The 57,671-nt window shown below is 51.3% G+C and carries 52 protein-coding genes and 1 other annotated feature (2 of these 53 only partly in view); of the genes, 40 read left to right on the forward strand and 12 right to left on the reverse strand.

Features of this window, described 5'->3' with window-relative positions; genetic code table 11:
* Positions 1–3,148, reverse strand: the 5' portion of a protein-coding gene (locus tag ACERY3_RS12225) for a diguanylate cyclase (RefSeq protein WP_373225750.1). Its footprint begins 182 nt before the window's first position; the window shows 3,148 of its 3,330 coding nt (coding positions 1–3,148); it begins with the start codon at positions 3,146–3,148; its stop codon lies beyond the left edge, outside the window.
* A gap of 344 nt (positions 3,149–3,492) precedes the next feature.
* Between ACERY3_RS12225 and udk the strand changes: the two genes are divergently transcribed.
* The 3 genes from udk to asmA all read left to right on the forward strand — a co-directional run bounded on the left by udk (position 3,493) and on the right by asmA (position 6,680).
* Positions 3,493–4,134, forward strand: coding sequence for a uridine kinase (gene udk / locus ACERY3_RS12230; RefSeq protein WP_033145985.1), 642 nt, complete (start codon positions 3,493–3,495; stop codon positions 4,132–4,134).
* 91 nt (positions 4,135–4,225) lie between these two features.
* Positions 4,226–4,807 (forward strand): dCTP deaminase, encoded by a 582-nt coding sequence (gene dcd, locus ACERY3_RS12235; RefSeq protein WP_023312408.1) that lies wholly within the window; start codon positions 4,226–4,228, stop codon positions 4,805–4,807.
* A 22-nt stretch (positions 4,808–4,829) separates the two neighbouring features.
* The gene (asmA, locus tag ACERY3_RS12240; protein WP_048980158.1) at positions 4,830–6,680 is read left to right on the forward strand and encodes an outer membrane assembly protein AsmA; all 1,851 of its coding nucleotides are present in this window, start codon (positions 4,830–4,832) and stop codon (positions 6,678–6,680) included.
* Between the two features lie 108 nt (positions 6,681–6,788).
* Here asmA and ACERY3_RS12245 read toward each other — a convergent pair whose 3' ends face one another.
* Positions 6,789–8,372, reverse strand: coding sequence for a transporter associated domain-containing protein (locus ACERY3_RS12245; RefSeq protein WP_373225751.1), 1,584 nt, complete (start codon positions 8,370–8,372; stop codon positions 6,789–6,791).
* Between the two features lie 692 nt (positions 8,373–9,064).
* Here ACERY3_RS12245 and ACERY3_RS12250 point away from each other — a divergent pair.
* The 35 genes from ACERY3_RS12250 to ugd all read left to right on the forward strand — a co-directional run bounded on the left by ACERY3_RS12250 (position 9,065) and on the right by ugd (position 47,971).
* Positions 9,065–10,204 (forward strand): polysaccharide export protein, encoded by a 1,140-nt coding sequence (locus ACERY3_RS12250; protein WP_014170829.1) that lies wholly within the window; start codon positions 9,065–9,067, stop codon positions 10,202–10,204.
* A gap of 6 nt (positions 10,205–10,210) precedes the next feature.
* On the forward strand, positions 10,211–10,654 hold the full coding sequence (wzb, locus tag ACERY3_RS12255) for a low molecular weight protein-tyrosine-phosphatase Wzb (RefSeq protein ID WP_023312405.1): 444 nt from the start codon (positions 10,211–10,213) through the stop codon (positions 10,652–10,654).
* A 2-nt stretch (positions 10,655–10,656) separates the two neighbouring features.
* Positions 10,657–12,819, forward strand: a complete 2,163-nt coding sequence (wzc, locus tag ACERY3_RS12260) for a tyrosine-protein kinase Wzc (protein ID WP_096150654.1) — start codon at positions 10,657–10,659, stop codon at positions 12,817–12,819.
* Positions 12,820–12,970: 151 nt separating this feature from the next.
* Complete coding sequence (gene wcaA / locus ACERY3_RS12265) at positions 12,971–13,813, forward strand: colanic acid biosynthesis glycosyltransferase WcaA (RefSeq protein ID WP_023312403.1); 843 nt, start codon at positions 12,971–12,973, stop codon at positions 13,811–13,813.
* Positions 13,813–14,304: a colanic acid biosynthesis acetyltransferase WcaB gene (wcaB, locus tag ACERY3_RS12270; protein WP_023312402.1), complete on the forward strand. Its 492-nt coding sequence runs from the start codon at positions 13,813–13,815 to the stop codon at positions 14,302–14,304. Before wcaA ends, wcaB begins: the two co-directional genes overlap by 1 nt.
* Positions 14,301–15,518 carry a colanic acid biosynthesis glycosyltransferase WcaC gene (gene wcaC, locus ACERY3_RS12275; protein ID WP_373225752.1) on the forward strand — a complete coding sequence of 406 codons (1,218 nt, stop codon included), beginning with the start codon at positions 14,301–14,303 and terminating at the stop codon, positions 15,516–15,518. Before wcaB ends, wcaC begins: the two co-directional genes overlap by 4 nt.
* Positions 15,493–16,713, forward strand: a complete 1,221-nt coding sequence (gene wcaD / locus ACERY3_RS12280; RefSeq protein WP_029742034.1) for a colanic acid polymerase WcaD — start codon at positions 15,493–15,495, stop codon at positions 16,711–16,713. Before wcaC ends, wcaD begins: the two co-directional genes overlap by 26 nt.
* A 16-nt stretch (positions 16,714–16,729) precedes the next feature.
* Positions 16,730–17,476 (forward strand): colanic acid biosynthesis glycosyltransferase WcaE, encoded by a 747-nt coding sequence (gene wcaE / locus ACERY3_RS12285; RefSeq protein ID WP_033145980.1) that lies wholly within the window; start codon positions 16,730–16,732, stop codon positions 17,474–17,476.
* 15 nt (positions 17,477–17,491) lie between these two features.
* Positions 17,492–18,052, forward strand: a complete 561-nt coding sequence (gene wcaF, locus ACERY3_RS12290) for a colanic acid biosynthesis acetyltransferase WcaF (RefSeq protein ID WP_033145979.1) — start codon at positions 17,492–17,494, stop codon at positions 18,050–18,052.
* Between the two features lie 155 nt (positions 18,053–18,207).
* Positions 18,208–19,329 carry a GDP-mannose 4,6-dehydratase gene (gene gmd / locus ACERY3_RS12295; RefSeq protein ID WP_014884502.1) on the forward strand — a complete coding sequence of 374 codons (1,122 nt, stop codon included), beginning with the start codon at positions 18,208–18,210 and terminating at the stop codon, positions 19,327–19,329.
* A gap of 2 nt (positions 19,330–19,331) precedes the next feature.
* Positions 19,332–20,297, forward strand: coding sequence for a GDP-L-fucose synthase (locus ACERY3_RS12300; protein ID WP_013097874.1), 966 nt, complete (start codon positions 19,332–19,334; stop codon positions 20,295–20,297).
* Between the two features lie 2 nt (positions 20,298–20,299).
* Positions 20,300–20,779 (forward strand): GDP-mannose mannosyl hydrolase, encoded by a 480-nt coding sequence (locus ACERY3_RS12305; protein WP_039263102.1) that lies wholly within the window; start codon positions 20,300–20,302, stop codon positions 20,777–20,779.
* A complete protein-coding gene (gene wcaI, locus ACERY3_RS12310; RefSeq protein ID WP_373225753.1) occupies positions 20,776–21,999 on the forward strand; it encodes a colanic acid biosynthesis fucosyltransferase WcaI in 1,224 nt (407 codons plus the stop codon). Before ACERY3_RS12305 ends, wcaI begins: the two co-directional genes overlap by 4 nt.
* A 3-nt stretch (positions 22,000–22,002) precedes the next feature.
* The gene (cpsB, locus tag ACERY3_RS12315) at positions 22,003–23,439 is read left to right on the forward strand and encodes a mannose-1-phosphate guanyltransferase (protein ID WP_033145975.1); all 1,437 of its coding nucleotides are present in this window, start codon (positions 22,003–22,005) and stop codon (positions 23,437–23,439) included.
* Between the two features lie 111 nt (positions 23,440–23,550).
* Positions 23,551–24,921: a colanic acid biosynthesis phosphomannomutase CpsG gene (gene cpsG, locus ACERY3_RS12320; protein WP_023312395.1), complete on the forward strand. Its 1,371-nt coding sequence runs from the start codon at positions 23,551–23,553 to the stop codon at positions 24,919–24,921.
* 46 nt (positions 24,922–24,967) lie between these two features.
* Positions 24,968–26,362 (forward strand): undecaprenyl-phosphate glucose phosphotransferase, encoded by a 1,395-nt coding sequence (gene wcaJ / locus ACERY3_RS12325; protein WP_033145973.1) that lies wholly within the window; start codon positions 24,968–24,970, stop codon positions 26,360–26,362.
* Between the two features lies 1 nt (position 26,363).
* The gene (wzxC, locus tag ACERY3_RS12330; protein WP_373225754.1) at positions 26,364–27,842 is read left to right on the forward strand and encodes a colanic acid undecaprenyl disphosphate flippase WzxC; all 1,479 of its coding nucleotides are present in this window, start codon (positions 26,364–26,366) and stop codon (positions 27,840–27,842) included.
* A 17-nt stretch (positions 27,843–27,859) separates the two neighbouring features.
* A complete protein-coding gene (gene wcaK, locus ACERY3_RS12335; RefSeq protein ID WP_032658813.1) occupies positions 27,860–29,140 on the forward strand; it encodes a colanic acid biosynthesis pyruvyl transferase WcaK in 1,281 nt (426 codons plus the stop codon).
* Positions 29,137–30,357 carry a colanic acid biosynthesis glycosyltransferase WcaL gene (gene wcaL, locus ACERY3_RS12340; RefSeq protein WP_033145971.1) on the forward strand — a complete coding sequence of 407 codons (1,221 nt, stop codon included), beginning with the start codon at positions 29,137–29,139 and terminating at the stop codon, positions 30,355–30,357. The genes wcaK and wcaL overlap by 4 nt, the downstream gene beginning before the upstream one ends.
* A gap of 12 nt (positions 30,358–30,369) precedes the next feature.
* Positions 30,370–31,767, forward strand: a complete 1,398-nt coding sequence (gene wcaM / locus ACERY3_RS12345) for a colanic acid biosynthesis protein WcaM (RefSeq protein ID WP_373225755.1) — start codon at positions 30,370–30,372, stop codon at positions 31,765–31,767.
* A gap of 182 nt (positions 31,768–31,949) precedes the next feature.
* Positions 31,950–32,945, forward strand: a complete 996-nt coding sequence (locus ACERY3_RS12350) for an NAD-dependent epimerase/dehydratase family protein (RefSeq protein ID WP_373225756.1) — start codon at positions 31,950–31,952, stop codon at positions 32,943–32,945.
* 215 nt (positions 32,946–33,160) lie between these two features.
* Positions 33,161–34,057 (forward strand): GalU regulator GalF, encoded by an 897-nt coding sequence (galF, locus tag ACERY3_RS12355; protein WP_373225757.1) that lies wholly within the window; start codon positions 33,161–33,163, stop codon positions 34,055–34,057.
* Between the two features lie 355 nt (positions 34,058–34,412).
* The gene (rfbB, locus tag ACERY3_RS12360; protein WP_373225758.1) at positions 34,413–35,498 is read left to right on the forward strand and encodes a dTDP-glucose 4,6-dehydratase; all 1,086 of its coding nucleotides are present in this window, start codon (positions 34,413–34,415) and stop codon (positions 35,496–35,498) included.
* Positions 35,498–36,361 carry a glucose-1-phosphate thymidylyltransferase RfbA gene (rfbA, locus tag ACERY3_RS12365; RefSeq protein WP_373225759.1) on the forward strand — a complete coding sequence of 288 codons (864 nt, stop codon included), beginning with the start codon at positions 35,498–35,500 and terminating at the stop codon, positions 36,359–36,361. Before rfbB ends, rfbA begins: the two co-directional genes overlap by 1 nt.
* A gap of 32 nt (positions 36,362–36,393) precedes the next feature.
* A complete protein-coding gene (locus tag ACERY3_RS12370) occupies positions 36,394–36,795 on the forward strand; it encodes an FdtA/QdtA family cupin domain-containing protein (protein ID WP_214576603.1) in 402 nt (133 codons plus the stop codon).
* The gene (locus ACERY3_RS12375; RefSeq protein WP_373225760.1) at positions 36,779–37,225 is read left to right on the forward strand and encodes a GNAT family N-acetyltransferase; all 447 of its coding nucleotides are present in this window, start codon (positions 36,779–36,781) and stop codon (positions 37,223–37,225) included. Before ACERY3_RS12370 ends, ACERY3_RS12375 begins: the two co-directional genes overlap by 17 nt.
* Positions 37,225–38,223, forward strand: coding sequence for a GNAT family N-acetyltransferase (locus ACERY3_RS12380; RefSeq protein ID WP_214576600.1), 999 nt, complete (start codon positions 37,225–37,227; stop codon positions 38,221–38,223). The genes ACERY3_RS12375 and ACERY3_RS12380 overlap by 1 nt, the downstream gene beginning before the upstream one ends.
* Entirely contained in the window at positions 38,223–39,329 is a 1,107-nt protein-coding gene (locus ACERY3_RS12385; RefSeq protein ID WP_373225761.1) for a DegT/DnrJ/EryC1/StrS family aminotransferase, read from the forward strand. Before ACERY3_RS12380 ends, ACERY3_RS12385 begins: the two co-directional genes overlap by 1 nt.
* On the forward strand, positions 39,326–40,573 hold the full coding sequence (locus tag ACERY3_RS12390; RefSeq protein WP_373225762.1) for an O-antigen translocase: 1,248 nt from the start codon (positions 39,326–39,328) through the stop codon (positions 40,571–40,573). Before ACERY3_RS12385 ends, ACERY3_RS12390 begins: the two co-directional genes overlap by 4 nt.
* A complete protein-coding gene (locus ACERY3_RS12395; RefSeq protein ID WP_244997306.1) occupies positions 40,570–41,442 on the forward strand; it encodes a glycosyltransferase in 873 nt (290 codons plus the stop codon). The genes ACERY3_RS12390 and ACERY3_RS12395 overlap by 4 nt, the downstream gene beginning before the upstream one ends.
* Before the next feature lie 3 nt (positions 41,443–41,445).
* Positions 41,446–42,750, forward strand: coding sequence for an oligosaccharide repeat unit polymerase (locus ACERY3_RS12400; RefSeq protein ID WP_214576594.1), 1,305 nt, complete (start codon positions 41,446–41,448; stop codon positions 42,748–42,750).
* A gap of 23 nt (positions 42,751–42,773) precedes the next feature.
* Positions 42,774–43,484, forward strand: a complete 711-nt coding sequence (locus ACERY3_RS12405) for an HAD family hydrolase (protein WP_373225763.1) — start codon at positions 42,774–42,776, stop codon at positions 43,482–43,484.
* Positions 43,485–44,251: 767 nt separating this feature from the next.
* On the forward strand, positions 44,252–45,067 hold the full coding sequence (locus tag ACERY3_RS12410) for a glycosyltransferase (protein ID WP_373225764.1): 816 nt from the start codon (positions 44,252–44,254) through the stop codon (positions 45,065–45,067).
* A 104-nt stretch (positions 45,068–45,171) separates the two neighbouring features.
* On the forward strand, positions 45,172–46,578 hold the full coding sequence (gene gndA, locus ACERY3_RS12415; protein ID WP_373225765.1) for an NADP-dependent phosphogluconate dehydrogenase: 1,407 nt from the start codon (positions 45,172–45,174) through the stop codon (positions 46,576–46,578).
* A gap of 226 nt (positions 46,579–46,804) precedes the next feature.
* Positions 46,805–47,971, forward strand: coding sequence for a UDP-glucose 6-dehydrogenase (gene ugd / locus ACERY3_RS12420; protein ID WP_033145958.1), 1,167 nt, complete (start codon positions 46,805–46,807; stop codon positions 47,969–47,971).
* A 52-nt stretch (positions 47,972–48,023) separates the two neighbouring features.
* Here the strand turns inward: ugd and ACERY3_RS12425 are convergent, their stop codons facing one another.
* Entirely contained in the window at positions 48,024–49,028 is a 1,005-nt protein-coding gene (locus ACERY3_RS12425; RefSeq protein WP_373225766.1) for an NAD-dependent epimerase, read from the reverse strand.
* 192 nt (positions 49,029–49,220) lie between these two features.
* Between ACERY3_RS12425 and wzzB the strand changes: the two genes are divergently transcribed.
* Positions 49,221–50,201: an LPS O-antigen chain length determinant protein WzzB gene (gene wzzB / locus ACERY3_RS12430; RefSeq protein ID WP_373225767.1), complete on the forward strand. Its 981-nt coding sequence runs from the start codon at positions 49,221–49,223 to the stop codon at positions 50,199–50,201.
* Between the two features lie 38 nt (positions 50,202–50,239).
* Here wzzB and hisIE read toward each other — a convergent pair whose 3' ends face one another.
* From hisIE to hisL, 9 genes are all read right to left on the reverse strand, one after another.
* Positions 50,240–50,851, reverse strand: a complete 612-nt coding sequence (gene hisIE, locus ACERY3_RS12435; RefSeq protein WP_039263829.1) for a bifunctional phosphoribosyl-AMP cyclohydrolase/phosphoribosyl-ATP diphosphatase HisIE — start codon at positions 50,849–50,851, stop codon at positions 50,240–50,242.
* Positions 50,845–51,621: an imidazole glycerol phosphate synthase subunit HisF gene (gene hisF / locus ACERY3_RS12440; protein WP_373225768.1), complete on the reverse strand. Its 777-nt coding sequence runs from the start codon at positions 51,619–51,621 to the stop codon at positions 50,845–50,847. The genes hisIE and hisF overlap by 7 nt, the downstream gene beginning before the upstream one ends.
* On the reverse strand, positions 51,603–52,340 hold the full coding sequence (gene hisA, locus ACERY3_RS12445) for a 1-(5-phosphoribosyl)-5-[(5-phosphoribosylamino)methylideneamino]imidazole-4-carboxamide isomerase (protein ID WP_373225769.1): 738 nt from the start codon (positions 52,338–52,340) through the stop codon (positions 51,603–51,605). Before hisA ends, hisF begins: the two co-directional genes overlap by 19 nt.
* Positions 52,340–52,930: an imidazole glycerol phosphate synthase subunit HisH gene (gene hisH / locus ACERY3_RS12450; protein WP_373225770.1), complete on the reverse strand. Its 591-nt coding sequence runs from the start codon at positions 52,928–52,930 to the stop codon at positions 52,340–52,342. Before hisH ends, hisA begins: the two co-directional genes overlap by 1 nt.
* Complete coding sequence (hisB, locus tag ACERY3_RS12455; protein WP_032636078.1) at positions 52,930–53,997, reverse strand: bifunctional histidinol-phosphatase/imidazoleglycerol-phosphate dehydratase HisB; 1,068 nt, start codon at positions 53,995–53,997, stop codon at positions 52,930–52,932. The genes hisH and hisB overlap by 1 nt, the downstream gene beginning before the upstream one ends.
* Positions 53,994–55,055, reverse strand: a complete 1,062-nt coding sequence (gene hisC, locus ACERY3_RS12460) for a histidinol-phosphate transaminase (protein ID WP_032658765.1) — start codon at positions 55,053–55,055, stop codon at positions 53,994–53,996. Before hisC ends, hisB begins: the two co-directional genes overlap by 4 nt.
* A complete protein-coding gene (gene hisD, locus ACERY3_RS12465; RefSeq protein ID WP_373225771.1) occupies positions 55,052–56,356 on the reverse strand; it encodes a histidinol dehydrogenase in 1,305 nt (434 codons plus the stop codon). The genes hisC and hisD overlap by 4 nt, the downstream gene beginning before the upstream one ends.
* A gap of 5 nt (positions 56,357–56,361) precedes the next feature.
* Positions 56,362–57,261, reverse strand: a complete 900-nt coding sequence (hisG, locus tag ACERY3_RS12470) for an ATP phosphoribosyltransferase (RefSeq protein ID WP_033145950.1) — start codon at positions 57,259–57,261, stop codon at positions 56,362–56,364.
* Between the two features lie 45 nt (positions 57,262–57,306).
* Positions 57,307–57,430: a sequence feature (His leader region), on the reverse strand.
* Positions 57,406–57,456: a his operon leader peptide gene (gene hisL / locus ACERY3_RS12475; protein ID WP_001364200.1), complete on the reverse strand. Its 51-nt coding sequence runs from the start codon at positions 57,454–57,456 to the stop codon at positions 57,406–57,408. (Overlaps the previous feature by 25 nt.)
* Before the next feature lie 175 nt (positions 57,457–57,631).
* Between hisL and ACERY3_RS12480 the strand changes: the two genes are divergently transcribed.
* On the forward strand, positions 57,632–57,671 hold the start of the coding sequence (locus ACERY3_RS12480) for an SDR family oxidoreductase (protein ID WP_024908072.1). 785 nt of this gene lie beyond the right edge of the window; 40 of the gene's 825 nt are visible here — the first part of the coding sequence; it begins with the start codon at positions 57,632–57,634; its stop codon lies beyond the right edge, outside the window.

Raw genomic sequence — 57,671 nt, forward strand, 5'->3', positions numbered from 1 at the left:
CCATCATCTCATCCATCAGGTTGCCATACACGTTGCTTACCACCTCTGCGTCCAGCATCAGATAGTCGGCCATATTAGCGGTCAGGTGGGTGAAGACGTTCATGTCGCGACCCACCTGGCTGAAGATCACGCGGCAGCCCGCTTGACGAAGCTTTTGCAGACTCCGCTGCAGGTTTTTATCCGGGCTGCACACCACGTCGGCAGAGATAACCAGATGCAGGAGACGGCCCGGCATCGGGCTTTTATCCAGCAGGTCGAGAAGTTCATCGACCAGCGTTACGCTGGCTAAACCGGCCTCAGAAAGCGGCAGCGCCACTCCCATGCCTTTACTCGCGACCTGGGCGGCAGAGGCGCGGAAAAACTCATTAAAAATGCGCCTGTCGAGGGCGTGCAAAAGCTCAGGCTCGGCCAGACCCGAGCGGAAGGCATGCTCTTCCTGGACTTCGCCCTGGCTGGTCCACAGGCGTAACGACAGCAGCCAGAAATTACTGCTTTCCGGGATGCGCGGGGAGGCGACGCTGCGGGCGATCATCATCAGGTGATTGTCTTTAATCATGTGCCACTGTTCATCAAGCGACATCATGCTGCGCGCGTTGTGATCCCGCTCCTGCTGGGGTTCGTAAACCGTCACCATGCCGCGCCCGCTGTTTTTCGAGGCATAACAGGCGATATCCGCCTGCGACATCACCTCCGACGCCTGATGGTTATTTTCATCAATCAGCGTGATGCCTGCGCTGGCGCCGATCCGGTGCAGGCGGCCTTCCCACATAAAGTGATAGTCATTGATCGTGTGGATCAGGCGCCCGGCGATATAGCGCGCGCTTTCAATATTGCAGTCCGGAAGCAGTAACCCGAACTCATCTCCGCCCAGTCGCGCCAGCACGTCGCTGGAGCGGAGCATGGTCAACATCAGGGAAGAGAGTTCCCGCAGCAGGGCATCGCCCGCCGCATGGCCTGCCGTATCGTTGACGGCTTTGAAGCGATCGAGATCGATAAAGACCAGGGCATGACGCTGGCGCGTTTCGCGAACGGTCTGCAGGAGCCGTTTAAGATGATTTTCGAAGCTGACCCGGTTTGCCAGATGGGTCAGGGCATCGTGGGAGGCGCTGTAGCTCAGCTGACGCAGCATTTTGCGCGACTCGGTCACGTCCTGAATCACGATAACCGATCCAATATTCTGCCCGTCCAGCGTGCTGAGCGGCGTAATGCTGTAGTGAATATCAAAATTCCCGCCGGTCCGGCAGTTCAGCACCACGTCCTGATCGATATCGGAACGGGACATATCGCCGCTGTGAATATTCTCCATCAGCGGCCCTTTTTCACCAAAGGTGATATGCAACACCTTGAGGATCGGCTGGCCGATAGCCTCGGTCTGCAGCCAGCCGCTCATTTTCTCGGCTACCGGGTTCATGAAGGTGACGTTCATGTTGATATCGGTGCACAGCACCGCTTCACCGATGGAGTCGAGGGTGATGTGCAGACGCTCTTTTTCCTGGAAGAGGGCCTCGTTGAGCTGCTTCACCTCGGTCATGTCCATGTTGATCCCGAGCAGCCGTTCGACTTCACCCTGCTTATTGAGCACCCGGTTCGCCAGGGAGCGAATGTGGCGCACGCCTTCCTTCACGCGGATGCGGAATTCCAGCTTAAACGGCAGACGGGAAATCAGCGAGTCCCGCAGCACCTGCTCGGCGTGGGCACGATCTTCCGGCAGCATTGTGTCATGCCAGAGCTGCCAGGTAGGCTTGATGTGCGGCGGGATTTCATACAGTTCAAACATCCGCTTGTCCCAGCTGATAATGTCTGGCTCCAGATCCCACTCCCAGATGCCGATACCGCCCGCCTCGTTAGCAAGCGTAATGCGCTCCATCAGGCGTTTGTTGACCCACTCGGTCTGCTTTAGATCGTTAATGTCTTCAATCTGGGCGATAAAATAGAGCGGCGAGCCGTCGGCATGGCGCACGACGGAGACGGCAAGGAGCGCCCAGACCACTTCCCCGTCGCGGGTGTAATAGCGCTTCTCAAGGGTATAGGTATTGATGTCGCCGTTGACCAGCTGTTCGAGCTGTTCCAGGTCGGTGTGCAGATCTTCCGGCCAGGTGAGCTGCTGGAAGGTCAGCGACTGGAGCTCCGTCTGGCTGTAACCGAGGAAATTGCACAGCGCCTTGTTAGCCTGCAGCCATTTGCCCTCAATGCTGACCAGCGCCATACCGATGGCGGAATACTCCATCGCATTGCGGAAACGCTCCTCGCTTTCGGTGATGTGTTTGCGCTCGGCGCGGAAGGCGTACATCACCATGGTCATCACGTTGGCAGGCAGGAGCAGCATCAGGAACGGCAGCCAGGGGGCGTTCAGCATCGCCCCGACGTGCTGGGTTGTGAGCGCCACAGGATTTCGGGCAATCATCAGCGACACAACCATCACGGTGACCAGAAACACCAGGAACGCTTCCATTCGCGGCAAGCGCACGGCGCTCCACATAAGCAAAACGATAACGCAGGTGAAAGGCCACGGCAGCCAGGTGATGGCTGCCCAGCTGAGGGCCAGCGTTACGGCCAGCGTGGTCAGGGTTTCCAGCAGCAGTCTCGGGTCACGGTGGCGCAGCAGATAATGCGGTTTAAACAACAGCCCCAACGGTACCACCGCCAGCGCGCCGATGGCTTCGGACAGCACCCAGACGAAGAAATTACGCAGGGGTTCAGGGCCGGGAGCCAGCAGGGATACCAGCAAGCCGCCCACCAGCGGCGGGATCACCGCGCTGCCGATGGCCACGCGGATCCAGTCATTCAGATTCTGCAGCGGGTTGTACCACGGGAGCAATTTGCGCAGCAATAGCGCACCGGTAAAGGCTTCAACCACGTTAATCGAGGTGTAGGTGAGGCTTATCGATCCCCACGAAAACAGCATCCAGGTGGCCAGAATATTGCCGAACGAACAGGCCAGGGCAATTCCCGGCCACATTTTTCCTGCATGGCGATAAAACGCCACCATCATAATGGCGGTGGGGAACCAGAGCGGGGCCAGCAGGGTGCCGAACCGGGTAAGCTCCAGGGAAAATAAGGTAAAGATAAAGGTGACCAGGCCCAGACAGACAAGTCGTATTAAAGGATGTGGGGTGGTAACCAAAACCCGCTGGTATTGTTTATTCATTACCGCTTTATCCAGAGACGCCATGCCGTCAGGGAAGATGTCCGAACGCGTGAATTTGATAATTTGGTTTATGCTAGTACAAACAATTTACAATTCATATGGTGACCGCTCAGAATTTGACACCACAGACTTATTAAATAGAGGCTCCGTGAAAAAAAAACGGTTAAACGCTGAAAAAACGTTCATTTAAATTTCACTCAGGGAATAAGACGTCACTTTTCGGCCAGTCTCGCAGAACCTGTGCTTTCGACTGGTATCACGCCCGCGAAATCCCTATAATTGCCGCGTTTGACGCTCCGGCGTCGTCCTTCCTTAACATCCAGGTTAATCAGGTCGCTAAATTTATGACTGATAAGTCTCATCAATGCGTCATTATAGGCATCGCCGGCGCATCGGCTTCAGGTAAAAGTCTAATTGCCAGTACGCTTTATCGCGAACTGCGTGAACAAGTAGGTGATGAGCATATCGGCGTCATTCCCGAAGACAGCTATTACAAAGATCAATCCCATCTGTCGATGGAAGAACGCGTCAAAACCAACTATGACCACCCAAATGCAATGGATCACAGCTTGCTGTTCCAGCATTTAGAAGCGCTTAAGAGCGGCCAGGCCATTGAACTGCCCGTTTACAGTTACGTAGAACACACCCGCACCCGGGAAACCATCCGCATCGAGCCGAAAAAGGTCATTATCCTTGAAGGGATCCTGCTGCTGACCGACGCCCGCCTGCGTGAATCCATGAACTTCTCGATTTTCGTCGATACCCCGCTGGATATCTGCCTGATGCGCCGCATCAAGCGTGACGTGAATGAACGCGGCCGTTCGATGGACTCCGTCATGGCGCAGTACCAGAAAACGGTTCGCCCGATGTTCCTGCAGTTTATTGAGCCATCCAAACAATACGCCGATATCATCGTGCCGCGCGGGGGTAAAAACCGCATTGCTATTGATATCTTAAAAGCGAAAATCAGCCAGTTTTTTGAATAAGCCGCGCGAATTGTGTACCGTTCAGAGATAACCTGGTTTTACCCTGAGCGCTTACCGCCTCAGGGTACGATGCATGAAAGGAGAAAGTGGCATGCGTCTTTGCGATCGCGATATAGAAGCCTGGCTGGATGAAGGCCGTTTGTCTATTACCCCACGCCCACCCGTTGAGCGTATCAATGGCGTGACCGTTGATGTCCGCCTGGGGAATAAATTCCGCACCTTTAGTGGCCACACTGCGCCGTTCATTGACCTCAGCGGGCCGAAGGACGAAGTCAGCGCCGCGCTCGATCGCGTGATGAGTGACGAAATCGTAATTGATGAAGGCGAAGCTTTTTATCTGCATCCGGGTGAACTGGCCCTGGCGGTGACGTTTGAATCCGTCACCCTGCCTCCGGACCTGGTCGGCTGGCTTGATGGCCGTTCTTCGCTGGCGCGACTGGGGCTGATGGTTCACGTGACCGCGCACCGTATCGATCCAGGCTGGTCGGGGCGTATCGTGCTGGAATTCTTCAATGCCGGTAAATTGCCGCTGGCGCTGCGTCCGGGCATGATGATCGGCGCGTTAAGCTTTGAACCGCTGTCAGGCCCGGCAGATCGTCCTTATAACCGTCGGCAGGACGCAAAATATCGCGACCAGCAGGGCGCGGTTGCCAGCCGTATTGATAAAGACTGATCGTTAGTCCATTGAGGATGCCATGAGAAGAGTTCTGACGACGCTGATGATTTTGCTGGTGGTGCTGGTGGCTGGCCTTTCGGCGTTGGTTCTGCTGGTTAACCCCAACGATTTCCGCGCTTACATGGTGCGGCAGGTCGAGGCGCGCAGTGGTTATCAACTGAAGCTTGACGGGCCGCTGCGCTGGCACGTCTGGCCGCAGCTCAGCATTCTCTCTGGCCGCATGTCGCTCACGGCACCGGGGGCGTCCCAGCCGCTGGTGTCCGCAGACAACATGCGTCTCGATGTGGCGCTGATCCCGCTCATTTCCCATCAGCTGCAGGTTAAGCAGGTGATGCTGAAAGGCGCGGTGATTCAGCTCACCCCGCAAACCGAAGCCGTGCGTGATGCCAGCGCGCCGGTTGCGCCGCGCGAAAATACTCTGCCCGATGAACCGTCCGATACCGGCTGGTCCTTTGATATCGGCAAGCTGAAAGTTGCCGACAGCGTGTTGGTTTTCCAGCATGAGCACCAGGAGCAGGTGACCATTCGCAACATTAACCTGCAGATGGAACAGGATGCTCACCATCTTGCGTCGCTGGAATTTAGCGGGCGCGTGAACCGCGATCAGCGCGATTTGACCCTGTCGCTGAATGCTAATGTGAACGCTTCGGACTACCCGCATCAGCTCACGGCCGACATCCAGCAGCTGAACTGGCAGCTGACGGGTGCCGATCTCCCCACCCAGGGAATAACCGGGCAGGGAACGCTGCAGGCCGTGTGGCGCGAAGAGCAAAAGCAGCTGGAGCTGGATAACCTCAACCTGCAGGCAAATGACAGTAGCCTGAAGGGGCAGGCGAGCGTCACGCTCGAAGAGAAGCCGAAGTGGGTGCTGAATCTGCAGTTTGACAAGCTCAACCTGGAAAATCTGCTGCCGCCTCTGCCGGCCAGCGCCACTGACAACGATGCCACCCAGACGGGGCAAAGCCAGGCACCGGCATCACGTCCGGTTATCTCGTCTAATCTCGATCAGCCTGACTATAACGCCCTGCGCGGGTTCACGGCGGATATTCTGCTGAAAGCCAATAGCCTGCGCTGGCGCGGCATTGATTTTACCGACGTGAGCAGCCAGATGTTTAACCATAACGGTTTGCTGGTGATCTCCGAACTGAGCGGGAAGATGGGCGCAGGAAACCTCTCGCTGCCCGGCACGCTGGATGTCCGTAAAGACGTTGCCAGCGCCGAATTCCAGCCGCGTCTCGACAACGTTGAGATAGGCACCATCCTGAACGCGTTCAACTATCCGATATCCCTGACGGGGCAGTTGACGCTCGCGGGTGACTTCTCAGGCACGAAAATTGATGCCGATGCTTTCCGCCGCGAGTGGCAGGGGCAGGCGCATCTAGATCTGAAGAATTCCCGTATGGAAGGGCTTAACTTCCAGCAGCTGGTGCAGCAGGCGGTTGAGCGCAGCAGCGATGTAAAAGCCCAGGATAACTACGACAGCGCCACGCGCCTCGACAGCTTCACCACGGACCTGACGCTGGACAACGGACAACTCACTCTCGATGGGATGCAGGGCGCCTCTTCACTGTTATCAATGACCGGTGAAGGTAAGCTGGATCTGGTGAAAGAGACGGCGGATACGCGCTTTAACGTGCGGGTACTTTCCGGCTGGCAGGGTGAAAGCAAGCTCATCGACTTCCTGAAAGAGACGCCGGTCCCGCTGACCGTATACGGCAAATGGCAGGCCCTGAATTACAGCCTGCAGGTGGATCAGATCCTGCGCAAGCATCTGCAGGATGAAGCGAAACGTCGGCTTAGCGGCTGGGCGGATCGTAATAAAGATTCACAGGACGGTAAGGACGTGAAGAAGCTGCTGGATAAGCTTTGATGTCCGTTGCGCCGGGTGGCGTTGCGGCCTGATGCCCTCACCCCGGCCCTCTCCCACGGGAGAGGGAGCAAACACTAAAAACGGCAACCGGGTTGCCGTTTTGTTTATTTACACCTCAAAATCCAGCTCTTCCTCATCCCGCAGCGGAATGAGCTGAACCTTCTGCACGCGATGGTTTTCAATCTGCAGCGTTTTGAGCAGATAGTCGCCCACCTGAACCTCTTCTCCCGGCTGCGGGATACGCTGCAAATACTCCATCAGCAGGCCGGCAATCGTGTGATATTCCCGTTTATCATCCAGCGGCAGCGGCACGTATTGCACCAGGTCTTCCAGCGGCATATGGCCGTTAGCCGTCCACGACCCGTCTGCGTTTTTCTGAATGTCATGGCGGGCGTCAATCTCATCCACCTCGTTAGGCAGATTACCGGCAATGGTTTCCATGACGTCGCTGAGCGTGACCAGCCCTTCCACCGAACCAAACTCATCTACCACAAAGGCAAAGTGCGTGCGCGCGTTACGGAATTGCTCAAGGGCGGAAAGCAGCGGTAGCCCCTCAGGGAAGACCAGCGGCTGGCGCACCAGAACGCGCAGGTTGAGCGCCTCGCCGTGAAGTTGCTGCTGGAGCAGGTCAATAACGTGCACCACGCCCAGCAGCTCCTCTTCCTCTTCACCGCCGGTCACCACCACGCGGGTGTGCTGGTTTTTATCCAGCAGGGCGCGAATGTGCTCTTCCGGTGCCGTCAGGTCGATATGCTCAATGTCATGCCGCGAGGTCATGATGCTGCTGACCGTCCGCTGATTCAGATTAAGCACCCGCTCGATCATCCGTCGTTCCTGCGGGTCGAAGATCGGCCCGTCGCTGCGATCGGCCAGCATGGCGGAGGATTCGGCATCCAGCTCCGCATCCTCTTTCTTACCGCTTAGCAGGCGCATAACAGTGTCGGCCGTGCGCTGACGCAGGGTCTGATTCGCGGACAGGAAGCGGCGGCGGTTAAATATCGCCAGCTGGTTGAGCGCTTCAATCATGACGGAGAAGCCGATGGCGGCATACAGGTAGCCTTTCGGAATATGGAAGCCAAAACCGTCGGCCACCAGGCTAAAGCCAATCATCAGCAGGAAGCTCAGGCAGAGGATCACGATGGTCGGGTGACTGTTCACAAAGCGGGTCAGCGCCTTGCTGGCCATGACCATCAGCGTGATGGCAATGATCACCGCGGCCATCATCACCGCAAGGTGGTCGACCATCCCGACGGCGGTGATCACCGAGTCGAGGGAGAAGACCGCATCCAGTACCACGATTTGCGCCACTACCGGCCAGAATTTCGCTCCGCGGCGCTGGGTTGGATTCTCGCTGTCTTTGCCCTCCAGCCGCTCGTTGAGTTCCACCGTGGCTTTGAACAGCAGGAACAACCCGCCGAAGAGCATGATCAGATCGCGGGCGCTAAAACTCAGGCCGTGAACGGAGAACAGAGGCTGAGTGAGCGTCACCAGCCAGGAGATAGAGGCCAGCAGCAGTAAACGCATCACCATCGCCAGCAGCAGACCCGTCACGCGCGCGCGGTCGCGCTGGGAAGGGGGCAGTTTTTCAGCGAGGATGGCGATAAAGACCAGATTATCAATCCCGAGCACCAGCTCGATGACGACCAGCGTAACCAGCCCGGCCCAGATTGAGGGATCGGCAATCCATTCCATAGTAATAGCAATACCTTCTGTTATATGACGAATGTCACACTTCGATCATGGATAAAGCTGGGGGAAATTGCAATGCCGGGCTGAGATTTCTCTTAATACGACGGGTAAAAAAGAGAGCATTCTCAATAGGGTGTAAATAAGCGAAATACGTATATTTAATTACAAGGAATGCATTTTAGGATATATCGCAGGTGATGATTTTTACTCTCATTTTGTCAATATAAAGAAATTCCTAAAAGGTCAAAAATTTGCTCTTAATATTAATCTTAAAAACCGATATTAGGACAGTTGTCTCCTTGCCTGCTATTAGGTTAGCTGCAACAATTCTCCCAGCATCAAATGTTAAATCTCGGTGTTGCTATTAATGTTCGGTCTTCAGGGATGGTTATTCATTATCCGTCGGGTTTCTCAAGCGACTGATATATTTCCAGAAGATCTTGCTCAAGAGGGTGTCTATCCATAACACATTGTTTAGTCAGTGGATTGGTAACTGAAAGCCAAGGGCGGTAGCGTGCCTGAAAGCGTGTGAATCAGCCTCGATTATTCTGTCAATAGCCAATGGATGAATAAGCTTTTTTTAGGACTGATGCCAGTTATATTTCTATTTGATTAACTGCATGCTGAAACCCAATACGACTCGAGCTTATTTAAATTGCACAGGATAATTACTCTGCCAAAGTGATAAATAATCAATGATGAAATCCAAAATGAAATTGATGCCATTATTGGTGTCTGTGACCTTGATGAGTGGTTGCACGGTCTTTCCCGGCAGCAATATGTCAACAATGGGTAAGGATGTGATCAAGCAACAGGATGCCGATTTTGATCTCGACAAAATGGTGAATGTTTATCCACTTACGCCTCGTCTGGTCGAACAATTACGTCCACGTCCGAATGTTGCCCAGCCGAATATGTCGCTGGACCAGGAAATTGCGTCCTACCAGTATCGCGTGGGGCCGGGTGACGTGATCAACGTGACCGTCTGGGACCACCCTGAACTGACCACGCCAGCGGGCCAGTACCGTAGCTCAAGCGACACCGGTAACTGGGTGCAGTCAGATGGCACCATGTTCTATCCCTACATTGGTAAAGTCCATGTTGCAGGGAAAACGCTTGCCGAGATCCGTAGTGATATTACCGGCCGCTTAGCGCAGTACATCGCCGATCCGCAGGTGGACGTTAATATCGCCGCATTCCGCTCGCAAAAAGCCTATATCTCCGGCCAGGTGAACAAATCCGGCCAGCAGGCCATCACCAACGTTCCTCTGACCGTACTGGATGCCATCAACGCCGCGGGCGGGTTAACCGACGGAGCCGACTGGCGCAACGTCGTGCTCACCCACAACGGGAAGGAGCAGCGTATTTCGCTGCAGGCGCTGATGCAAAACGGCGATCTGACCCAGAACCGCCTGCTCTATCCAGGTGACATTCTCTACGTGCCGCGCAATGACGATCTGAAAGTCTTCGTGATGGGTGAAGTGAAGAAACAGAGCACCCTCAAAATGGACTTCAGCGGTATGACGCTGACCGAAGCGCTGGGCAATGCTGAGGGTATCGATCTGACGACCTCTAACGCGACCGGTATCTTCGTTATCCGTCCTCTGAAAGGTGAGGGCAGTGCGAAAGGCAAGATTGCCAACATCTACCAGCTGGATATGTCCGATGCGACCTCTCTGGTGATGGCAACGGAGTTCCGTCTCCAGCCATACGATGTGGTGTATGTCACCACCGCGCCGGTTGCTCGCTGGAACCGTCTGATCAACCAGTTGCTGCCAACCATCAGTGGCGTTCGCTACATGACGGATACGGCGCGCGACATTCATACCTGGTAATCCGCGATGTTTAACAAAATTCTGGTGGTATGCGTGGGGAACATTTGCCGTTCCCCTACGGCTGAACGGTTGTTGAAACACTACCAGCCCGAACTGACCGTTGATTCGGCAGGGCTGGGTGCACTGGTCGGTAAGGGTGCCGATGAGCGCGCAACGAGCGTGGCGCGGGATCATCACCTCTCTCTCGACGGCCACGTGGCCCGCCAGGTCACTGGCCGCATGTGCCGGGAGTATGACCTGATCCTGACGATGGAAAAACGCCATATTCATGCGCTGTGCGATATCGCTCCGGAGATGCGCGGCAAGGTGATGCTGTTTGGTCACTGGGACAATGAACGTGAAATCCCCGATCCGTATCGCAAAAGCCATGAGGCCTTTGAGGCGGTTTACACCTTACTTGACCAGTCTGCCCAACAGTGGGCGCAGGCACTGAAAGTTCAGCAGGGATAACAATGACAGAAAAAACAAGACCTTCTGCCGCCCCGACTTCGGGCAGTGATGAAATTGATATTGGGCGCCTGGTCGGCACTGTTGTAGAGGCAAAGTGGTGGGTGCTGGGCATTACCGCCGTGTTCGCCGCGGCGGCCGTCGTCTATACGCTGTTCGCCACCCCTATCTACAGCGCCGATGCGCTGGTGCAGATCGAGCAGAATACCGGCAACTCGCTGGTGCAGGACATTGGTTCCGCGCTGGCGAACAAGCCGCCGGCATCCGACGCCGAAATTCAGCTCATCCAGTCACGCCTGGTGCTGGGTAAAACGGTTCACGACCTCGGGCTCGATATCTCCGTCACCAAAAATACCTTCCCAGTCTTTGGTGCCGGCTGGGATCGGCTGATGGGGCGCAACAACGACACGGTGAAAGTCACTGACTTCGTGCTGCCAAAAGGGGCAGCCGATCAGACGTTTACCCTGACGGTGCTAGGCCCGAAACAGTACCAGCTAACCAGTGACGCAGGTTTTAGCGCCCGCGGCGAAGTGGGGCAGATGCTGACCAAAGACGGCGTCAGCATGATGGTCAGCGCGATTAACGCCCAGGAGGGCGGCGAATTCACCGTCACCAAATTCTCCACCCTGGGGATGATCAACAATCTGCAAAACAACCTGACCGTCACCGAAAACGGTAAGGACACCGGCGTGCTGAGCATGACCTTTACCGGTGAAGATAAGGATCAAATCCGCGACATCCTGAACAGCATTACCCGCAACTATCTTGAGCAGAACGTTGAGCGTAAGTCGGCGGAAGCGGCGAAAAGCCTGGCTTTCCTCGCGAAACAGCTCCCGGAAGTGCGCGCCCATCTGGATGATGCCGAGAACAAGCTGAACGCCTATCGTCAGGATAAAGACTCCGTTGACCTGCCGCTGGAGGCGAAATCGGTCCTCGATTCGATGGTCAACATTGATGCGCAGCTCAACGAGCTGACCTTCAAAGAGGCGGAGATTTCCAAGCTTTATACCAAACGTCACCCGGCCTACCGCACGCTGCTGGAGAAACGCCGTACCCTGGAAGAAGAGAAGGCGAAGCTCAATGACCGCGTGACCGCGATGCCGAAAACGCAGCAGGAGATCGTGCGTCTGACCCGCGACGTGGAGTCAGGACAGCAGGTTTACATGCAGCTGCTGAACAAGCAGCAGGAGCTGAAAATCACCGAAGCCAGTACCGTCGGTGACGTACGCATCGTCGACCCGGCCATTACCCAGCCTGGCGTGCTGAAGCCGAAGAAAGCGCTGATTATTCTCGGCAGCATTATTCTCGGCCTGATGCTCTCCATCGTGGGCGTGCTGCTGCGTTCGCTGTTCAACCGTGGTATCGAAAGCCCGCAGGTGCTGGAAGAGAGCGGTATCAACGTCTATGCCAGTATTCCGCTGTCCGAGTGGCAAAAATCCCGTGACAGCGTCAAAACCATCAAGGGCGTCAAGCGTTACAAACAGAGCCAGCTTCTGGCGGTGGGTAACCCGACCGACCTCGCCATCGAAGCGATCCGTAGCCTGCGTACCAGTCTGCACTTCGCCATGATGCAGGCCAAAAACAACGTCCTGATGTTAACCGGCGTGAGCCCGTCAATCGGTAAAACCTTCGTCTGCGCCAACCTGGCGGCGGTAGTCAGCCAGACCAACAAGCGCGTTCTGCTGATCGACTGCGATATGCGTAAGGGCTACACCCACGAGCTGCTGGGCACCAACAACGTGCACGGGCTGTCGGAAATCCTGCTCGGCAAAGGTGAAATCAGCCAGAGCGCGAAACCCACAACGGTGCCGAAATTTGACCTGATCCCACGCGGTCAGGTGCCGCCGAACCCGTCCGAGCTGCTGATGAGCGAACGCTTCACCGAGCTGGTGGAGTGGGCGAGCAAAAATTACGACCTGGTGCTGATCGATACGCCGCCAATTCTGGCCGTGACCGACGCAGCGGTTGTTGGCCGCCACGCTGGCACCACGCTGATGGTGGCGCGGTACGCGGTCAACACCCTGAAAGAGGTGGAAACCAGCCTGAGCCGCTTCGAGCAGAACGGGATCGAGGTGAAAGGGGTGATCCTGAACTCCATCTTCCGCCGCGCGACCGGGTACCAGGATTACGGCTATTACGAGTACGAATATAAGTCTGACAGTAAATAACAAAACACACCCCACACCCCTCACCCTAACCCTCTCCCCAAAGGGGAGAGGGGACTGTTCGGTGCTGGATGTGGGGGACGAACGTAATGATAACCACTGGCTGCCTTTCACCCTCTCCCCTTTGGGGAGAGGGCCGGGGTGAGGGGAAAAGATGACCACACAACGCCCTTTAGTTTCAATCTATATGCCGACATGGAATCGTCAGCAGCTGGCGATCCGCGCAATCAAATCCGTCCTGCGACAGGATTACGATAACTGGGAGCTGATCATCGTTGATGACTGCTCTTCCTCGTATGAACAGCTGCAAAAGTTTGTGACTGACCTCAACGACCCGCGGGTGGTCTATACGCATAACGCCATTAACTCCGGCGCATGCGCGGTGCGTAATCAGGCGATTATGCAGGCCAAAGGCCAGTATCTGACCGGGATCGACGACGATGACGAATGGACGCCGAACCGCCTGTCTATCTTCCTGTCGCATAAAGAACAGCTGGTCACGCATGCTTTCCTGTATGCCAACGACTATGTCTGTCAGGGCGAGGTTTATTCGCAGCCCGCCAGTCTGCCGCTGTACCCGAAATCGCCGTATTCTCGCCGCCTGTTCTACAAGCGCAACATTATTGGTAACCAGGTCTTCACCTGGGCGTGGCGCTTCAAAGAGTGCCTGTTCGATACCGAACTCAAGGCCGCGCAGGATTACGATATCTTCCTGCGCATGGTGGTGGAATACGGCGAGCCGTGGAAAGTGGAAGAGGCCACCCAGATCCTGCACATCAACCACGGGGAGATGCAAATCACCTCCTCGCCGAAGAAGTTCTCCGGCTACTTCCATTTTTACCGCAAGCACAAGGACAAGTTTGACCGTGCCAGCCGTAAATATCAGCTCTTTACCCTCTATCAGATCCGCAATAAGCGCATGAACTGGCGCACGCTGCTGACGCTGCTTTCCGTGCGTAACGGCAAGCGCCTGGCTGATGGACTTCGGGGGAAATAATGTTTCTGGAAGATTGCCGCGCTAACAGCTGGAGCCTGCGTCCGTGCTGCATGGTTCTGGCGTACCGCATCGCGCATTTTTGCTCGGTGTGGCGTAAGAAAAACGTGCTGAACAATATCTGGGCGGCGCCCGTGCTGGTGCTGTACCGCATCATCACCGAATGCTTTTTTGGCTATGAAATTCAGGCCGCTGCCACCATTGGCCGCCGCTTTACCATCCATCACGGCTATGCGGTGGTGATCAACAAGTTTGTGGTCGCCGGGGATGATTTCACCATTCGTCATGCGGTCACCATTGGCAACCGCGGGCCTGACAGCCTGGCCTGCCCGGTCATCGGCAATAACGTCGAGCTGGGCGCGAACGTGGTGATCATCGGTGACATTACGATTGGTAATAACGTCACGATTGGTGCTGGCAGCGTGGTGCTGGACAGCATTCCGGATAACGCGCTGGTGGTGGGAGAAAAAGCCCGCGTGAAGGTGATTAAATGAACATTCTGCAATTTAACGTACGCCTCGCAGAAGGCGGAGCGGCAGGCGTGGCCCTGGATCTGCACCAGCGTGCGCTGCAAAAAGGACTTCAGTCTCGGTTTATTTACGGTTACGGCAAAGGCGGCAAGAAAAGCGTCAGCCACGATAATTTCCCGCAGGTGCACAAGCACACGCCGCGTCTGACCTCGATGGCCAACATTGCGCTGTTCCGTCTGTTTAACCGCGACCTGTTTGGCAACCTGAACACGCTGTATCGCACGGTTACCCGCACCGCGGGCCCGGTTGTGCTGCATTTTCACGTGCTGCACAGCTACTGGCTGAATCTGGAAGAGGTGGTGGCGTTTTGCCAGAAGGTGCAGGCCCACAAGCCCGATACCCGCTTTGTCTGGACGCTGCACGATCACTGGAGCGTGACCGGACGCTGCGCGTTTACCGACGGCTGCGAAGGCTGGAAAGATAACTGCCAGAAGTGCCCGACGTTAAGCAACTACCCGCCGGTGAAGGTGGATCGCGCGCATCAGCTGGTGGCCGGAAAGCGTCAGTTGTTCCGCGACATGCTCTCGCTCGGCTGTACGTTTATCTCCCCGAGCCAGCACGTAGCCGATGCCTTCAACAGCCTGTACGGGGCAGGGCGCTGTCAGATTATCAACAACGGCATCGACGTGGCGACGGAAGCCATTCTTGCCGAGCTGACCCCGGTGGCGGAAACCGCGGGCAAACCGAAAATCGCCATCGTTGCGCATGACCTGCGTTACGACGGTAAAACCAACCAGCAGCTGGTGCGCGACATGATGGCGCTGGGCGACAAGATAGAGCTTCACACCTTCGGCAAGTTTTCACCGTTCGAAGGGGTCAACGTGGTGAACCACGGGTTTGAAACCGACAAGCGCAAGCTGATGAGCGCGCTGAATGAAATGGACGCGCTGGTGTTCAGCTCCCGCGTGGATAACTACCCGCTGATCCTCTGCGAAGCGCTCTCTATCGGCGTGCCGGTGATTGCCACCCACAGCGATGCGGCGCGTGAAGTGCTGGAAAAGTCCGGCGGGAAAACCTTCACGGAGCAGGAGGTCCTGCCGCTGGTACAGCTGCCGAAGGCGCAGATTGCTGAGATCGTTTTTGGTACTGACCTGGAATCGTTCCGCAACCGCAGCCGCAAGGCCTACAGTGGACAACAGATGCTGGAGGAATATGTCTCGTTCTATCAGAATCTGTAGTTATCTGCTGCTGCCGCTGATCTACCTGCTGGTCAACGTCAAAATTGCCCAGCTCGGCGAAAGCTTCCCGATAACCATCGTAACCTTCCTGCCCGTTCTGCTTCTGCTGTATGTCGATAAAATCAACCTCAAGAAGCTGATGATTGCCCTAGGGCTGGGCACGGGCCTGACGCTGTTTAACTACATCTTTGGCCAGTCGCTGGATGCGAGTAAATACGTCACGTCGACCATGCTGTTTGTTTATATTGTCATTATTATCGGTATGGTCTGGAGTATTCGATTTAAAACTATTTCTCCGCACAATTATCGGAAAATCCTTAGGTTCTTTTATATTGCCGTTGCGTTAATTGTTATGCTTGCCGCGCTGGAGATGGCGCAAATTATTCTCACCGGCGGCAGCAGCCTGATGGAGATAATTTCGAAATATCTCATTTACAGTAACAGCTATGTATTGAACTTCATCAAGTTTGGCGGGAAGCGTACTACAGCCCTCTATTTTGAACCGGCGTTTTTCGCTCTGGCGTTAATCTCAATTTGGCTCAGCATCAAACAGTTTGGTATCAAAACGCCTAAGACCGATGCTATGATTCTTGCAGGAATTGTTCTGTCTGGATCGTTCTCAGGGGTAATGACATTTATCCTGTTTTACCTGCTGGAGTGGGCGTTCCAGTACCTGAACAAAGATGCGATTAAGAAAAAACTGCCGCTGGCGATTATCTCCCTGACGGTATTTATGGTAGGCGTGATATTTGCCTTCCCGTACATCTCAGAACGTCTGGGTGATTTGGGAACGGAAGGGTCTTCGTCCTATTATCGCATCATTGGGCCACTGGTGATGGTGGGTTATTCCTTAACCCATATTGATGGGGTAGTAAGATTCGGCTCACTTTACGAATATGTTGCATCATTCGGAATCTTTAACGGTGCGGATGTCGGTAAAACCATAGACAATGGTCTGTATCTGTTAATTATTTATTTTTCGTGGTTCGCCGTACTGTTGACCCTGTGGTATCTGTTTAAAGTTTTCAAAATGATGATTAACGCGTTTGGTGATAACCAGAACTTTCGCGTTCAGCTTTATCTGTTTACTCCGGTGTCGCTCTTTTTTACCGGGTCAATATTTAGCCCGGAATATGCTTTCTTGATTGTCTGTCCGTTTATTCTGCGCAAGGCGCTTAATATTACGAACGTATGACGAAATGAGGTGATTTATGTTTCTTAGCGTCATTACTGTCGCTTTTCGTAATTACGAAGGGGTGGTAAAAACCTGGCGCTCGCTGCGCAACCTGGCGCGCGATCCAAGCCTCACCTTTGAGTGGATTGTGGTCGACGGCGGCTCGAACGATGGCACGGCGGAGTTTCTGGAAAAACTCAACGGTGAGTTCAACTTACGCTACATCAGCGAGAAAGATAAAGGCATCTACGATGCGATGAATAAAGGCATCAACATGGCGCAAGGCCGTTATGCCATCTTCCTGAACTCGGGCGATATTTTCCATGAGGACGTGGCGCTGTTTGCCCGTCAGCTGGCTCGCCAGAAAGAGGACGCCATGTATATTGGCGACGCGCTGCTCGATTTTGGCGACGGACATAAAGTGTGCCGCAGCGCGAAGCCAGGCTGGTATATCTATCACAGCCTGCCGGCCAGCCATCAGGCCATTTTCTTCCCGGTAAAAGGTCTGAAAAAACAGCCTTACGATTTGCAGTATAAAGTGTCTTCCGATTATGCGCTGGCAGCCAGCCTGTATAAATCAGGTTACCCGTTCCGTCGAATTAAAGGGCTGGTGTCTGAATTCTCCATGGGCGGCGTGTCAACGTCTAATAATCTGGAATTGTGCCAGGATGCCAAAAACGTGCAGCGTAAAATATTACGCGTGCCGGGGTTCTGGGCGGAATTGTCTTATTTATTACGCCTGCGTACCACAGGCAAAACGAAAACCTTATATAACAAAGCCTGAATATAAGGAAACGCAATGCAGGATTTAAAAGGTTTCTCCGTGCCGAAAGGTTTTCGGGGCGGGAACGGTATTAAGGTACAGCTGTGGTGGGCCGTTCAGGCAACATTGTTTGCCTGGTCGCCGCAAATAATGTACCGCTGGCGAGCCTTTTTATTGCGCCTGTTTGGCGCAAAAATCGGAAAAAACGTAGTCATCCGACCTTCTGTGAAAATTACCTATCCGTGGAAATTAACGCTGGGGGATTACGCATGGGTCGGGGATGACGCGGTGTTATATACCCTTGGCGAAATTACGATTGGCGCAAATTCGGTGGTTTCACAGAAATGTTATTTGTGCACCGGCAGCCACGACTTTATGAGTCAGCATTTTGATATTACCGCTTCGCCTGTTGTGATTGGCGAAAAATGCTGGCTGGCAACGGATGTTTTTGTTGCACCGGGTGTTTCTGTTGGCGATGGCACGGTAGTCGGTGCCCGCAGCAGCGTTTTTAAATCGCTACCGGCAAATAAAATTTGCCGTGGCAACCCCGCAGTGGTGATACGCGAACGCGTTGAAACGAAGAGCCTTGTTAAGTAGGCGTAATCGTTGCAGGCAGTTTGAACGCGGACTGCGCGGAGAAACCGGAACGTACTTAGGTACGTGAGGATTTCGAGCACAGCCCACGTTCAAAATGACAAAAAAGATAGCCTACTTAACGGCTCTGATTAAATTCATAAGTAGAGGAATAAAACATGTCTAAAGTCGCTCTCATCACCGGCGTTACCGGGCAGGATGGTTCTTACCTGGCAGAGTTCCTGCTGGAAAAAGGGTATGAAGTACACGGTATTAAACGTCGTGCATCTTCTTTCAACACCGAACGTGTGGATCATATTTATCAGGATCCTCACGCGGCGAACCCGAAATTCCATCTGCACTACGGCGACCTGACCGATACCTCCAACCTGACCCGTATCCTGCAGGAAGTACAGCCGGATGAAGTCTACAACCTGGGCGCGATGAGCCACGTAGCTGTCTCCTTCGAGTCCCCGGAATACACCGCCGACGTTGATGCCATGGGTACGCTGCGTCTGCTGGAAGCGATTCGCTTCCTCGGCCTTGAGAAGAAAACTCGCTTCTATCAGGCATCCACCTCCGAGCTGTACGGCCTGGTGCAGGAAATCCCACAGAAAGAGACCACGCCGTTCTACCCGCGCTCTCCGTATGCGGTAGCAAAACTGTACGCCTACTGGATCACCGTGAACTACCGTGAATCCTACGGCATGTACGCCTGTAACGGCATCCTGTTCAACCACGAATCTCCGCGTCGCGGCGAAACCTTCGTGACCCGCAAAATCACCCGCGCTATCGCCAACATCGCGCAGGGTCTGGAGTCTTGCCTGCACCTCGGCAACATGGATTCCCTGCGTGACTGGGGTCATGCCAAAGACTACGTGAAAATGCAGTGGATGATGCTGCAGCAGGAACAGCCAGAAGACTTCGTGATTGCGACCGGCGTGCAGTACTCCGTCCGTCAGTTCGTTGAAATGGCCGCGGCGCAGCTGGGCATCAAACTGCGCTTCGAAGGTACCGGCGTGGAAGAGAAAGGTATCGTGGTTTCCGTGACCGGCCACGACGCTCCGGGCGTGAAGCCAGGCGACGTGATTGTGCAGGTTGACCCGCGCTACTTCCGTCCTGCTGAAGTGGAAACCCTGCTGGGCGACCCAACCAAAGCGCACGAGAAGCTTGGCTGGAAACCAGAAATCACTCTGCAGGAAATGGTTTCCGAGATGGTAGCCAAAGATCTTGAAGCAGCGAAAAAACACTCCCTGCTCAAGTCTCATGGCTACGAGGTTGCCATCGCGCTGGAGTCCTGAGAATGACAAAACAACGTATTTTTGTCGCCGGTCATCGCGGAATGGTGGGTTCCGCGATTGTTCGCCAGCTCGAACAGCGCGGTGACGTGGAAGTGGTTGTCCGCACGCGCGACGAGCTGAACCTGCTCGACAGCCGTGCGGTACAGGACTTCTTTGCTAACGAACGCATTGACCAGGTGTATCTGGCCGCGGCGAAGGTGGGCGGCATCGTCGCTAACAACACCTACCCGGCGGATTTCATCTACGAAAACATGATGATCGAGAGCAACATCATTCACGCGGCGCATCTGCACAACGTGAATAAGCTGCTGTTCCTCGGGTCGTCCTGTATTTACCCGAAAATGGCGAAACAGCCGATCGCCGAGAGCGAACTGCTGCAGGGCACGCTGGAAGCGACCAACGAGCCGTACGCGATTGCCAAGATTGCCGGGATCAAGCTGTGCGAGTCCTACAACCGTCAGTACAACCGCGACTATCGTTCGGTGATGCCGACCAACCTGTACGGACCGCACGACAACTTCCACCCGAGCAACTCGCACGTGATCCCGGCGCTGCTGCGCCGCTTCCACGAGGCGACCGCCGAGAACGCGCCGGACGTGGTGGTGTGGGGCAGCGGTACGCCGATGCGTGAATTCCTGCACGTGGACGACATGGCTGCCGCCAGCATTCACGTGATGGAGCTGGATCGTGAGGTGTGGCAGGAGAACACCGAGCCGATGCTGTCGCACATCAACGTCGGTACCGGCGTGGACTGCACCATTCGCGAACTGGCGCAAACCATCGCGCAGGTGGTGGGCTACAAAGGACGCGTGGTGTTTGACGCGACGAAACCGGACGGCACGCCGCGCAAGCTGCTGGACGTGACCCGTCTGCATCAGCTGGGCTGGTATCACGAGGTGTCACTGGAGCAGGGGCTGGCCAGTACCTACCAGTGGTTCCTGGAAAACCAGCACCGCTTCCGGGGGTAACGATGTTTTTAAGTCAGGAAGATTTTGCCACGGTAGTGCGTTCCACTCCGCTCATCTCAATTGATTTGATCGTGGAGAACGAACGCGGCGAGTTCTTGCTGGGGAAACGAACCAACCGTCCTGCACAGGGCTTCTGGTTCGTGCCCGGCGGGCGCGTGCAGAAGGATGAGCGGCTCAGCGATGCGTTTGAGCGTCTCACTCTGGCGGAACTGGGCCTGCAGCTGCCGATGGCAGCGGGCCAGTTTTACGGGGTCTGGCAGCACTTCTATGACGATAACTTTTCAGGCACCGGGTTCACCACGCACTACATCGTGCTGGGGTTCCGCCTGAAGGTGAGTGAGGCAGACCTGCGTCTGCCTGATTCTCAGCATGACGACTACCGCTGGCAGACGCCAGAGGCGCTGCTTGCCAGCGACAATGTGCATGACAACAGTCGTGCCTATTTCCTGGCCGAACGTCAGGCCGAGGTGCCGGGCATATGAAGATCCTCGTATACGGAATCAACTACTCGCCGGAATTAACCGGCATCGGGAAATACACCGGCGAGATGGTCGAGTGGATGGCGAGCCAGGGACATGACGTGCGGGTCATTACCGCGCCGCCGTACTACCCGGAGTGGAAAGTCGGGGAGCGCTACTCAAGCTGGCGCTACCGTCGCGAAGAGGGCGCAGCGACCGTCTGGCGTTGCCCGCTGTATGTGCCTAAGCAGCCCTCAACGCTGAAGCGGTTAATTCATCTGGGCAGCTTTGCCCTAAGCAGTTTCTTCCCGCTGATGGCGCAGCGTCGCTGGAAGCCGGATCGCATCATCGGCGTGGTGCCAACGCTGTTTTGCACGCCGGGCATGCGCCTGCTGGGCAAACTCTCCGGCGCGCGCACCCTGCTGCACATTCAGGATTACGAAGTTGACGCCATGCTGGGCCTGGGGATGGCAGGCAAAAGCAAGGGCGGCAAGGTGGCGAAGCTCGCCAGCGCGTTTGAGCGCAGCGGCCTGCACAACGTGGATTACGTCTCGACTATCTCGCGCTCGATGATGAACAAGGCGCAGGAAAAGGGCGTTCCGGCAGAGAAGGTGATCTTCTTCCCGAACTGGTCCGAAGTGGCGCGTTTTCGCGATGTAACTGAGCAGGACGCTCAGGCCCTGCGCGCGCAGCTCGGTTTGCCTGAAGATCAAAAAATCATTCTTTACTCAGGCAACATCGGCGAAAAGCAGGGGCTGGAAAGCGTGATTGAAGCGGCCCAGCTGCTGAGTGAACATCCGTGGACGTTTGTGATTGTCGGGCAGGGCGGTGGAAAGGCGCGGCTGGAAAAAATGGCCGGGGAACGCGGCTTGACCAACGTGAAATTTTTCCCGCTTCAGTCTTACGAGGCATTGCCTGCGCTGCTGAAGATGGGCGACTGCCATCTGGTGGTCCAAAAACGCGGCGCCGCGGACGCGGTGCTACCGTCCAAGCTGACCAACATTCTGGCAGTGGGCGGTAACGCGGTGATTACGGCAGAAGCCGAAACAGAATTAGGCCAGCTGTGCGACAGCTATCCGGGGATTGCCGTGTGCGTGGAGCCGGAATCGGTCCCGGCGCTGGTAACCGGAATTGAACAGGCACTTGCCATGCCAAAAGTGAACACGGTGGCACGTGAATATGCCGAACGCACGCTCGAAAAAGAGAACGTGCTGAGCCAATTTATTGCAGATATACGGGGATAAATCATGAGTCAAACCACTTTGTATCCGGTTGTGATGGCTGGTGGCTCTGGTAGCCGGTTGTGGCCGCTGTCCCGCGTGCTCTATCCAAAACAGTTCCTCTGCCTGAAAGGGGATCTCACCATGCTGCAGACGACGGTAAACCGTCTGCACGGCGTGGAGTGTGAAAGCCCGGTGGTGATTTGTAACGAACAGCACCGCTTTATTGTTGCCGAGCAGCTGCGCCAGCTGAATAAGCTCACCGAAAACATCATCCTGGAGCCTGCCGGACGCAATACCGCGCCCGCGATCGCCCTGGCGGCGCTGGCGGCAAAACGCAGCAGCCCGGACTGTGACCCGCTGATGCTGGTCCTGGCGGCAGACCACGTTATCCAGCAGGAAGACGCGTTCCGCGACGCGGTGCGTGCGGCGATCCCTTACGCCGAGAGCGGCAAGCTGGTGACCTTCGGCATCGTGCCGGATCTGCCGGAAACCGGCTATGGCTATATTCGTCGCGGCAGCGTGACGCCGGGTGAAGGCGACAGCGTGGCGTTTGACGTGGCGCAGTTTGTTGAAAAACCGAATCTGGAAACCGCGCAGGCGTATGTCGCCAGCGGTGAGTATTACTGGAACAGCGGGATGTTCCTGTTCCGCGCCGGACGCTATCTGGAAGAGCTGCGCAAATACCGCCCGGATATTCTTGACGCCTGCGAGAAAGCGATGGCGGTGGTGGACCCGGATCTCGACTTCATCCGCGTGGATGAAGAGGCGTTCCTCGCCTGCCCGGAAGAGTCCATTGACTATGCGGTGATGGAACGTACGGCGGATGCCGTCGTGGTACCGATGGATGCGGGCTGGAGCGATGTCGGCTCCTGGTCCTCCCTGTGGGAGATCAGCGCCCATACCCCGGAGGGTAACGTCCACCACGGCGATGTTATTAGCCACAAAACGGAAAACAGCTACGTCTACGCCGAATCCGGCCTGGTGACCACGGTCGGGGTGAAGGATCTGGTGGTTGTCCAGACCAAGGACGCCGTGCTGATTGCCGACCGTAACGCCGTGCAGGACGTTAAAAAAGTGGTGGAGCAGATCAAGGCCGATGGCCGTCACGAGCACCATATTCACCGCGAAGTCTACCGTCCGTGGGGGAAATATGACTCCATTGACTCCGGTGACCGCTACCAGGTGAAACGCATCACCGTGAAGCCGGGCGAGGGGCTGTCGGTGCAGATGCACCATCACCGCGCCGAGCACTGGGTGGTGGTTGCGGGTACCGCTAAAGTCACCATCGACGGTGAAGTCAAACTGCTCGGTGAAAACGAGTCCATTTATATTCCGCTGGGGGCGACGCACTGTCTGGAGAACCCGGGGAAAATTCCTCTCGACTTAATTGAGGTGCGCTCCGGCTCGTATCTGGAAGAGGACGATATCGTGCGCTTCCAGGACCGCTACGGGCGGGTGTAGCACTCTGCATTATGCCCGGTGGCGCTGCGCTTACCGGGCCTGCGAATGACAAAAAAATCAATTTGGCCATTACGTGGTCAGGGCCGACTGTTGCCTGAAAAAGGGGTCATCATGGAAAAATTAACCTGTTTTAAAGCCTACGATATTCGCGGCAAGCTGGGCGAAGAGCTGAATGAAGACATCGCGTGGCGCATTGGCCGCGCGTACGGCGAATATTTAAAACCGCAGACCATCGTGCTGGGCGGCGACGTGCGTCTGACCAGTGAATCCCTCAAGCTGGCCCTGGCGAAAGGGCTGCAGGACGCGGGCGTGGACGTGCTGGATATCGGCCTTTCCGGGACCGAGGAGATTTACTTTGCCACCTTCCACCTGGGCGTGGACGGCGGTATCGAAGTGACGGCCAGCCACAACCCGATGGACTACAACGGGATGAAGCTGGTGCGCAAGGGCGCCCGTCCTATCAGCGGCGACACCGGCCTGCGCGACGTGCAGCGCCTGGCGGAAGCCAACGACTTCCCGCCGGTAAACGACGCGAAGCGCGGCAGCTACAAAAAAATCAACCTGCAGAAAGAGTACATCGACCACCTGCTGGGCTACATCAACGTGGCGAACCTCAAGCCGCTGAAGCTGGTCATCAACTCCGGTAACGGCGCGGCCGGCCCGGTGGTGGACGCGCTGGAAGCCCGCTTTAAGGCGCTGAACGTGCCGGTGACCTTCGTCAAGGTGCACAACACCCCGGACGGCAACTTCCCGAACGGTATTCCTAACCCGCTGCTGCCGGAATGCCGCGACGACACCCGCAACGCGGTGATTGAGCACGGCGCGGACATGGGCATCGCCTTTGACGGTGACTTCGACCGCTGCTTCCTGTTCGACGAGAAAGGGCAGTTCATCGAGGGCTACTACATTGTCGGCCTGCTGGCGGAAGCGTTCCTCGAGAAAAACCCGGGCGCGAAAATCATTCATGACCCGCGCCTTTCCTGGAACACCGTCGACGTGGTCTCCGCGGCGGGCGGCACGCCGGTGATGTCCAAAACCGGCCACGCCTTCATCAAAGAGCGCATGCGCGAAGAAGACGCCATTTACGGCGGCGAGATGAGCGCCCACCACTACTTCCGTGATTTTGCCTACTGCGACAGCGGGATGATCCCGTGGCTGCTGGTGACCGAGCTGCTGTGCCTGAAGGGGCAGACGCTGGGCGAGCTGGTGCGTGACCGCATGGCGGCGTTCCCGGCGAGCGGGGAGATCAACAGCAAGCTGGCGCAGCCGGCCGAGGCCATTGCCCGCGTGGAGCAGCACTTTGCGATCCACGCGCTGGAAATTGACCGTACGGACGGCATCAGCATGGCGTTCCCGCAGTGGCGATTTAACCTGCGCTCGTCCAACACCGAGCCGGTGGTGCGCCTGAACGTGGAGTCCCGTGCTGACACGGCGCTGATGGAAGCCCGAACGAAGGACATTCTGGCGCTGTTGAATCAGTAACAATTGCCCCTCCCGGCGGGAGGGGGAACCGAATACAGGAACAACGATGACGAATCTAAAAAAACGCGAACGAGCGAGAACGAATGCATCGTTAATCTCTATGGTGCAGCGTTTTTCTGATATCACCATCATGGTCGGTGGATTGTGGGCGGTGTGTCGGATCGGCGGGCTGCCGTTCTTATATATGCATCTGCTGATGGCACTCATTGCGCTGGTCGTGTTTCAGATGATCGGCGGGATGACCGATTTCTACCGCTCGTGGCGCGGCGTGAAAATGACCACCGAACTGATGCTGTTGCTGCAGAACTGGACCCTGAGCCTGATCTTCAGCGCAGGCCTGGTGGCCTTCAGCCATGATTTTGATAATCGCCTCGTCACCTATCTCTGCTGGTATTTGATCACCAGCGTCGGCATGGTGGTGTGCCGTTCCCTGATCCGCTTCGGCGCGGGCTGGCTGCGTAACCGCGGTTATAACCGTCGCTTCGTTGCGGTAGCGGGCGATCTTCCGGTTGGTAAGGTCCTGCTCGACAGCTTCCGCAAAGAGCCGTGGTTAGGGTTTGAAGTGGTCGGGATTTACCACGACGCGAAGCCGGGCGGCGTGCCGTCGGACTGGGCGGGCAATTACGAACAGCTTATTGAAGACGCGAAAGCCGGTAAAATTCACAACGTCTACATCGCCATGCAGATGAGAGACGAATCCCGCATTAAGCAACTGATGCGCGAGCTGGCGGACACCACCTGTTCGGTGATCCTGATCCCGGACGTCTTTACCTTTAACATCCTCCATTCACGCATTGAAGAAGTGAACGGCGTGCCGGTGGTACCGCTGTACGACACCCCGCTGTCGGGCATTAACCGCGTGCTGAAGCGCGCGGAAGATATTGTGCTCTCTTCGCTGATTTTACTGCTCATCTCCCCGGTGCTGTGCTGCATTGCCCTCGCGGTGAAGCTGAGCTCTCCCGGCCCGGTTATCTTCCGCCAGACCCGCTACGGTATGGACGGTAAGCCGATTATGGTGTGGAAATTCCGCTCCATGAAGGTGATGGAAAACGACAAGGTGGTGACCCAGGCAACGCAGAACGATCCGCGCGTCACCCGCGTGGGGAACTTCCTGCGCCGCACCTCGCTGGATGAACTCCCGCAGTTTATCAACGTCTTCACCGGCGGCATGTCGATTGTTGGCCCGCGTCCGCACGCGGTGGCGCACAACGAGCAGTACCGCTCGCTGATTGAAGGCTACATGCTGCGCCATAAGGTGAAGCCGGGCATTACCGGCTGGGCGCAGATCAACGGCTGGCGCGGCGAAACCGACACGCTGGAAAAAATGGAAAAACGTATCGAATTCGATCTGGAGTACATCCGTGAATGGAGTATCTGGTTCGATATCAAGATTGTTTTTCTGACCATCTTCAAAGGTTTCGTGAACAAAGCGGCGTACTAAGATGAGCTTACGTGAAAAAACCATCAGCGGGGCCAAATGGTCAGCGATGGCGACCATCGTCATCATTGGCCTCGGTCTGGTGCAGATGACCGTGCTGGCGCGCATTATTGATAATCACCAGTTCGGCCTGCTGACCGTTTCGCTGGTGATTATCGCGCTGGCCGATACGCTGTCTGACTTTGGTATTGCCAACTCGATTATCCAGCGCAAAGAGATCAGCCATCTTGAGTTGACCACCCTCTACTGGCTGAACGTGGGGCTGGGGATTTTCGTGTTCGTGCTGGTGTTCCTGCTGAGCGACACTATCGCCAGCGTGCTGCATAACCCGGATCTCGCTCCGCTGATGCGCACGCTGTCGTTTGCTTTCGTGGTGATCCCGCACGGGCAGCAGTTCCGCGCGCTGATGCAGAAAGAGCTGGAGTTCAACAAGATCGGCATGATTGAAACCAGCGCCGTGCTGGCGGGCTTTACCTTCACCGTTGTGAGCGCCCATTTCTGGCCGCTGGCGATGACCGCTATCCTCGGATACCTGGTTAACTCTGCCGTGCGTACGCTGCTGTTCGGCTACTTTGGCCGCAAGATCTACCGTCCGGGGCTGCATTTCTCTCTCGCGTCCGTCTCGTCGAACCTGCGCTTTGGCGCGTGGCTGACGGCGGACAGCATCATCAACTATGTGAATACCAACCTGTCGACGCTGGTGTTGGCGCGCATTCTTGGCGCGAGCGTGGCGGGGGGCTACAACCTGGCCTACAACGTCGCGGTGGTGCCGCCGATGAAGCTGAACCCGATCATCACCCGCGTCCTGTTCCCGGCGTTCGCCAAGATTCAGGACGATACCGAGAAGCTGCGCGTTAACTTCTACAAGCTGCTTTCCGTGGTGGGGATTATCAACTTCCCGGTGCTGCTGGGGCTGATGGTGGTTTCCAGCAACTTCGTGCCGCTGGTGTTTGGCGAGAAGTGGAACGGCATCATCCCGATCCTGCAGCTGCTGTGCGTGGTGGGGCTCCTGCGCTCCGTGGGGAATCCGATTGGTTCCCTGCTGATGGCAAAAGCGCGCGTCGACATTAGCTTTAAGTTCAACGTGTTCAAAACCTTCCTGTTTATTCCGGCGATTATCGTCGGCGGGCATATGGCGGGCGCCATCGGCGTCACGCTGGGCTTCCTGCTGGTGCAGATAATCAATACCGTTCTGAGCTACTTCATCATGATCAAGCCGGTGCTGGGCTCCAGCTACCGTCAGTACATCCTGAGCCTGTGGCTGCCGTTCTATCTCTCGTTGCCGACCCTGGCGGTGAGCTACGGCCTGGGCATCATCCTCAGCGGCCACCTGCCGCTGGCCGCGCTGCTGGCGGTGCAGATTGCCGCGGGCGCGCTGGCATTTGGCGTGATGATTGTGCTGTCACGCAATGCGCTGGTGGTGGAGATGAAGCGCCAGTTTTGCCGTAACGAAAAAATGAAAACGCTGCTTCGCGCAGGCTAGTTATTTAAGAGGCCATTATGAAATTATTAATTCTTGGCAACCATACCTGCGGCAACCGTGGCGACAGCGCCATCCTGCGCGGTTTACTGGATGCAATTAACACCCTTAAGCCTGAGACCGAAGTGGACGTGATGAGCCGTTATCCGGTCAGCTCATCCTGGTTACTGAACCGCCCGGTGATGGGCGACCCGCTCTACAGCCAGATGAAACAGCATAACAACGCCGCGGGCGTGATGGGGCGGGTGAAGAAAGTGCTGCGTCGTCGCTACCAGCACCAGGTGCTGCTTTCCCGCGTGACCGATACCGGCAAGCTGCGCAACATCGCTATCGCGCAGGGCTTTACCGATTTTGTCCGTCTGCTGTCCGGCTACGACGCCATTATCCAGGTCGGCGGATCGTTCTTCGTCGATCTCTACGGCGTGCCGCAGTTTGAGCATGCGCTCTGCACCTTTATGGCGAAAAAGCCGCTGTTTATGATTGGCCACAGCGTCGGGCCATTCCAGGATCCGCAGTTTAACCAGCTCGCAAACTACGTGTTCGGCCACTGCGACGCGCTGATCCTGCGCGAGTCGGTCAGTCTCGACATGATGAAGCGCAGCGAAATTGACACCTCAAAAGTTGAGCACGGCGTGGACACCGCGTGGCTGGTGGATCACCAGGACGACAGCTTCCAGCCGAGCTACGCGGTGCAGCACTGGCTCGACGTGGCGGCGAAACAGAAAACCGTCGCGATTACCCTGCGCGAGCTGGCGCCCTTCGATAAGCGTTTAGGTACGACCCAGGCGGCGTATGAGAAAGCCTTCGCCGACGTGGTGAACCGCGTGCTGGACAGCGGGTACCAGGTGCTGGCGCTCTCAACCTGCACCGGCATCGACAGCTACAACAAAGACGACCGTATGGTGGCGCTGAACCTGCGCAATCTGGTGAACGATCCGTCCCGCTATCACGTGGTGATGGACGAACTGAACGATCTGGAGATGGGCAAGCTGCTCTCCGCCTGCGACCTGACCGTCGGCACGCGCCTGCACTCCGCCATTATCTCCATGAACTTTGGCACGCCGGCCATTGCCATCAACTACGAACACAAATCAGCAGGCATCATGCAGCAGCTCGGTATGCCGGAAATGGCCGTGGATATCCGTCATCTGCTTGATGGTTCGCTCGGTGCGATGGTGGGCGACACGCTCGGCCAGCTGCCTGCGATCAATGAACGCCTGGCGGTGGCGGTGAAAGCCGAGCGCGAGAAGGGCATTGGGATGGTGAAATCGGTACTTGACCGCGTGCGGGAGGGGAAATGAAGGTTGGTTTCTTCTTACTGAAATTTCCGCTGTCGTCTGAAACGTTTGTCCTGAACCAAATCACCGCGTTTATCGATATGGGATATGACGTGGAGATTATCGCCCTGCAAAAGGGCGATACCAAAAATACCCATGCGGCGTATACCCAGTATGGGCTGGAGGCGAAAACCCGCTGGCTGCAGGATGAGCCGTCCGGGAGGCTGAGCAAGCTGCGCCACCGGGCCAGCCAGACCTTGCGCGGGATCCACCGCGCGTCGACGTGGCGGGCGCTGAATGTCTCCCGCTATGGTTCCGAATCCCGCAATCTGATCCTGTCGGCCATCTGCGGGCAAACCGCGCAGCCGTATCGTGCCGACGTGTTTATCGCCCACTTTGGCCCGGCGGGCGTCACCGCCGCGAAGCTGCGCGAATTGGGCGTGATTGACGGCAAAATTGCGACCATCTTCCACGGTATCGACATCTCCAGCCGCGAAGTGCTGAACCACTACACGCCGGAGTATCAGCAGCTGTTCAGGCGCGGCGACATGATGCTGCCTATCAGCGACCTGTGGGCCGGACGCCTGAAAAACATGGGCTGCCCGGGAGAGAAAATTGCCGTTTCGCGTATGGGCGTGGATTTAACGCGCTTCACTCGCCGTCCTGTCAAGGTGCCGGGAAAACCGCTGCAGATCATCTCCGTTGCTCGCCTGACCGAGAAGAAAGGCCTCCATGTGGCCATTGAAGCCTGCCGCCAGCTGAAAGCGCGCGGGGTGGATTTCCACTATCGCATTCTCGGCATTGGGCCGTGGGAGCGACGTCTGCGCACGCTTATCGAACAGTATCAGCTGGAAGATGTCGTAGAGATGCCGGGCTTCAAGCCGAGCCACGAGGTCAAGGCCATGCTCGACGAGGCGGATGTCTTTCTGCTGCCTTCCGTAACGGGCGCCGATGGCGATATGGAAGGCATTCCGGTGGCGCTGATGGAGGCGATGGCCGTAGGTATTCCGGTGGTATCAACCCTGCACAGCGGGATCCCGGAGCTGATTAAGTCTGACCATTCCGGCTGGCTGGTGCCGGAGAATAACGCGATGGCCCTTGCGGACCGATTAGCAGCCTTCAGCGATATTGACCAGCAGGCGCTGGAGCCCGTGCTCCAGAACGCCCGACAAAAAGTGGAAACCGATTTTAACCAGCAGGTGATTAACCGCCAGTTAGCGAGCCTGCTGCAAACGTTGTAACGCCGAGGATGTATGCTGAAAAAGATTACCCGACGCACCTTTGTCTCTTCTCTCTCCGTTCTGGCGGCCACGCCGCTGCTGTCGTCACGCATCGCGCGGGCGGCAAGCGGCAGAACGGTCTCTGTTAATCAGTACAATAACAACGACTGGATCGCCGCTTTTAAGCAGGCGTTTAATGACGGCGACACCGTCGTGGTCCCGGCCGGGCTTACCTGCGAAAACATCAATACCGGTATTTTCATTCCCGACGGTAAAACCCTGCTGATCCGCGGGGCGTTAACCGGCAACGGGCGCGGCCGCTTTGTTTTGCAGGAAGGCAGCAAAGTGATAGGCGAAGGTGCTGGCCGCACGGAGAACATTACGCTCGACGTTCGCGGCTCTGACTGCGTTATCAAAGGGCTGGCCATGAGCGGTTTTGGCCCGGTGACGCAGATCTACATCGGCGGCAAGAAACCGAGCGTGATGCGCAACCTGCTGATTGATAACATCAGCGTAAGCCAGGCCAACTACGCCATCCTGCGCCAGGGTTTCCACAACCAGGTGGACGGTGCCCGCATCACCAACAGTAAGTTTAGCCATCTGCAGGGGGATGCGATCGAGTGGAACGTTGCCATCAACGATCGCAATATCCTGATCTCCGATCATGTCATCGACAACATCAACTGCACCAACGGCAAGATCAACTGGGGCATCGGCATTGGCCTCGCCGGCAGCACCTACGATAACGACTATCCGGAGAAGCAAACCGTCAAGAACTTCGTGGTGGCAAACATCACCGGCAGCAACTGTCGCCAGCTGGTGCACGTTGAAAACGGTAAACATTTTGTTATCCGCAATATTAAGGCCAAAAATATAACTCCCGACTTCAGTAAAAAAGCGGGAATAGACAACGCCACGGTGGCCATTTATGGCTGCGATAATTTCATTATTGATAATGTCGATATGGTGAATAGTGCCGGAATGTTAATCGGCTATGGGGTGATAAAAGGCGATTATTTGTCCATCCCGCAGAACTTCAAGCTCAACAATATTCATCTCGATAATCGTCAGCTTGCGTATAAATTGCGCGGAATACAGATTTCATCCGGTAACGCCACCTCGTTTGTGGCGATAACCAACGTGGAGATGCAGCGGGCGACGCTTGAACTGCACAACAAGCCGCAGCATCTTTTCTTACGCAACATCAATGTGATGCAGGAAGCCGCTGTGGGGCCCGCCCTGAAGATTAACTTCGACCTGCGCAAGGATGTGCGGGGCAAGTTCATGGCGAAAGACGAGACGTTGCTGTCGCTGGCGAACATAAAAGCTGTGAATGAGAAGGGGCAGAGTTCGGTGGATATTGACCGGGTCGACCAGCAGGTGGTGAATGCGGAAAGGCTTAACTTTGCGCTTCCTTCCGCCAGAAAGTAAGTCGTGGGGTCACATCTCATTGAGTGCGCGGTAATCCCTAAAATTTGTTACTGAACTCAGCGATTTTAGGGTTTATAATCCGTGCCATCTTTTCGTCAGTTCTGTCTTATCATTAGCGATACCTCAGGGAATACAGAGATTACCGGAGGTTTGCCAAACACACATAACGCACTGAGTGGTTTATGAACGATAAAGTTTTGTTTATTGGCGCGTCCGGTTTCGTTGGGACTCGTTTGATCGAGATTTCTAAGGCTGAGTTTAATGTAACCAACTTCGACAAGCAGCAAAGTCATTTCTACCCTGACATTACTGTTTCCGGAGATGTGCGCAATCAGGAGCAACTCGATGTCGCTCTTGCAGGTTTCGACACAGTGGTATTACTCGCCGCTGAGCATCGCGATGATGTCAGCCCAACGTCGCTCTACTATGATGTAAACGTTCAGGGTACACGCAATGTACTGGCAGCTATGGAAAAAAATAATGTTAAGAATATTATTTTTACCAGTTCAGTTGCTGTTTATGGTCTCAATAAAGTCAATCCTGACGAATCTCACCCGCACGATCCTTTCAACCACTACGGTAAAAGTAAGTGGCAGGCGGAAGAGGTTCTGAGAGAATGGTTCAACAAAGCGCCTGAAGAACGATCTCTGACCATTATTCGTCCAACGGTCATTTTTGGTGAACGCAATCGTGGCAATGTCTACAATCTTCTGAAGCAAATCGCGGGTGGAAAATTCGCAATGGTGGGCGCCGGAACCAACTTTAAGTCTATGGCTTATGTGGGTAATATTGTTGAGTTTATCAAATTCAGATTGAGCAATGCCAACCCTGGCTACGACGTCTATAACTATGTCGACAAACCCGATCTGAATATGAATCAATTAGTTGCTGAGGTTGAAAAGAGCCTCAGCAAAAAAATCCCTTCAGTTCACCTCCCTTATCCTTTAGGAATGCTAGGCGGTTTTTGCTTTGATATCCTTAGCAAAGTTACCGGCAAGAAGTATGCGATTAGTTCCGTACGTGTAAAAAAATTCTGTGCCACCACTCAGTTTGATGCCACTAAAGTGCACACCTCTGGTTTTAAAGCACCTTATACCCTATCTCAAGGACTGGACCGTACGTTGAAGTACGAGTTCGTGCATGAGAAGAAAGATGACATCACGTTTGTTTCTGAGTAACAACTGACGATCTGGGATTTGTCGGAAACATGTTTTTCCTCTTCTTTATTGGTAGGGTTTCCGACGATTCTGGGTCACACTTATAGCGTAATGAGCTTAAGTAATCAGAGTTCTGAGCCAAACGTGATTTGCATTCGACGGAGTAGACTTTCTTCTTCAGGCATTTTTCCTGACACAGTTTATACTTCGTCAACCATATTAAGGTGGAAGAGATAATGATCAATTTGAAAGCAGTCATTCCGGTAGCAGGCCTGGGCATGCATATGCTGCCAGCCACAAAAGCCATTCCTAAAGAGATGCTGCCGATCGTCGACAAGCCAATGATTCAGTACATTGTTGACGAGATTGTTGCTGCAGGGATCAAAGAAATCGTCCTGGTTACGCACTCGTCCAAGAATGCTGTAGAAAACCACTTCGACACCTCTTACGAGCTTGAAGCGCTGCTTGAGCAGCGCGTCAAACGCCAGCTGCTGGCGGAAGTGCAGTCTATTTGTCCGCCGGGCGTGACCATCATGAACGTCCGTCAGGCGCAGCCGCTGGGCCTGGGCCATTCTATCCTGTGTGCTCGTCCGGTTGTGGGTGAGAACCCATTCATCGTCGTGCTGCCGGATATCATCATTGATACTGCTTCTGCCGACCCGCTGCGTTACAACCTGGCGGCAATGGTGGCGCGTTTCAATGAAACCGGTCGTAGCCAGGTGCTGGCGAAACGCATGAAGGGCGATCTCTCCGAGTACTCCGTTATCCAGACTAAAGAACCGCTCGAAACGGAAGGGCAGGTGAGCCGCATCGTTGAGTTCATCGAAAAGCCGGATCAGCCACAGACGCTGGACTCAGACCTGATGGCGGTGGGGCGTTATGTTCTTAACGCGGATATCTGGGCAGAACTGGAAAAAACCGAGCCAGGCGCCTGGGATCGAATTCAGCTGACCGACGCGATTGCCGAACTGGCGAAGAAGCAGTCTGTTGACGCGATGTTAATGACCGGCGACAGCTACGACTGCGGTAAGAAAATGGGGTATATGCAGGCGTTCGTGAACTATGGGCTGCGTAACCTGAAGGAAGGGGCGAAGTTCAGAAGCCGCATTGAGAAGTTGCTGGCTAACGACTAATATTTCTGTCTCCGGCTTGCGCAAACGGCAGTCATTATTTTGGTGTGTTAATATCCAACCAAAATGATGACTGCCTTTTTTTGTTATAAATTCAATATTTACATGGAGTTATCCAGACTGCTCCTGGACCGCATTGTAGCGATTTGTGCTTGTTTCTGAGGTCGTTTAGGACGACAATTAACGGCAGTTTCTTGTCTGTAATCAGACAAGAAAAAACATTTAATCAAACATCGCTCAGTGCACTGGTAGCTGTTAAGCCAGGGGCGGTAGCGTGCTCAATTTCTGAAACCGTTTATAAAAGCTCAGGTTTCAGAACGCCAGTATCCAGACATATACACTAGACGGAACAGATAACGTGAAAATTCTTGTGACGGGGGGGGCCGGCTTTATCGGCTCAGCAGTTGTACGACATATTATTAAAAATACCCAGGACGATGTCGTCAATGTGGATAAGCTGACCTATGCCGGTAATCTTGAGTCGCTTAGTGAAGTCAGCGAAAGCGATCGCTATGCCTTTGAACACGCAGACATTTGTGATAAAGACGCTATGGATCGCATCTTCGCAAAGCATAAGCCTGATGCGGTGATGCACCTGGCCGCTGAAAGTCACGTCGATCGTTCTATTACCGGCCCGGCAACGTTTATCGAGACAAATATCGTCGGCACGTATGTGCTGCTGGAAGCCGCTCGTGCGTATTGGTCAACGCTTGATGAACAGGCGAAGAAAGCGTTTCGTTTCCATCATATCTCTACCGACGAAGTGTATGGTGATTTACCCCATCCTGATGAGCAACCGGCATCAACTAAGCTGCCACTCTTCACAGAAACCACCGCGTATGCACCCAGCAGCCCGTATTCGGCGTCGAAAGCCTCCAGCGACCATTTGGTTCGTGCCTGGCTGCGTACTTACGGTTTCCCGACCATTGTGACCAACTGTTCAAATAACTACGGCCCGTACCATTTCCCGGAAAAACTGATCCCACTGGTTATCCTGAACGCGCTGGACGGTAAAGCACTGCCTATTTATGGGAAGGGTGACCAGATTCGTGACTGGTTGTATGTAGAAGATCATGCGCGTGCGCTGTACACCGTTGTCACTCAAGGGAAACCGGGGGAAACGTACAATATCGGCGGTCATAATGAGAAGCAGAACCTCGACGTGGTGCATACTATTTGCGACCTGTTGGATGAAATTGTGCCTAAAGAAGGTTCTTATCGCGATCAAATCACTTATGTTAAGGATAGGCCTGGGCACGATCGTCGTTATGCAATTGATGCAACTAAAATTGGCAATGCGCTAGGTTGGCGTCCCCAAGAAACTTTCGAGAGTGGTATTCGTAAAACAGTTATGTGGTATTTATCTAATGAGTCGTGGGTAAATAATGTAAAAAGTGGAGCGTATGCTTCATGGCTTTCAAAACAATATGGAGAGAATAATTAATGAAAGGCATTATTCTTGCTGGAGGCTCTGGAACAAGACTCTACCCAATTACTATGGGGGTTTCTAAACAATTGCTCCCTATATATGATAAGCCTATGATTTATTATCCGTTATCGGTTTTAATGCTGGCGGGTATACAAGATATATTGATAATTACGACACCAGAGGATCAGGATGGGTTTGTCAGATTGTTAGGTGATGGAAGACAGTTTGGAATTAATCTGAGTTATGCAATTCAACCAAGTCCAGATGGTCTGGCGCAAGCATTTATAATTGGTGAAGAATTCATTGGAAATGATTCTGTTTGTCTTGTTTTAGGCGACAATATATTCTTTGGTCAGGGCTTTACACCAAAACTGCAAATGGCGAGTAACAGAGTCAGTGGAGCAACGGTCTTCGGCTACCAGGTAATGGATCCTGAGCGATTTGGAGTGGTGGAGTTTGATGCCAATTTTAAGGTATTGAGTATTGAAGAAAAACCAGAAAAACCGAAATCAAACTGGGCAGTGACTGGCCTTTATTTCTATGATAACGATGTAATCAATATCGCGAAAAATATAAAACCGTCATCCAGAGGTGAATTAGAAATAACAGCAGTCAACGAAGTTTATCTTAATAATAATAATTTAAATGTCGAGTTGTTAGGCCGAGGCTTCGCATGGCTTGATACTGGTACTCACGATAGTTTGATTGAAGCTGGTAGTTTTGTTGAAACTGTACAAAAACGTCAGGGGATGATGGTTGCATGTCCCGAGGAAATAGCCTGGCGTAACGGGTGGCTCTCAAGCGATGAATTACATACACGAAGTTCTAAATTAATCAAAAATCATTACGGACAATATCTCCGCAAGCTTTTATGTTAGTTCTCTAATGAATAATATCCCGGGATAAATTTATGGAAATTATTGATTTTGATGTTTACGGTGATGACCGTGGATCGTTGATCTCACTTGAACAGTGTAAAAATATTCCTTTTAATATTAAACGAGTGTATTACATTTTCAACACGTCTTCTGGTGTATCGCGCGGATTCCATGCTCATAAAAATTTAAAACAAATTGTAATAGCTATTAAAGGGAAATGCGATTTCCATATTGACGAAGGGCAAGGGATTGAAGTTTTGACCTTAGACTCGCCTTCCAGAGGGCTCTATATTGACAAGTTAAGCTGGAGGGAAATGCATAATTTTTCTAATGATTGTGTTTTGATGGTTTTAGCTAGTGAAATTTATGATCCTTCTGATTATATAACCAGTTACGAAGAATTCAAAGGTATGGCAAATGTTAGAGTTCGTTGAATATGACGAGTCATTTCTTGCGTTAAGTTGGCTGTGGTTGAAGGACCCTGAGATATCCGTACTGACTATGACTCCTGAATTTACAAAAGATGAACAGTTAATATTTTTTAAATCTTTAGGAGAAAGGCGTGATTACTTTATACGCGGCATCACTTATCAGAATAAAAAGATAGGAGCTGTTGGTATTAAAAACATTAATCATGAAAAAGGAGAATATTGGGGATACATAGGCGAGAAAAATTATTGGGGGCAAGGGTTAGGCAGAGAAATTATGCAAAAAATAATTTCAGAAGCACGATTGCTGGGGTTGAAAAAATTGTATTTGCAAGTAAATTCTAATAATCAGCGAGCTATTAATCTATATAAAAAAGAAGGATTTGTGTTTTCATCTGTGGATGAGCAGTTAATCAAAATGGAAAGGTGGTTGTAATGAAATGCCTAGAAGGAATAGTGGATAGCCTTAAAGCCCTAGACTGTGTAGTTTCGACAGAAGAAAAAAGTTTATCAACAACAATATTCTCAAAACATGTTTTTTTAGAGCATCAAAAAAAAGTTCAAAACAAACATAGTATTGTGTTTTCGTTGTGCGATTCAAAAGAAAATAAAATATTATCGCAAATAGTTTTCTCAAAGAAAAATTCGGCTGAAGATTTTGAATTTTTTGCACCGATTACCGGCGCTTTTTCAGATTTTTATTTGATAAATGAACGAGTAGCGTTAAAAAAAATAGATCTATTTTTAGGGTATATTGAAACATATCTTGCCGTCAATTATACCTTAAAGAAATTGACATATAAATTGCCTCCTGAGTTATATAATTCGGATAATAATAATTATTTGTTAAATGCTATGTTTAATAAAGGATGGAGTGTCAATAACATAGATCTTAATTACCATCTAAATATAATAAACGAAGATTATTTTAGGAGGAAATTAAGCAGTAGTAAAAGACGTGAATTGAATAGAATTACAAGGGAAGAAACAACGTTTACTCGAGTTACAGAGCATGATGAGATTCGCTGTGCTTATGAAGTTATAAAAGCTAATAGAGAATCGCAAGGCTATCCAATGACTATGAGTTGGGAGGCGTTATATTCTCTTTACAAGGCTATGCCAAATGACGTTTATTTTTTTAATTTAAAAAAGGATAATTTAATTTTTGCATCATCTATTTGTTTAAAAATAAATGAAGATCATATGTATGTTTTTTACTGGGGCGAAAATCCCGAGTTTAGAAAACTTTCTCCAATCGTAAAATTGGCTGAGCAGTTATATTTATTCTGTGTTGAAGAGGCTTTCAAAACTTTAGACATCGGAATTTCCACTGAGAATTCTTCGATTAATCAAGGGTTGATTGATTTTAAAATAAATATTGGTTGTGAATTAACTAAAAAGATTAGTATTGAAAAAAACATTGGAGAAAAATAATGAAAGTCGATTTTCTTAATTTAAGCCGAATCAATAAGCATTACGCAAAAGATCTAATTCAAGCTTCTGAACGAGTGATTAATTCGGGTTGGTATATTCAAGGAACTGAAGTAAAAAAATTCGAAAATAATTTCGCCATGTATTGTGGAGTGAAGCATTGCATCGGTGTAGCTAACGGACTCGATGCGTTGGTCTTGACTCTTAAGGCATGGAAAATTCTGGGGATGTTAAAAGAAGGTGATGAAATTCTCGTTCCAGGGAATACTTTTATTGCAACTATTCTTGCCATTTCTGAAGTTGGTTTAAAATCTGTATTGATTGAACCAGATGAAGATACATATAATATCTCCATTTCACAGATTAAAAAAAATATAACTGTTAAAACAAAAGCTATCATACCAGTGCATTTATATGGGTATATATGTGATATGGAAAAAATAAAAGATCTCGCCTGTGAACATAATCTATTAATTCTTGAAGATAGTGCCCAAGCTCATGGTGCAACTAAAAATGGGTTAAAATCTGGTTCATGGGGTGATGCTGCCGCGTTTAGTTTTTATCCAGGAAAAAATTTAGGAGCGTTAGGGGATGCTGGAGCTATAACAACTAACCATGACGAGCTTGCTGAAACCATAAGAGCACTAGCAAACTATGGTTCTATCGCTAAGTATGAACATATTTTTAAAGGTGTGAATAGCCGTCTTGATGAAATGCAAGCAGCATTTCTAAATGTGAAATTGGAATTTTTAGAGCACGATATTGAATTACGCAGAAATATTGCACATAGATACCGTTCTGAAATTAAGAATGATAAAATATCACTCCCAGTTGTAAATAATAATGAAGAACATGTTTGGCATCTTTTCGTTATCAAAACGGAACATCGCGAGAATTTAAAAACTTACCTTGAGGAGAAGGGGATTCAAACGCTTATTCATTACCCAAAACCCCCTCACAAGCAGAAAGCTTATACAGAATGGGAACATTTAGCATTGCCTATTACGGAAAAAATTCACAGACAGGTATTATCGTTGCCAATGGATCCTACAATGACTGATGAGGAAATTAGTTATGTAATTCAAGCTATAAATGGTTTTACTGCATGAAGCGATTACTTACAGTTACTTTCTTTACGGGATTGCTAACTCTTATAAAAATGTTTTCTGGATTTATAGTCGCAAAAATTGTCGCTATCTATACCGGCCCAATGGGTATAGTTATGCTAGGGCAGATTCAAAGTGTAGTCGCAACATTAAATGGTTTAGTTAATTCCCCGGTGGGACCGGGGATTGTTCGATTTACTTCCGAAAATCATAAAAATGGATATGATGAATGTGCTAAATGGTGGCAGGCAAGTATCCGATGGGTTGCTCTAATTTTAGCCACAATTATTCCTCTAACAATATTAACATCTTCTTACCTTTCTTCATGGATATTAAGTACACCTAATTTTGGATGGGTCCTGGTTATTACTGCTTTTTTGCTGCCTTTTACAGCCGCAGGAACTTTTATTGCCTCGGTTATCAACGGTCAGCAACAATATAAAAAATATGTACTTTTGGGAATGGTATCCGCAATCTTATCCCTTGCCATCATGCTTCTTTTGATTATTTTAGGGCATATTAATGGTGCTTTGCTGGCGGTTGCAGTTCAAAATGCAGTTGTTGGTATGGTTATGATTTTGTACTCTCTCAGAAAACCATGGTTTAAAATAAACTATCTATGGGGGCAATTTGACTCCAGGAGAATGAAAGATATTCGTGGTTACATTCTGATGGCGGTAACGAGTGCAATTGTGGTCCCTTGCTCACTGATTTTGATACGAAATATTATTGTTCAAAATGTCGGATGGACACCGGCTGGGTATTGGCAAGCTGTTTGGAGAATATCAGAAACTTATCTTGCAGTAATAACTATAGCATTAAGTACATATTACTTGCCTCGCCTTTCAGCGATTAAAGATAATAAATTAATAGTTACTGAAATAAACTCTACTTTAAAAGTCATTCTACCGGTTGTAATGGTATGCTCAACTGGTGTTTATATATTGAAAGATTTTATCATTTCAATATTGTTTACCAAGGAGTTTTATGCAGCAAGAGACCTGTTTAAATATCAATTATTAGGTGATATTCTTAAAATAATTAGCTGGCTATATGCGTATACAATGATTTCTAAAGGGATGACAAAAGTATTTGTTTTGTCAGAGATTCTTTTTGCTGCAAGCTTTGTAATTATCTCTTATTTTTTCGTTATTCATTATGGAGTATATGGTGCTCCTATGGCATATTGTGTTAATTACGGCTTATATTTATTGTTTTCTATATTCGTAGTTTATAGAGTTAAATGATGAAAAAAAAACACGTTTCTATTTTTGTTGTATCGTACAATCACGCTAAGTTTGTTGAGTTGTGTCTAAATTCAATTAAATGTCAATGGAATGTTTCTTATGATTTGACTGTTATCGATAATGGCTCAATTGATGGTACATCTGATATAATTCGGCAATTAAACGTTACACAAGACTTCAAATTTATTGAGAATAATACTAATTTAGGCCTGCCAACAACTTTAAATATGTGCTTGGATATGGCTTTAGGGGAGTACATCTGTTTCATTGCAGCAGATGATTATATGGCTATCAATCGGTTGTTCGTGCAAGTGCGGTTTCTAGAAGAACACCATGAATTTTATGCGTGTTCAGGAACCCAGCTAAAAGTTGATGATAATAATAATTTGTGTGATATAAAAAAGCAAAAAAACATTATAAAAAATTTCATGGTTATCGATAAGGGCAATATTTTCGATAAGACAAACATTATTTACTCTCCAACGTCAATATATCGCACTCAAGCTTTAAAGGATATTGGGGGTTACAGAACTGATATTGCCATTGAGGATCTGTATATTTATTACAAAGCGGCTGAAAGAAACTATAAGATTGCTGTGCTTCCTAATTTATTTTCTTTTTATAGAATCCACTCAGGCAATAGTCACAGTAAATTAAAATGGATGCACGAAAATAAACTAAAAATATTAGGAGAGTTTAAAAAAGCTCCTTTTTATGAAAAGTTAAAAGATTTGATATATTTAGAGGGTTTTTACTCATTATCCAGCAAGCATAAATTATTAGCCCTAAAAATTATCCCGAAGATCATGCATCGAATAGATAGTAAATATTTATACGCTGGAATTTTTAAATTGCTATTTAAATGGTGAGTTATGGATGCAATAATATATCTACTTTTGGCAGTTTTTTTTCTATTATTAACTTACAAATATATAATTAGAGTTTCTGGTCTCTTTTCACTGGATTTTATATCTTTCTGGTTTTATATATACATAATATTTGCTTTTTTGGGTGCATGCGTAATTATATTAGGATTAGCTAATGAAAGTTATTTCGTACGTCCTATTGCAAGTAATCAAGACGCTATTATAGTTGGCTCATATTTTGTTTTATATGGTGGTATTGCAGTTTTTCTAACTTTTTTAGCTTGTCTGAAAGTTTTCAATGCTGAAAGAATATATCGTAGTAATTTGATAAAAATTTGTGAAATTAATAAATCGCAATCCAAAGTTGTCTTTGTATTGGCATGCATATTCCTATTTATTTTTGTATATTATCAGATAAACATCTATCCAAGCCCTCTTGTTATGGCATTTACTAACAGGACTGCAGAAGAAATTGCTCTCCGAAGAATAATGGTTACTAAAGATTTAGGGTTAGTGGCTAACACTTATATTATTTCTGTTGGAACTTTATTGGCTTATATAGTCCCTTATTCTTATTTGGCTCTTACTTGTATAAGGCGAAAATATTATATACATTCGCTATTAACATTTTTTGCTGCCACTATATATATATTATCGACAGGTGAAAAAGGTCCATTTCTTTTCTTTGTTTTTGGTGCTCTAATCTGTTATGGATATTCTCGAGGACAGATAAAGAAAATATCAGTAAAATTGGTGTTGTTTTCTGTTTTAATGTTATTTATTATATACTTGCTTTTTGTAAGTAACGACATACAGCAAATACTTTCACTCATCTTTGACAGAATATTCATAGCGCAAGTAATCTCAGTCTATCTATCCTATGATTACTATAGTTATTCAGGCGATATCGGCCTATCATCTTTAGCTAATATTCTGACAAAAATTTTTAATTTAAACGTAGCACCACCAGCATCCGAACAACTGATGGCTCGTTACTTCCCTGAGATGATAGCACTTGGTGGTTGGAATGTTAATGGTTTATACATATCAGAAGCTTGGTCTAATTTTGGTGTACTGGGTGTTTTGCTGTCACCAATACTTGTTGGACTTGAAAATGCGATTTTAATTAAAGCACTAACAAGTTTTAAAAAGTCACCCATACAGTGTGCTTTCTATTCTTTTTTTACAATCAAGTGTGCATATTTTTTAACTTCTTTCAATGCATATCTTTATCACTCAGACTGGGTTGTAACTATTATTGTTCTGTTACTAATTATGTTTTTAAATCTCATACTCAATGCTAAAAAGTAATTCATATACATTATAGGTTAGAAATGACTAATTTATCAGTTGCATTAGATTTATGCGATACCTTAGTTAAAGGTAATACTACTTTTATTTTTTTAGATCATCTTTTAAAAGACAACTCGTTATATAGGATATATCGAAGAATGAGTCGGTGGTTGCCTTTTAAATTTATATTTAAGGTATCATCGCTGATTAAATTTGATGTGAATAGAAAAATTGCTCTCCTCTTTTTAAGAGGAATAAAAAAAAATATATTGCAGGAAAATGCGAATTTTCTAGTGCAACATATTTTTGTTTATGACGATCAGGTTGTTGAACTTATCGAAAATTGCAAAGCTAGTAAAGTACCGGTTTATATTGTCTCCGCATCCCTTGATGTGATTGTTGAAGCAGTTGCGATTAAATTCGGGGTTCAGTACATTTCCAGTTGTCTTGATTTTAACTCTAATGTTTGCACTGGCACACTGAAACAGGATTTGCTTTATACAAAAGAAACATGCTTTACAAAAGAGAATGAAGAATATTGTGGAATTGATTTCGATCAATTAGTCTTTGTTAGTGATAATATTCAGGATATTTCTCTTTTAAGAAAAGCAAGATTAGGTTTTGGTTTTTATACGGACAAGAATTTTAATGAATTCATTAGCAACGAAATTATTAAGTTTGAGGCGGAGAGTGTTATTAACTCGATAAGTTCTCATAAAGAAAACCTGTTAAATAATGAGACAGTCCAATGATATTTTTTTATGTTCCTTTCTACTATACAATTGTAAGTAGATTGAATGGTTTTTCTAAGCTTTTTTCTTGGATTATAATTTATTTACTACCTCAATTCATGTTTGTATTATTTTTCAGAGGTGTTCCCGACTATTTTTATGCATTATTTAGCATTATGTTAGGGATTCTGTTGATATATACGCTATATGAGGTGGGGTATATATATAATGATGCTGAAACGATAAAAAAAGAAACCCATCCAACCCTAAGACTAAGCCCCAGTCAGTTAAGTTATTATCATGAAAAGAGGGGGTTGATATATTTAGTTCGTTTTATATTGGCGGTGATTATTACCTGCTTCTTTATTTACTTGGAGCAATATTATTTTATTTTTCTTGTATGGTGCATAATTCCTTTGTATGCTGTGTATAACTCAATTAGAAATAGATGGAATCTTTCACTTCATTTTCTCCTCGTTGTGATTAGATATTGCAGTGTAACTATTTTACTAGGCGGAGGAATGGCTTTCTTTTATTGTGTTTTTTTATTTCCGGTTATAAATTTACTAGAGAGATGTTCAGAAAAACGTTTTCAGCTACACTTCTTTCAAACCTTTATCTTTTCAAATAAAAAAGATGGTCGCTATAAATATTACATCTTATTAATGGTTGTTGCAGGTGCGCTATTAATTAATGAGAAAATTTGGGTTAACTTAGTCTTCCTGTTTTTTTCATCCTACTATTTCGCCTATAGATGGCTCATTGTGAAATCAAAATTGGTTTGATGTATGGAAAATATTGAATTTAGCCTTTTAATGTCGTTGTATGATAAGGAAATTCCAGAAAATCTTCATGAGTGTTTGTATAGTATTCATCGACAGACACTAAAGCCGACTGAAATAATTTGCGTCTTTGATGGTCCGATAAATAAAGTTTTATCTGATGTTGTTTATCAATGGCAAAAAGAACTAAATATCGTTATTGTTAGATTGGAGAAAAATGTCGGTCTAGGTTCAGCTTTAAATCTAGGTCTTAAGCAGTGTAGTTATGACGTTGTAGCTAGAATGGACACTGATGATATTTGTGAAGAAAGTCGTTTCGAAATACAAATATCCTATTTCCAAAGAAACAAATCAATCTGTCTATTAGGGTGCCAGATAGCTGAGTTTTCAGAAACTTTGTCAAACATTACTGGTAAGAGATCAGTTCCTTTAACATGCGCGGAAATTAAAAGTTTAGCGAAAAGGAAAAATCCATTTAATCATATGACAGTAGTGTATCGACGCCATATTATAGAGGCCGTAGGTGGGTATAGAGACCATTATTTTATGGAGGATTATAACTTATGGCTCCGAGTGATCTCTTCTGGCTATTATTTTGAAAATTTGAATGAAACATTAGTGTTTGCACGAGTCGGCAATAATATGCTTGCGCGCAGAAGAGGTATTAAATATATTAAGAGTGAGTTCCAGTTAGCTCTCTTGAAGTATAAACTCAATATCCAATCATTCCCCATGAGTTTTTTGTGGTTTTTTTTGCGTTCTGCAGCCAGGGTTTTACCCGTAAACTTTTTATCCAAAATATACAAGTTGAATCGTGACTAACCTTCAAGCATTAATAATATTATAAATATGTTTCATAAAAAACATTGCTTAATATTCCAATAATTTGGAAAATATGTATAAAACACACCTGACAGGAGTATGTAATGTCCAAGCAACAGATCGGCGTCGTCGGTATGGCAGTGATGGGGCGCAACCTGGCGCTCAACATCGAAAGCCGTGGTTATACCGTCTCCGTTTTCAACCGCTCCCGTGATAAGACCGAAGAAGTGATTGCCGAGAACCCAGGCAAGAAACTGGTTCCTTTCTATACGGTGAAAGAGTTCGTTGAGTCCCTGGAAACGCCTCGTCGTATCCTGTTAATGGTGAAAGCGGGCGCAGGTACCGATGCAGCTATCGATTCCCTGAAGCCTTACCTCGAAAAAGGTGACATCATCATTGATGGCGGTAACACCTTCTTCCAGGACACCATTCGTCGTAACCGTGAACTGTCTGCTGAAGGCTTCAACTTCATCGGTACCGGGGTTTCCGGTGGTGAAGAGGGCGCCCTCAAAGGCCCATCTATCATGCCTGGCGGCCAGAAAGATGCGTACGAACTGGTTGCGCCTATCCTGACCAAAATCGCAGCCGTGGCTGAAGATGGTGAGCCTTGCGTAACCTATATCGGTGCAGACGGTGCAGGTCACTATGTGAAAATGGTGCACAACGGCATCGAATACGGCGACATGCAGCTGATTGCTGAAGCTTATTCCCTGCTGAAAGGCGGTCTGAACCTTTCTAACGAAGAGCTGGCTGAAACCTTTACCGAGTGGAACAAAGGCGAGCTGAACAGCTACCTGATCGACATCACCAAAGATATCTTCACGAAGAAAGATGAAGAGGGTAAATACCTGGTTGATGTGATTCTGGATGAAGCTGCGAACAAAGGTACCGGTAAATGGACCAGCCAGAGCTCTCTGGATCTGGGCGAACCGCTGTCTCTGATCACCGAATCCGTCTTCGCGCGTTACATCTCTTCCCTGAAAGAGCAGCGTGTTGCGGCGTCTAAAGTGCTGTCTGGCCCACAGGCTAAACCAGCAGGTGACAAAGCCGAATTCGTTGAAAAAGTGCGTCGTGCACTGTACCTGGGTAAAATCGTTTCTTACGCGCAGGGCTTCTCTCAGCTGCGTGCGGCGTCAGACGAGAACAACTGGGATCTGAACTACGGTGAGATCGCGAAGATCTTCCGCGCGGGTTGCATCATTCGTGCGCAGTTCCTGCAGAAAATAACCGATGCCTATGCTGAAAACGCCGGTATCGCCAACCTGCTGCTGGCACCGTACTTCAAGAAAATTGCGGATGAATATCAGCAGTCGCTGCGTGACGTGGTTGCCTACGCTGTCCAGAACGGTATCCCGGTTCCGACCTTCTCTGCTGCAGTAGCCTACTACGACAGCTACCGTGCTGCTGTGCTGCCAGCTAACCTGATTCAGGCACAGCGTGACTACTTCGGTGCGCATACTTACAAACGTACCGATAAAGAAGGCGTGTTCCATACCGAATGGATGGAATAAGTTAACTTATTCGCTGTAATCAAAACCCGGAGCATGTCTCCGGGTTTTTTTATGCAAAAAGTGTCGCCTGTTATTCGAAGTAGTCTGAATCTCGCCCCGCTCGTAGTGATTACTCCTGGTTTGCCTTGACAGTTCAGTTTGCCAGGAGGTACAAAGCCCCACAGTTATGTTTATCGCGATGGTCTGGCGGCCATCAGTACAGTTAACTCACAGAAGTCATTAGCGAATGAAAATAACAATCTCCGGAACAGGGTATGTCGGTCTTTCTAACGGCATTCTGATTGCCCAGAATCATGAAGTGGTTGCGCTGGATATCGTGCAGGCCAAAGTGGATATGCTCAATCAGAAAAAATCGCCGATTGTGGATAAAGAAATCCAGGACTATCTCAGCAATAAATCGCTGAATTTCCGCGCCACGACAGATAAAGAAGATGCATACCGCGATGCGGATTACGTCATCATTGCGACGCCTACTGACTACGATCCTAAAACCAATTACTTCAACACCTCAACTGTAGAGGCGGTGATCAAGGACGTTATCGCGATTAACCCTGACGCGGTGATGGTTATTAAATCGACCATTCCTGTTGGGTTTACCAAATCTATTAAAGAAAAGTTCGGTATTGATAATATCTTCTTCTCGCCTGAATTCCTGCGTGAGGGGAGAGCGCTTTACGATAACCTGCATCCTTCGCGTATCGTCATTGGCGAACGTTCAGAGCGCGCTGAACGCTTTGCTGCGCTGCTGCAGGAAGGCGCAGTGAAGAAAGATATTCAGGTGCTGTTCACCGACTCCACCGAAGCTGAGGCGATTAAGCTCTTCGCGAATACCTACTTGGCAATGCGAGTGGCTTATTTCAATGAGCTCGACAGCTACGCAGAGAGTCTTGGCCTGAATACCCGCCAGATTATTGAAGGTGTGTGTCTCGACCCGCGTATTGGCAACCACTACAACAACCCGTCATTTGGCTACGGTGGCTATTGCCTGCCAAAAGATACTAAACAATTGCTGGCAAATTATCAGGCTGTGCCGAACAACCTCATTTCGGCGATTGTTGACGCTAACCGTACACGTAAAGATTTCATCTCCGACTCCATCCTTGCGCGTCAACCGAAAGTGGTCGGCGTATACCGTCTGATCATGAAGAGTGGCTCCGATAATTTCCGCGCCTCTTCCATTCAGGGGATCATGAAGCGCATTAAGGCGAAAGGGGTTGAGGTTGTTATCTATGAGCCTGCCATGCCGGACGATCAGTTCTTCAATTCCCGGGTGATCCGCGATCTGGATGCCTTTAAGAAAGAAGCCGATGTCATCATTTCAAACCGCATGGCGGAAGAGCTGGCTGACGTGGCGGATAAGGTTTATACCCGCGATCTGTTTGGTAGCGACTGATTCTCTGTTTTATCCTGTAAAAAACCCGGCTGAATTGCCGGGTTTTTTATTTTCAAACCTTGTAGAAATCGCGGTACCAGCCGACGAAGTTCTTCACCCCATCTTTAACCGAGGTTTGCGGTTTAAATCCGATCACCTCATAAAGCGCCCGGGTATCGGCACTGGTTTCCAGAACATCGCCTGGCTGGAGAGGCAGCATGTTTTTCTCTGCTTTTTTACCCAGCGCGTCTTCCAGGGCGGTAATGTAATCCATCAGTTCGACTGGCGAGCTGTTACCGATGTTGTAGACCCGGTAAGGCGCTGAACTGGTTGCCGGGGAGCCGGTCTCAACGGTCCAGTTTGTGTCTGACTGAGGAATAACATCCTGCAGACGAATAATTGCTTCAGCGATGTCATCAATGTACGTGAAGTCGCGCTTCATTTTACCGTAGTTATAGACATCGATGCTTTTGCCCTCAATGATCGCCTTAGTAAACTTAAATAGCGCCATGTCCGGACGTCCCCACGGACCGTACACGGTGAAGAAGCGCAGGCCGGTGGTCGGCAAGTTGTACAGGTGCGAATAGGTGTGCGACATCAGCTCATTGGCTTTTTTGGTCGCGGCATAGAGTGAGACCGGGTGATCCACGGAATCGTCAGTGGAGAAGGGCATCTTGCGGTTGAGGCCGTATACGGAGCTGGACGAGGCATAAAGCAGATGCTGCACGTTATTATGGCGGCAGCCTTCCAGCACGTTGAGATGGCCGATAAGGTTGGCATCTGCATACGCGTGAGGGTTTTCAAGAGAGTAGCGTACACCCGCCTGCGCGGCCAGATGAATCACACGATCAAACTTCTCACTGGCGAAAAGCGTGGCCATACCTTCCCGGTCAGCTAATTCCAGCTTGTGGAAGGTGAAACGCTCAGATTTTAACAGTTCCAGGCGCGCCAGCTTCAGGTTGACATCGTAGTATTCATTGAGGTTATCGATACCAACAACCTGATGACCCGCCTCAAGGAGGCGTTTACTGACATTCGCACCGATAAAACCTGCAGCGCCCGTGACTAAAAATTTCATAGCTTCCCTCATAAACCCTATTCTATAGATGCCGTAACGCATCACATGGCGTCTATGATAGCGCGAAGGGTGTAAGTTACATAACCCATCTTTCCGATATTACTCATCGGATTCTTATAGAAAAATCGCCAATAATAGATAAACTATACGAACTTAATTATGTTTGCCCTTTTTTTATCAGTTAGGGATTGTATGACGCAAAACAACAATAGCCAGGTCAGTCGAAGCAATGACCCTGAGCAAATTGATTTACTTGATTTAGTGTTCCAGCTGTGGCGTGGAAAATGGGTGATAACAACCTTTGTTGTCGTTTGTATCGCCCTTGCAATTGGATATCTCTCTGTTGCAAAGGAAAAATGGACATCAAGTGCGATTATTACGCAACCAGATGCGGCCCAGATTGCCAGCTACTCTAATGCATTGAATATCCTTTATGGTACTGCGGCACCAACAATGCTTGACAACCAAACGCGCGCTATTGGCCGTTTTAACGCCTCATTCTCGGCGTTGTCGCAGGCGCTTGAAAACCAGAAGGAGCCTGAAAAACTGACTATAGCGCCGACTGTAACTGGGCAGCCGCTCCCGCTGAGTGTTTCCTATACCAGTACATCAGCAGAAGCTGCTCAGAAACAGCTGGCACAGTATATTCAGCAGGTTGATGAGCAAACGGCGAAAGAACTCGCTGTTGACCTTAAGGACAATATCAAAGAGCAAATTAAGACTCTGAATGATTCTCTGCAAAACCAGGAAAAGGTCGCTCAGGAACAAAAAGATCTGCGTATTAAACAGATTGCTGAGGCACTAAAGAACGCTGACGCAGCGAAAATTACTTCGCCTCAGCTTCAGCAAACTCAAGAGGTGACTCAGGAAACGATGTTCCTGCTGGGAAGTGAGGGGCTGAAATCAATGATTGACAACGAGGCTTCTCTCCCGTTGGTCTTCCCAAGAGCCTATTATCAGACCAAACGAAATCTGCTGGACATCCAGAATCTCAATGTAAACCCAGATACAATCCACGTTTACCGTTACGTCATGAAACCAGATCAGCCAGTTCGACGAGATAGCCCGAAAAAAGCGCTTGTTCTGATTCTTGCCGTGCTGCTGGGTGGCATTATCGGTTCAGGTTTTGTGCTTGGCCGCAACGCATTGCGCAACTACAAACCAAAAGCCTGATTTGCAGATAAAAAAAACCGGGGATATCCCCGGTTTTTTTATTTGTGCCGTTTGCGAAGATTTTCAATCACCGCCGTCAAATCCAGCTCCTGATCCTGCAGCAGCACCAGCAGGTGATACATCAGGTCCGACGCTTCATTCGTCAGCTCCTCGCGGTCATGCACCGTTGCGGCCAGCGCGGTTTCAACGCCTTCTTCTCCCACCTTCTGTGCGATGCGCTTGGTTCCGCTGGCGTACAGTTTCGCGGTATAGGAACTCTCGGGATCCGCCGTTTTACGCTCTGCCAGCAGCTGTTCCAGTTGATACAGGAACAGCCACTGGTGGCTCGCCTCTCCAAAGCAGCTGCTGGTGCCCTTATGGCAGGTTGGGCCGATTGGGTTTGCCAGCACCAGCAGGGTATCGTTATCGCAGTCAGGCGTTATGCTCACTGCATTCAGGAAATGACCCGAGGTCTCGCCTTTGGTCCACAGGCGCTGTTTCGTGCGCGAGTAGAACGTTACTTTGCCGCTGTCGATCGTTTTCGCCAGCGCGTCCTGGTTCATATACCCCAGCATCAGCACTTCGCCTGAGACGGCATGCTGGACAACCACCGGCAGTAACCCGTCAGTTTTTTCCCAGTCCAGCTGCGCCTGTTGTTGCTCTGTTAACATACCCTGATCTCCACGCCCTGGTCGGCCAGGTACGTTTTTAACTCACCAATATTAATAATCTGTTTGTGGAACACGGACGCGGCCAGCGCGCCGTCCACGTTCGCATCGCGGAAGGCTTCGAGAAAGTGTTCCATGGTGCCCGCGCCGCCGGAGGCGATCAGCGGAACGTGGCAGACCGAACGGACTTTTTTCAGCTGCTCGAGGTCATACCCGTTACGCACGCCGTCCTGGTTCATCATGTTGAGGACAATTTCGCCCGCGCCACGCTTCTGCACTTCCTGCACCCAGTCGAGCGTTTCCCACTGCGTCACGCGCGTGCGGTTTTCATCCCCGGTGTACTGGTTCACGTGGTACTTGCCCGTTGTGGCGTCATACCAGGTGTCGATCCCAACCACAATACACTGCACGCCAAAACGATCGGCGAGGCGGGTGATCAGCTCCGGGTCGGCCAGGGCAGGGGAGTTGATAGAAATCTTGTCGGCGCCAAAGGAGAGAATTTTGGCGGCGTCGTCAGCGGACTTAATCCCGCCCGCCACGCAGAACGGAATGTCGATCACTTCCGCCACGCGTGCCACCCAGCTTTTATCGACCACGCGGCCATCGCTGGAGGCGGTGATGTCGTAAAAGACCAGCTCGTCGGCGCCTTCATCGGCATAGCGTTTTGCCAGCGGAACGATGTCGCCAATGATCTCGTGATTGCGGAACTGCACGCCTTTCACGACCTGACCATCGCGTACGTCAAGACAAGGAATTATCCGTTTTGCCAGCATTGAATCGCCTCCGTCACAGTAAATTTACCTTCCAGCAGGGCCCGGCCCACAATCACGCCCTGCACACCGGTACCGCGCAGCGCGGCCACGTCCTCTATATCACCGATACCGCCAGAAGACTGGAACGCCACCTGCGGATAACGCGCACAGACCTCTTCATACAGCGAGACGTTGGAGCCCGCCAGCGTCCCGTCGCGGGAGATGTCCGTACACAACACGTGCTTCAGGCCAACGGGCAGATAGATATCGACCAGCTCTTCCAGCGTCACACCGGAGTTTTCCTGCCAGCCGCTAACGGCCACCTGCTTATTACCCTGTTCGTCAATACGCACGTCCAGCGCCAGCACCAGGGCATCGGCACCAAAGCGGCGGAACCAGCCTTTCACGGTCTCAGGATCTTTCACGGCGGTTGAACCCACCACCACGCGGGCCACGCCAGCCTCCAGCAGCGCCGCGACGTCATCTTCCGTACGCACGCCGCCGCCGACCTGGACGGGCACATCAACACCCGCAACAAGTTGTTTTAGCAGCGGGATCTGGCGTTTCGCCGGATCTTTCGCGCCCGTCAAATCCACCAGGTGCAGTACCTGCGCACCCTGAGCGGCATAATCCTGCAGACGCGGCAGCGGGTCGTTTCCGTAGTCGCGCTGCTGGCCGTAATCGCCCTGATGCAGACGGACAACCGTACCGTCAATTAAATCTAACGCGGGAATAATCATCACATCTCCAGGAAGTTTTTCAGCAGCTGCGCGCCCGCGACGCCAGAGCGCTCCGGGTGAAACTGTACGCCGAAGAAATTGTCTTTCTGTACGGCCGCCGTAAACGCTTCGCCGTAGATGCACTGGGCGATCGTATTCACGTTCACCGGCATGGCGTAGCTGTGCACGAAGTAAAAATACGCGCCGTCTTCGATGCCGCGAAACAGCCGGTCGCCCGCTTTGGCGTAGACGCGGTTCCAGCCCATATGCGGCAGAGGCAGGCCGCGATCGGTCATTTTCGGCACGTCTTCATCAATAATACCCAGCAGGTCAACGCCGTTGCTCTCTTCGCTGCGGCGGCCCAGGATCTGCATGCCCAGACAAATGCCCAGCACCGGCTGGGTACAGGCTTTGATCAGGTCGACCAGCTCTCGTTCGCGAATCTGATCCATCGCCGCCTGCGCGGTGCCCACGCCCGGTAAAAAGAGTTTGTCGGCGCGCAGCACCACGTCCGGGTCACGGCTTACCACCGGCTCATAGCCGTGGCGCGCAATCGCCGATTTGACGGAGTTCAGGTTGGCGCATCCGGTATCCAGAATGACCACGTTCATTACAGCACTCCTTTCGATGAAGGCAGGGCGTCACCTTCCACGCGAATTGCCTGGCGCAGGGTACGGCCAAAGGCTTTAAAGAGACTCTCCACGCGGTGGTGGTCGTTCTTGCCCTTGGTCTTCAGGTGCAGCGTCAGGCCCATGGTGTAGGACAAGGAGCGGAAGAAGTGCTCCACCATTTCGGTGCTCAGATCGCCCACGCGCTGGTAGGTGAAATCAGCTTTGTATTCCAGGTGCGGACGGCCGGAGATGTCCATCGCGCAGCGCGCCAGACACTCGTCCATCGGCAGGACAAAGCCGAAACGGTTAATGCCGCGCTTGTCGCCGAGCGCCAGCTTCAGGGCTTCACCCAGCGCCAGACCGGTATCTTCCACGGTGTGGTGATCGTCTATGTAGAGATCGCCTTTTACCGTAATTTCCATGCGGAAACCGCCGTGGGTGGCAATCTGGTCCAGCATGTGATCGAAGAAACCGACCCCGGTGTGGATCTTGCTGCCGCCTTCACGGTCCAGCCAGACCTTCACATCAATCTGCGTCTCTTTGGTGTTGCGCTCTACGTGGGAATAGCGGTCGCGTTTTGTCAGCTGCTCGCCAATCTTCGCCCAGTTCAGGTTGTTGCGGTCGTAGCGCAGCCCCGCGATGCCCATATTTTCCGCCAGCGTGATATCGGTGATTCGATCGCCGATGACATAGCTGTTGGTTTTATCCAGCGCATCTTCAGCCAGGTAGCGCTCTACCAGCTTCACCTTTGGCTTACGGCAGTCGCACTCGTCGGCCGGCATGTGCGGGCAAATCAGCACTTCATCAAACACCACGCCTTGAGAGGTCAGCACCTGCATCATCAGATTATGCGGGCCGTCAAAGTCTGCCTGCGGGAAGCTGTCGGTACCCAGACCATCCTGGTTGGTGATCATCACCAGCTTAAAGCCTGCTTTTTGCAGCTTAAGCAGCACCGGGATCACGTCCGGTTCAAAAGCCAGCTTGTCGAATCGGTCGACCTGAAAATCGGCTGGTGGTTCCGAAATAAGGGTGCCGTCACGATCGATGAAAAGGATCTTCTGGGTCATACTTTCTCCGCTTTCAGGGCGTCAATCACGCGCTGGCTCTCTGCACGGGTGCCTACGGTAATGCGCAGGCACCCGCTCAGAGAAGGTTGTTTATTCTGGTCTCGTAAGATAATGCCCTGATCCCATAAAGATTTAAATACGGCACTCGATGCGGTGAAGCGCACCAGGATGTAGTTAGTTTCAGAGTCGAATACCTGCTCCACGCAAGGGATATCCTTCAGGGCGGTCACCAGATACTGACGTTCCTCCAGAATTTGCGCCACGCGCTCGCGCATCGCGTTGATCCCCTGAGGCGTCAGCGCCTGTGCCGCAATATCGGCAACCGGCGTTGAGAGCGGGTACGGGGCGATCACTTTCAGCAGCAGGTCGATGACCTCTTTATTTGCCAGGGTGAATCCGCAGCGCAGACCCGCAAGGGCAAAGGCTTTCGACAGCGTGCGCAGCACCACCAGGTGCGGATACTCTTCCAGCCAGCCTGCCAGCGTCGCCTGTGGGCAGAACTCGATGTAGGCTTCGTCGGCAACCACCAGCGCTTTACCGCGCGTCATTTCCAGCAAAGTGCGGATATCCTGCGGGTTGATAATCTGTCCGGTCGGGTTGTTCGGGCTACAGACAAACACCACTTTTACACCATCGAGATTGTCGGCAATGCCCTGCAAATCCAGCTGCCAGTTCTCCAGCGCCTGCACGTTGCGACACGCTACGCCGAAGGTTTCCGCGCTGACGCTGTACATGCCGTAGGTAGGCTGGCAGTACATCACCGCGTCTTTGCCAGGCTCGCAGAAGGCGCGGATCAGCAGTTCGATGCCCTCATCCGCGCCGCGGCTGACCAGCACCTGCTCTGGCTTCACTCCCGCATACTGCGCGTAGTTTTCAATAACGGCCTTTGGCTGACACTCCGGATAGCGGTTCAGCGTTTGCTGCGACAGTTCAAACTGCACCGCCGTCGGGAATTCGTTGGCGTTCAGCCAGACATCCCCTTTACCGCCCAGACGACGCGCCGACTGGTAAGGCGTCAGGCGACGGACATTTTCGCGGGCTAACTCTTCAATGTTCATGCTTGCTCCTTCAGGGCTGCAACGCGCAGCGTAACGGCATTTTTGTGGGCGGTCAGCCGCTCGGCGGCGGCCAGGGTTTCAATAGTAGACGCCAGTGACGCAAACCCTTCGCGGGAGAGCTCCTGCACGGTCATGCGTTTCTGGAAATCCGCCAGGCCCAGGCTCGAACAGGTAGAGGTGTAGCCATACGTGGGCAGCACGTGGTTGGTGCCGGAGGCGTAATCGCCCGCGGACTCCGGTGACCAGTCGCCGAGGAACACCGAGCCCGCGCTGGTAATGCTGTCAACCAGATCGCGCGCGTTGCGGGTCTGAATGATCAGGTGCTCCGGGCCGTACTGGTTGGAGATGGCAATACACTGGTCCAGGTCGCGCGCCACAATCAGTCGGCTGGCCGCTAGCGCCTGACTTGCCGTGTCGGCGCGGGGCAGGTCGGCAAGCTGGCGTTCAACGGCTTCGCCCACGCGTTTCGCCATATCGGCATCCGGCGTCAGCAGGATGACCTGCGAGTCCGGGCCGTGTTCCGCCTGAGAAAGCAGGTCGGAGGCCACGAAGTCCGGCGTTGCGCCGCTGTCGGCAATCACCAGCACCTCAGACGGGCCGGCAGGCATATCGATGGCCGCGCCGTCCAGACGCTGGCTGACCTGGCGCTTGGCTTCGGTCACGTACGCATTGCCCGGGCCAAAAATTTTGTCAACCTTAGGAATAGATTCCGTGCCAAACGCCAGGGCCGAAATCGCCTGCGCGCCGCCCACTTTATAGACCGCCTGCACGCCGCAGAGCTTCGCCGCATAGAGGATCTCGTCGGCAATCGGTGGCGGTGAGCAAAGCACCACTTTCTGACACCCGGCAATGCGCGCGGGTGTTGCCAGCATCAGTACGGTGGAGAAAAGCGGGGCAGAGCCGCCAGGGATATAGAGGCCAACGGATGCAACCGGGCGCGTGACCTGCTGACAACGCACGCCGGGCAGGGTTTCGACATCCACGGTCTGCAGCTTTTGCGCGGTGTGGAAGGTATCAATGTTTTTCACCGCGACGGCCATCGCCTGCTTGATATCGTCACCCAGACGATTGCTGGCATCAATGATTTCCTGCTCGGTAACCTGTAATGCACCGACTTCCGTCTTGTCAAACTTCGCGCTGTATTCACGCAGCGCGTCATCGCCACGGGCTTTGACGTTATCCAGAATCTCCGCCACGGTGCGTGAGATGCTCTCAGAGGCGGAAATCGCCGGGCGCATCAGCAGCTCGCGCTGCTGTGCGTCGCTACAGGTGTTCCAGTCGATGATTGTGTTAAAGCTCATGGCCATTACTCCATCATCTTCTCAATAGGCAGCACCAGGATGGAGCTTGCGCCCAGCGCCTTCAGTTTTTCCATGGTTTCCCAGAACAGGGTTTCGCTGCTCACCATGTGCATCGCCACGCGCTGCTGATCGCCCGCCAGCGGCAGGATGGTTGGACGCTCAGCGCCCGGCAGCAGGGCAATCACTTCATCCAGACGCTCGGTTGGGGCGTGCATCATGATGTATTTGGACTCACGCGCCTGAATCACGCCCTGAATGCGGGTCAGCAGCTTGTCGATCAGCTGCTGCTTGGCGTCGGCCATGTCGCCGTCGCGCTGAATCAGGCACGCTTTAGAGCGGTAGATCACTTCCACTTCGCGCAGACCGTTGGCTTCCAGCGTCGCGCCGGTAGAGACGAGGTCACAGATGGCGTCCGCCAGACCCGCACGCGGCGCCACTTCAACGGAGCCGTTCAGCAGGCAGGATTTAAACTGCACGCCTTTCTGGTCGAGATAACGCTTTAACAGGTGAGGGTAAGAGGTGGCGATACGTTTGCCGTTCAGCGCGGCCGGGCCGTCCCACGTTTCGTCAACCGGCGTGGCCAGCGACAGGCGGCAGCCGCCGAAGTCCAGACGACGCAGGGTGAAATAACGCGGATCTTCGCCCTGCGCGCGGCGGGTCAGCAGCTCTTCTTCCAGCACGTTTTCCCCGATGATGCCGAGGTCAACGACGCCGTCCATGACCAGGCCGGGAATATCGTCATCACGCACGCGCAGAATGTCGATGGGCATGTTTTCAGCCAGAGCAATCAGGCGCTGGGTGTGCAGGTTAATTTTAATCCCGCAGCGGGCCAGCAGTTCGCGTGAATCGTCGCTCAAACGGCCTGATTTTTGAATAGCTATGCGTAAGCGTGAGTTATCTAACATTCTTTATTCCTCGTTAACCTGTTTTAACCTGTCTGAATTCGGTCCAAAAAAAAGCCCCCGGAAGAAGATCTTCCGGGGGCTTTTTCATGCGTTCATGCACCACTGGAAGATCCAAACGTCTTCCAGCACACATCGCCTGAAAGACTAGTCAGGATGATGGTGATGATGGTGGTGTTTAAATTGAACGCGTGTCATATAAATTCTCGATGAATGCTTATTCATTTGATGTCTTTTAACCTAAACCAGTTGTACGACATATTGCAAGGGCTTTTTTTGATCATTAATTCATTTCATATTGATGCTATGAATTGTGTGTTCTGCCGGGCTGGCGTAGCCTTATAAAAGACGAGTGAGAGTCAGGAGAATTCGCATGAAAAAGGTCGCGATTGTCGGTTTAGGGTGGCTGGGAA

The organism is Enterobacter cloacae complex sp. ESBL7 (genome assembly GCF_041679625.1).
Classification (GTDB): domain Bacteria; phylum Pseudomonadota; class Gammaproteobacteria; order Enterobacterales; family Enterobacteriaceae; genus Enterobacter; species Enterobacter asburiae_B.

Excerpts from the sequence above, each read along its gene's own strand:
- udk (WP_033145985.1), top strand. The coding sequence starts at position 3,493 with ATGACTGATAAGTCTCATCAATGCGTCATTATAGGCATCGCCGGCGCA.
- dcd (WP_023312408.1), top strand. The coding sequence starts at position 4,226 with ATGCGTCTTTGCGATCGCGATATAGAAGCCTGGCTGGATGAAGGCCGT.
- asmA (WP_048980158.1), top strand. The coding sequence starts at position 4,830 with ATGAGAAGAGTTCTGACGACGCTGATGATTTTGCTGGTGGTGCTGGTG.
- ACERY3_RS12245 (WP_373225751.1), bottom strand. The coding sequence starts at position 8,372 with ATGGAATGGATTGCCGATCCCTCAATCTGGGCCGGGCTGGTTACGCTG.
- ACERY3_RS12250 (WP_014170829.1), top strand. The coding sequence starts at position 9,065 with ATGATGAAATCCAAAATGAAATTGATGCCATTATTGGTGTCTGTGACC.
- wzb (WP_023312405.1), top strand. The coding sequence starts at position 10,211 with ATGTTTAACAAAATTCTGGTGGTATGCGTGGGGAACATTTGCCGTTCC.
- wzc (WP_096150654.1), top strand. The coding sequence starts at position 10,657 with ATGACAGAAAAAACAAGACCTTCTGCCGCCCCGACTTCGGGCAGTGAT.
- wcaA (WP_023312403.1), top strand. The coding sequence starts at position 12,971 with ATGACCACACAACGCCCTTTAGTTTCAATCTATATGCCGACATGGAAT.
- wcaB (WP_023312402.1), top strand. The coding sequence starts at position 13,813 with ATGTTTCTGGAAGATTGCCGCGCTAACAGCTGGAGCCTGCGTCCGTGC.
- wcaC (WP_373225752.1), top strand. The coding sequence starts at position 14,301 with ATGAACATTCTGCAATTTAACGTACGCCTCGCAGAAGGCGGAGCGGCA.
- wcaD (WP_029742034.1), top strand. The coding sequence starts at position 15,493 with ATGTCTCGTTCTATCAGAATCTGTAGTTATCTGCTGCTGCCGCTGATC.
- wcaE (WP_033145980.1), top strand. The coding sequence starts at position 16,730 with ATGTTTCTTAGCGTCATTACTGTCGCTTTTCGTAATTACGAAGGGGTG.
- wcaF (WP_033145979.1), top strand. The coding sequence starts at position 17,492 with ATGCAGGATTTAAAAGGTTTCTCCGTGCCGAAAGGTTTTCGGGGCGGG.
- gmd (WP_014884502.1), top strand. The coding sequence starts at position 18,208 with ATGTCTAAAGTCGCTCTCATCACCGGCGTTACCGGGCAGGATGGTTCT.
- ACERY3_RS12300 (WP_013097874.1), top strand. The coding sequence starts at position 19,332 with ATGACAAAACAACGTATTTTTGTCGCCGGTCATCGCGGAATGGTGGGT.
- ACERY3_RS12305 (WP_039263102.1), top strand. The coding sequence starts at position 20,300 with ATGTTTTTAAGTCAGGAAGATTTTGCCACGGTAGTGCGTTCCACTCCG.
- wcaI (WP_373225753.1), top strand. The coding sequence starts at position 20,776 with ATGAAGATCCTCGTATACGGAATCAACTACTCGCCGGAATTAACCGGC.
- cpsB (WP_033145975.1), top strand. The coding sequence starts at position 22,003 with ATGAGTCAAACCACTTTGTATCCGGTTGTGATGGCTGGTGGCTCTGGT.
- cpsG (WP_023312395.1), top strand. The coding sequence starts at position 23,551 with ATGGAAAAATTAACCTGTTTTAAAGCCTACGATATTCGCGGCAAGCTG.
- wcaJ (WP_033145973.1), top strand. The coding sequence starts at position 24,968 with ATGACGAATCTAAAAAAACGCGAACGAGCGAGAACGAATGCATCGTTA.
- wzxC (WP_373225754.1), top strand. The coding sequence starts at position 26,364 with ATGAGCTTACGTGAAAAAACCATCAGCGGGGCCAAATGGTCAGCGATG.
- wcaK (WP_032658813.1), top strand. The coding sequence starts at position 27,860 with ATGAAATTATTAATTCTTGGCAACCATACCTGCGGCAACCGTGGCGAC.
- wcaL (WP_033145971.1), top strand. The coding sequence starts at position 29,137 with ATGAAGGTTGGTTTCTTCTTACTGAAATTTCCGCTGTCGTCTGAAACG.
- wcaM (WP_373225755.1), top strand. The coding sequence starts at position 30,370 with ATGCTGAAAAAGATTACCCGACGCACCTTTGTCTCTTCTCTCTCCGTT.
- ACERY3_RS12350 (WP_373225756.1), top strand. The coding sequence starts at position 31,950 with ATGAACGATAAAGTTTTGTTTATTGGCGCGTCCGGTTTCGTTGGGACT.
- galF (WP_373225757.1), top strand. The coding sequence starts at position 33,161 with ATGATCAATTTGAAAGCAGTCATTCCGGTAGCAGGCCTGGGCATGCAT.
- rfbA (WP_373225759.1), top strand. The coding sequence starts at position 35,498 with ATGAAAGGCATTATTCTTGCTGGAGGCTCTGGAACAAGACTCTACCCA.
- ACERY3_RS12370 (WP_214576603.1), top strand. The coding sequence starts at position 36,394 with ATGGAAATTATTGATTTTGATGTTTACGGTGATGACCGTGGATCGTTG.
- ACERY3_RS12375 (WP_373225760.1), top strand. The coding sequence starts at position 36,779 with ATGTTAGAGTTCGTTGAATATGACGAGTCATTTCTTGCGTTAAGTTGG.
- ACERY3_RS12380 (WP_214576600.1), top strand. The coding sequence starts at position 37,225 with ATGAAATGCCTAGAAGGAATAGTGGATAGCCTTAAAGCCCTAGACTGT.
- ACERY3_RS12385 (WP_373225761.1), top strand. The coding sequence starts at position 38,223 with ATGAAAGTCGATTTTCTTAATTTAAGCCGAATCAATAAGCATTACGCA.
- ACERY3_RS12390 (WP_373225762.1), top strand. The coding sequence starts at position 39,326 with ATGAAGCGATTACTTACAGTTACTTTCTTTACGGGATTGCTAACTCTT.
- ACERY3_RS12395 (WP_244997306.1), top strand. The coding sequence starts at position 40,570 with ATGATGAAAAAAAAACACGTTTCTATTTTTGTTGTATCGTACAATCAC.
- ACERY3_RS12400 (WP_214576594.1), top strand. The coding sequence starts at position 41,446 with ATGGATGCAATAATATATCTACTTTTGGCAGTTTTTTTTCTATTATTA.
- ACERY3_RS12405 (WP_373225763.1), top strand. The coding sequence starts at position 42,774 with ATGACTAATTTATCAGTTGCATTAGATTTATGCGATACCTTAGTTAAA.
- ACERY3_RS12410 (WP_373225764.1), top strand. The coding sequence starts at position 44,252 with ATGGAAAATATTGAATTTAGCCTTTTAATGTCGTTGTATGATAAGGAA.
- gndA (WP_373225765.1), top strand. The coding sequence starts at position 45,172 with ATGTCCAAGCAACAGATCGGCGTCGTCGGTATGGCAGTGATGGGGCGC.
- ugd (WP_033145958.1), top strand. The coding sequence starts at position 46,805 with ATGAAAATAACAATCTCCGGAACAGGGTATGTCGGTCTTTCTAACGGC.
- ACERY3_RS12425 (WP_373225766.1), bottom strand. The coding sequence starts at position 49,028 with ATGAAATTTTTAGTCACGGGCGCTGCAGGTTTTATCGGTGCGAATGTC.
- wzzB (WP_373225767.1), top strand. The coding sequence starts at position 49,221 with ATGACGCAAAACAACAATAGCCAGGTCAGTCGAAGCAATGACCCTGAG.
- hisIE (WP_039263829.1), bottom strand. The coding sequence starts at position 50,851 with ATGTTAACAGAGCAACAACAGGCGCAGCTGGACTGGGAAAAAACTGAC.
- hisF (WP_373225768.1), bottom strand. The coding sequence starts at position 51,621 with ATGCTGGCAAAACGGATAATTCCTTGTCTTGACGTACGCGATGGTCAG.
- hisA (WP_373225769.1), bottom strand. The coding sequence starts at position 52,340 with ATGATTATTCCCGCGTTAGATTTAATTGACGGTACGGTTGTCCGTCTG.
- hisH (WP_373225770.1), bottom strand. The coding sequence starts at position 52,930 with ATGAACGTGGTCATTCTGGATACCGGATGCGCCAACCTGAACTCCGTC.
- hisB (WP_032636078.1), bottom strand. The coding sequence starts at position 53,997 with ATGACCCAGAAGATCCTTTTCATCGATCGTGACGGCACCCTTATTTCG.
- hisC (WP_032658765.1), bottom strand. The coding sequence starts at position 55,055 with ATGAACATTGAAGAGTTAGCCCGCGAAAATGTCCGTCGCCTGACGCCT.
- hisD (WP_373225771.1), bottom strand. The coding sequence starts at position 56,356 with ATGAGCTTTAACACAATCATCGACTGGAACACCTGTAGCGACGCACAG.
- hisG (WP_033145950.1), bottom strand. The coding sequence starts at position 57,261 with ATGTTAGATAACTCACGCTTACGCATAGCTATTCAAAAATCAGGCCGT.